The 57,671-nt window shown below is 42.0% G+C and carries 51 protein-coding genes (1 of these 51 running past the window's edge); 12 read left to right on the top strand and 39 right to left on the bottom strand.

Annotated features, from left to right (window positions below; translation table 11 throughout):
* The 5 genes from cysZ to crr all read left to right on the top strand — a co-directional run.
* Positions 1-179, top strand: partial view of a sulfate transporter CysZ gene (gene cysZ, locus AAC147_RS16810; protein ID WP_047683115.1) — the 3' portion only. It extends 601 nt beyond the left edge of the window; only the last 179 of its 780 coding nucleotides appear in the window; its start codon lies beyond the left edge, outside the window; it ends in the stop codon at positions 177-179.
* A gap of 182 nt (positions 180-361) precedes the next feature.
* Positions 362-1,315 carry a cysteine synthase A gene (gene cysK, locus AAC147_RS16805; RefSeq protein ID WP_047683113.1) on the top strand — a complete coding sequence of 318 codons (954 nt, stop codon included), beginning with the start codon at positions 362-364 and terminating at the stop codon, positions 1,313-1,315.
* 464 nt (positions 1,316-1,779) lie between these two features.
* Positions 1,780-2,037, top strand: a complete 258-nt coding sequence (ptsH, locus tag AAC147_RS16800; protein ID WP_038262654.1) for a phosphocarrier protein Hpr — start codon at positions 1,780-1,782, stop codon at positions 2,035-2,037.
* A 137-nt stretch (positions 2,038-2,174) separates the two neighbouring features.
* Positions 2,175-3,902 carry a phosphoenolpyruvate-protein phosphotransferase PtsI gene (ptsI, locus tag AAC147_RS16795; protein ID WP_047683111.1) on the top strand — a complete coding sequence of 576 codons (1,728 nt, stop codon included), beginning with the start codon at positions 2,175-2,177 and terminating at the stop codon, positions 3,900-3,902.
* A 65-nt stretch (positions 3,903-3,967) separates the two neighbouring features.
* Positions 3,968-4,477, top strand: coding sequence for a PTS glucose transporter subunit IIA (gene crr / locus AAC147_RS16790; protein ID WP_047683109.1), 510 nt, complete (start codon positions 3,968-3,970; stop codon positions 4,475-4,477).
* Positions 4,478-4,643: 166 nt separating this feature from the next.
* Here the strand turns inward: crr and AAC147_RS16785 are convergent, their stop codons facing one another.
* The 8 genes from AAC147_RS16785 to AAC147_RS16750 all read right to left on the bottom strand — a co-directional run bounded on the left by AAC147_RS16785 (position 4,644) and on the right by AAC147_RS16750 (position 13,619).
* Entirely contained in the window at positions 4,644-8,009 is a 3,366-nt protein-coding gene (locus AAC147_RS16785; protein ID WP_052189601.1) for an AMP-binding protein, read from the bottom strand.
* A gap of 126 nt (positions 8,010-8,135) precedes the next feature.
* Positions 8,136-8,279, bottom strand: a complete 144-nt coding sequence (locus AAC147_RS16780; protein WP_197056391.1) for a hypothetical protein — start codon at positions 8,277-8,279, stop codon at positions 8,136-8,138.
* A 529-nt stretch (positions 8,280-8,808) separates the two neighbouring features.
* Entirely contained in the window at positions 8,809-9,690 is an 882-nt protein-coding gene (cysM, locus tag AAC147_RS16775) for a cysteine synthase CysM (RefSeq protein ID WP_047683107.1), read from the bottom strand.
* Positions 9,691-9,825: 135 nt separating this feature from the next.
* Positions 9,826-10,914, bottom strand: a complete 1,089-nt coding sequence (cysA, locus tag AAC147_RS16770) for a sulfate/thiosulfate ABC transporter ATP-binding protein CysA (RefSeq protein WP_047683133.1) — start codon at positions 10,912-10,914, stop codon at positions 9,826-9,828.
* Between the two features lie 33 nt (positions 10,915-10,947).
* A complete protein-coding gene (cysW, locus tag AAC147_RS16765) occupies positions 10,948-11,787 on the bottom strand; it encodes a sulfate/thiosulfate ABC transporter permease CysW (RefSeq protein WP_047683105.1) in 840 nt (279 codons plus the stop codon).
* Positions 11,787-12,620, bottom strand: coding sequence for a sulfate/thiosulfate ABC transporter permease CysT (gene cysT, locus AAC147_RS16760; RefSeq protein WP_047683103.1), 834 nt, complete (start codon positions 12,618-12,620; stop codon positions 11,787-11,789). The genes cysW and cysT overlap by 1 nt, the downstream gene beginning before the upstream one ends.
* A 3-nt stretch (positions 12,621-12,623) precedes the next feature.
* The gene (locus AAC147_RS16755; RefSeq protein WP_047683101.1) at positions 12,624-12,812 is read right to left on the bottom strand and encodes a hypothetical protein; all 189 of its coding nucleotides are present in this window, start codon (positions 12,810-12,812) and stop codon (positions 12,624-12,626) included.
* A 228-nt stretch (positions 12,813-13,040) separates the two neighbouring features.
* Positions 13,041-13,619 carry an RpoE-regulated lipoprotein gene (locus AAC147_RS16750; RefSeq protein WP_047683131.1) on the bottom strand — a complete coding sequence of 193 codons (579 nt, stop codon included), beginning with the start codon at positions 13,617-13,619 and terminating at the stop codon, positions 13,041-13,043.
* Positions 13,620-13,805: 186 nt separating this feature from the next.
* On the opposite strand from AAC147_RS16750, the gene AAC147_RS16745 reads away from it, so the two are divergent.
* A complete protein-coding gene (locus AAC147_RS16745; RefSeq protein ID WP_047683099.1) occupies positions 13,806-14,267 on the top strand; it encodes a hypothetical protein in 462 nt (153 codons plus the stop codon).
* Between the two features lie 53 nt (positions 14,268-14,320).
* On the opposite strand, the gene AAC147_RS16740 is transcribed toward AAC147_RS16745, so the two are convergent.
* Positions 14,321-14,743 carry a GNAT family acetyltransferase gene (locus AAC147_RS16740; RefSeq protein ID WP_047683097.1) on the bottom strand — a complete coding sequence of 141 codons (423 nt, stop codon included), beginning with the start codon at positions 14,741-14,743 and terminating at the stop codon, positions 14,321-14,323.
* 140 nt (positions 14,744-14,883) lie between these two features.
* Here AAC147_RS16740 and hemF point away from each other — a divergent pair, with 140 nt between their 5' ends.
* The 4 genes from hemF (at position 14,884) to AAC147_RS16720 (ending at position 18,920) form a co-directional block, all read left to right on the top strand.
* Complete coding sequence (gene hemF / locus AAC147_RS16735; RefSeq protein WP_047683095.1) at positions 14,884-15,792, top strand: oxygen-dependent coproporphyrinogen oxidase; 909 nt, start codon at positions 14,884-14,886, stop codon at positions 15,790-15,792.
* A 255-nt stretch (positions 15,793-16,047) separates the two neighbouring features.
* Positions 16,048-17,121, top strand: coding sequence for a M4 family metallopeptidase (locus AAC147_RS16730; RefSeq protein ID WP_047683093.1), 1,074 nt, complete (start codon positions 16,048-16,050; stop codon positions 17,119-17,121).
* A gap of 224 nt (positions 17,122-17,345) precedes the next feature.
* Positions 17,346-18,392, top strand: coding sequence for a M4 family metallopeptidase (locus tag AAC147_RS16725; RefSeq protein WP_047683091.1), 1,047 nt, complete (start codon positions 17,346-17,348; stop codon positions 18,390-18,392).
* 330 nt (positions 18,393-18,722) lie between these two features.
* Complete coding sequence (locus AAC147_RS16720; protein ID WP_047683089.1) at positions 18,723-18,920, top strand: protealysin propeptide domain-containing protein; 198 nt, start codon at positions 18,723-18,725, stop codon at positions 18,918-18,920.
* A 121-nt stretch (positions 18,921-19,041) separates the two neighbouring features.
* Here the strand turns inward: AAC147_RS16720 and der are convergent, their stop codons facing one another.
* The 23 genes from der to trmJ all read right to left on the bottom strand — a co-directional run bounded on the left by der (position 19,042) and on the right by trmJ (position 46,275).
* A complete protein-coding gene (gene der, locus AAC147_RS16715; RefSeq protein ID WP_047683087.1) occupies positions 19,042-20,535 on the bottom strand; it encodes a ribosome biogenesis GTPase Der in 1,494 nt (497 codons plus the stop codon).
* Between the two features lie 261 nt (positions 20,536-20,796).
* A complete protein-coding gene (gene bamB / locus AAC147_RS16710; protein WP_047683085.1) occupies positions 20,797-21,969 on the bottom strand; it encodes an outer membrane protein assembly factor BamB in 1,173 nt (390 codons plus the stop codon).
* Between the two features lie 14 nt (positions 21,970-21,983).
* The gene (locus AAC147_RS16705; RefSeq protein ID WP_047683083.1) at positions 21,984-22,604 is read right to left on the bottom strand and encodes a YfgM family protein; all 621 of its coding nucleotides are present in this window, start codon (positions 22,602-22,604) and stop codon (positions 21,984-21,986) included.
* A gap of 11 nt (positions 22,605-22,615) precedes the next feature.
* Complete coding sequence (hisS, locus tag AAC147_RS16700; RefSeq protein ID WP_047683081.1) at positions 22,616-23,893, bottom strand: histidine--tRNA ligase; 1,278 nt, start codon at positions 23,891-23,893, stop codon at positions 22,616-22,618.
* 83 nt (positions 23,894-23,976) lie between these two features.
* On the bottom strand, positions 23,977-25,098 hold the full coding sequence (ispG, locus tag AAC147_RS16695; RefSeq protein WP_047683079.1) for a flavodoxin-dependent (E)-4-hydroxy-3-methylbut-2-enyl-diphosphate synthase: 1,122 nt from the start codon (positions 25,096-25,098) through the stop codon (positions 23,977-23,979).
* 134 nt (positions 25,099-25,232) lie between these two features.
* Positions 25,233-26,327, bottom strand: a complete 1,095-nt coding sequence (gene rodZ, locus AAC147_RS16690) for a cytoskeleton protein RodZ (RefSeq protein ID WP_047683076.1) — start codon at positions 26,325-26,327, stop codon at positions 25,233-25,235.
* Between the two features lie 158 nt (positions 26,328-26,485).
* Positions 26,486-26,842, bottom strand: coding sequence for a fimbrial assembly protein (locus AAC147_RS16685; protein WP_231571466.1), 357 nt, complete (start codon positions 26,840-26,842; stop codon positions 26,486-26,488).
* A gap of 131 nt (positions 26,843-26,973) precedes the next feature.
* Positions 26,974-28,152: a bifunctional tRNA (adenosine(37)-C2)-methyltransferase TrmG/ribosomal RNA large subunit methyltransferase RlmN gene (locus tag AAC147_RS16680; protein ID WP_047683072.1), complete on the bottom strand. Its 1,179-nt coding sequence runs from the start codon at positions 28,150-28,152 to the stop codon at positions 26,974-26,976.
* Positions 28,153-28,424: 272 nt separating this feature from the next.
* Entirely contained in the window at positions 28,425-28,853 is a 429-nt protein-coding gene (ndk, locus tag AAC147_RS16675) for a nucleoside-diphosphate kinase (RefSeq protein WP_047683070.1), read from the bottom strand.
* A 422-nt stretch (positions 28,854-29,275) separates the two neighbouring features.
* Positions 29,276-29,602 (bottom strand): hypothetical protein, encoded by a 327-nt coding sequence (locus AAC147_RS16670; protein ID WP_231571464.1) that lies wholly within the window; start codon positions 29,600-29,602, stop codon positions 29,276-29,278.
* A 199-nt stretch (positions 29,603-29,801) separates the two neighbouring features.
* Positions 29,802-32,123, bottom strand: coding sequence for a peptidoglycan glycosyltransferase PbpC (pbpC, locus tag AAC147_RS16665; RefSeq protein WP_047683127.1), 2,322 nt, complete (start codon positions 32,121-32,123; stop codon positions 29,802-29,804).
* 144 nt (positions 32,124-32,267) lie between these two features.
* Positions 32,268-37,319, bottom strand: a complete 5,052-nt coding sequence (locus tag AAC147_RS16660) for an alpha-2-macroglobulin (RefSeq protein WP_047683068.1) — start codon at positions 37,317-37,319, stop codon at positions 32,268-32,270.
* A 197-nt stretch (positions 37,320-37,516) separates the two neighbouring features.
* On the bottom strand, positions 37,517-37,945 hold the full coding sequence (locus AAC147_RS16655) for an enhanced serine sensitivity protein SseB C-terminal domain-containing protein (RefSeq protein WP_047683066.1): 429 nt from the start codon (positions 37,943-37,945) through the stop codon (positions 37,517-37,519).
* A 206-nt stretch (positions 37,946-38,151) separates the two neighbouring features.
* Positions 38,152-39,477 carry an aminopeptidase PepB gene (gene pepB / locus AAC147_RS16650; RefSeq protein ID WP_047683063.1) on the bottom strand — a complete coding sequence of 442 codons (1,326 nt, stop codon included), beginning with the start codon at positions 39,475-39,477 and terminating at the stop codon, positions 38,152-38,154.
* Between the two features lie 205 nt (positions 39,478-39,682).
* A complete protein-coding gene (gene iscX / locus AAC147_RS16645; RefSeq protein WP_047683061.1) occupies positions 39,683-39,877 on the bottom strand; it encodes a Fe-S cluster assembly protein IscX in 195 nt (64 codons plus the stop codon).
* Positions 39,878-39,904: 27 nt separating this feature from the next.
* Entirely contained in the window at positions 39,905-40,240 is a 336-nt protein-coding gene (fdx, locus tag AAC147_RS16640; protein ID WP_038267871.1) for an ISC system 2Fe-2S type ferredoxin, read from the bottom strand.
* A 2-nt stretch (positions 40,241-40,242) separates the two neighbouring features.
* Positions 40,243-42,090 carry a Fe-S protein assembly chaperone HscA gene (gene hscA / locus AAC147_RS16635; protein WP_047683059.1) on the bottom strand — a complete coding sequence of 616 codons (1,848 nt, stop codon included), beginning with the start codon at positions 42,088-42,090 and terminating at the stop codon, positions 40,243-40,245.
* A gap of 119 nt (positions 42,091-42,209) precedes the next feature.
* A complete protein-coding gene (gene hscB, locus AAC147_RS16630) occupies positions 42,210-42,731 on the bottom strand; it encodes a co-chaperone HscB (protein ID WP_047683057.1) in 522 nt (173 codons plus the stop codon).
* Between the two features lie 32 nt (positions 42,732-42,763).
* Complete coding sequence (gene iscA / locus AAC147_RS16625) at positions 42,764-43,087, bottom strand: iron-sulfur cluster assembly protein IscA (RefSeq protein WP_047683054.1); 324 nt, start codon at positions 43,085-43,087, stop codon at positions 42,764-42,766.
* Positions 43,088-43,211: 124 nt separating this feature from the next.
* A complete protein-coding gene (gene iscU, locus AAC147_RS16620) occupies positions 43,212-43,598 on the bottom strand; it encodes a Fe-S cluster assembly scaffold IscU (RefSeq protein ID WP_047683052.1) in 387 nt (128 codons plus the stop codon).
* A 24-nt stretch (positions 43,599-43,622) separates the two neighbouring features.
* The gene (locus tag AAC147_RS16615; RefSeq protein ID WP_047683050.1) at positions 43,623-44,837 is read right to left on the bottom strand and encodes an IscS subfamily cysteine desulfurase; all 1,215 of its coding nucleotides are present in this window, start codon (positions 44,835-44,837) and stop codon (positions 43,623-43,625) included.
* 48 nt (positions 44,838-44,885) lie between these two features.
* Complete coding sequence (iscR, locus tag AAC147_RS16610) at positions 44,886-45,380, bottom strand: Fe-S cluster assembly transcriptional regulator IscR (protein WP_047683048.1); 495 nt, start codon at positions 45,378-45,380, stop codon at positions 44,886-44,888.
* A 139-nt stretch (positions 45,381-45,519) separates the two neighbouring features.
* Positions 45,520-46,275 carry a tRNA (cytosine(32)/uridine(32)-2'-O)-methyltransferase TrmJ gene (gene trmJ / locus AAC147_RS16605; protein WP_047683125.1) on the bottom strand — a complete coding sequence of 252 codons (756 nt, stop codon included), beginning with the start codon at positions 46,273-46,275 and terminating at the stop codon, positions 45,520-45,522.
* A 125-nt stretch (positions 46,276-46,400) separates the two neighbouring features.
* Between trmJ and suhB the strand changes: the two genes are divergently transcribed.
* The gene (suhB, locus tag AAC147_RS16600) at positions 46,401-47,204 is read left to right on the top strand and encodes an inositol-1-monophosphatase (RefSeq protein WP_038267838.1); all 804 of its coding nucleotides are present in this window, start codon (positions 46,401-46,403) and stop codon (positions 47,202-47,204) included.
* 125 nt (positions 47,205-47,329) lie between these two features.
* On the opposite strand, the gene AAC147_RS16595 is transcribed toward suhB, so the two are convergent.
* Positions 47,330-48,556: a 3-phenylpropionate MFS transporter gene (locus AAC147_RS16595; protein WP_047683046.1), complete on the bottom strand. Its 1,227-nt coding sequence runs from the start codon at positions 48,554-48,556 to the stop codon at positions 47,330-47,332.
* A gap of 163 nt (positions 48,557-48,719) precedes the next feature.
* Positions 48,720-49,973 (bottom strand): serine hydroxymethyltransferase, encoded by a 1,254-nt coding sequence (gene glyA / locus AAC147_RS16590; RefSeq protein WP_047683044.1) that lies wholly within the window; start codon positions 49,971-49,973, stop codon positions 48,720-48,722.
* 337 nt (positions 49,974-50,310) lie between these two features.
* Here glyA and hmpA point away from each other — a divergent pair, with 337 nt between their 5' ends.
* On the top strand, positions 50,311-51,516 hold the full coding sequence (gene hmpA, locus AAC147_RS16585; protein ID WP_255347676.1) for an NO-inducible flavohemoprotein: 1,206 nt from the start codon (positions 50,311-50,313) through the stop codon (positions 51,514-51,516).
* A 208-nt stretch (positions 51,517-51,724) separates the two neighbouring features.
* Here the strand turns inward: hmpA and glnB are convergent, their stop codons facing one another.
* From glnB to AAC147_RS16560, 5 genes are all read right to left on the bottom strand, one after another.
* Positions 51,725-52,063: a nitrogen regulatory protein P-II gene (gene glnB, locus AAC147_RS16580; protein WP_047683040.1), complete on the bottom strand. Its 339-nt coding sequence runs from the start codon at positions 52,061-52,063 to the stop codon at positions 51,725-51,727.
* 15 nt (positions 52,064-52,078) lie between these two features.
* A complete protein-coding gene (locus AAC147_RS16575) occupies positions 52,079-53,701 on the bottom strand; it encodes an NAD+ synthase (protein WP_047683038.1) in 1,623 nt (540 codons plus the stop codon).
* A 109-nt stretch (positions 53,702-53,810) separates the two neighbouring features.
* Complete coding sequence (gene glrR / locus AAC147_RS16570; protein WP_047683036.1) at positions 53,811-55,148, bottom strand: two-component system response regulator GlrR; 1,338 nt, start codon at positions 55,146-55,148, stop codon at positions 53,811-53,813.
* Complete coding sequence (qseG, locus tag AAC147_RS16565) at positions 55,145-56,038, bottom strand: two-component system QseEF-associated lipoprotein QseG (protein ID WP_156115379.1); 894 nt, start codon at positions 56,036-56,038, stop codon at positions 55,145-55,147. Before qseG ends, glrR begins: the two co-directional genes overlap by 4 nt.
* 47 nt (positions 56,039-56,085) lie before the next feature.
* The gene (locus tag AAC147_RS16560) at positions 56,086-57,525 is read right to left on the bottom strand and encodes a sensor histidine kinase (protein ID WP_047683032.1); all 1,440 of its coding nucleotides are present in this window, start codon (positions 57,523-57,525) and stop codon (positions 56,086-56,088) included.
* Positions 57,526-57,671 lie beyond the last annotated feature (146 nt).

Here is a 57,671-nt window from a genome sequence, read left to right as displayed (position 1 = left end):
ATACCCTACGTCAAGACAAAATTGACAATCTCCAGTTTGGGGCCGCAGTCAGTGTATTAACCATGATCCCGATCATTAATCTGTTTATTATGCCTGTTGCCGTTTGTGGTGCTACCGCTATGTGGGTTGACCGTTATCACGCACAACATGTTATGAATAACCATTCTTCTCATCAATAATTTATTAATATAAAAATAAACTGGAATAACGAAATAGAATGAAAATACAGGGGAGTAATACAATAAATTGCTAAATATTCTTTTATATAATAAGAATAGATTTAAACCTTATTTCCATTAATAAGATGTTCGCGTATGGTTAATTAATTAGAAGTTAAGAGTATCTTAGGGGCAATCGGACAATGAGCAAAATTTATGAAGATAATTCGTTAACCATCGGTCACACTCCACTTGTACGCTTAAAAAATTTCGGGAATGGCCGCATTCTGGCAAAAGTAGAGTCTCGTAACCCAAGTTTCAGTGTGAAATGCCGTATCGGCGCCAACATGATTTGGGATGCAGAGAAGCGTGGCATTCTAACAAAAGGCAAAGAGCTTATCGAACCAACCAGTGGTAATACAGGTATTGCACTTGCCTATGTCGCAGCAGCCCGCGGCTATAAGCTGACATTAACGATGCCGGAAACCATGAGCTTAGAACGTCGTAAGCTGCTAAGAGCATTGGGGGCTAACTTAGTGTTGACCGAAGGGGCTAAAGGCATGAAAGGGGCTATCGATAAAGCGAATGAGATCCATGACAATGCGCCGGAGCGTTATGTTCTGCTGCAACAGTTCAGTAACCCGGCAAACCCTGAAATTCACGAAAAAACCACCGGGCCAGAAATTTGGGAAGATACCGATGGTGATGTCGATGTTTTCGTCGCTGGCGTAGGTACAGGAGGCACGATTACAGGAGTTGCCCGTTATCTGAAAAATACGCAGGGCAAACAGGTAACTATTGTTGCCGTAGAGCCGGAAGATTCGCCTGTGATCAGCCAAAAACTTGCTGGCGAAGAACTTAAACCAGGCCCACACAAAATTCAGGGGATAGGTGCAGGTTTTATCCCTGATAACCTGGATTTAACATTAGTTGACCGTGTGTTTAAAATCAGCAATGAGGAAGCAATTAAAGTTGCACGCGAACTCACTGAAAAAGAAGGAATTCTTTCTGGTATATCTTCAGGTGCTGCCGTTGCCGCTGCCATCAAATTATCTCAAGAAGATGAATACAAGGATAAAAATATTGTTGTCATCCTACCTTCTTCTGCTGAGCGTTACCTGAGCACAGCACTATTTGCTGATTTGGTCACTGACTAATTTATCACCTCATTATTTTTTCAATTTTATTGATAAAAAAGCACCACGAGGGTGCTTTTTTGTGCATCAGATCAAAGTTTAAAACTTTCCTAGATGATTTATTCAAGTAGCTTTAGTATTTAACCAGTAATTATTTTGATGCACGAAATTAATCGCAGACAACCACAAAGAATTCTGTTCGGTTCAACTCATATTCGGTTGGCGTGTGTTAACATTCAATCAACAATTGAATGGCATCAAGTTTGTTAATTTTTTGATAATGATTTAATACACTTTAACCCAATAAATTTCGAGTTGTATCAAGGTCGTAAATGAATGCGACCAACAACAAAGAAACAACTTGAAAGAAAAAGGTATATATCATTATCGGTTTAACGGTTGTACAAGTCAGAAATAATCCGGCTAAACTCGCTTTAGCATTCTCTTGGCTTATCAACAAAAATTTAAGTTATTGAGGAAATACTATGTTCCAGCAAGAAGTTACTATTACTGCACCAAATGGCCTTCACACCCGCCCTGCTGCACAGTTCGTCAAAGAAGCAAAAGGTTTTTCTTCCGATATCACTCTTACTTCCGGCGGCAAATCAGCCAGTGCGAAAAGTCTGTTTAAGTTGCAAACTCTGGGACTGACTCAAGGAACTGTTGTAACAATCTCTGCTGAAGGTGAAGATGAACAACAAGCTGTTGAACATTTAGTTAAGCTGATGGGTGAATTGGAATAATCATCTGCTTGTAAAGCCAGTCTATTTCATATCATTCCAGTTCTATCCCCAGAAAAATAAAATCTGGGGATATTTAGAGCCTGCCCTCTAAAGGCGCAATGAAGAAATATAATCACCCGCAGTTAAGGTCATATAATATGATTTCAGGCATCTTAGTATCACCAGGTATTGCTTTCGGTAAAGCATTATTACTGAAAGAAGATCCCATTATTATCAATCACAAAAAAATCATTCCTGAACAAGTCGAACAAGAGATCTCACGCTTTAAACAAGGGCGCGACAAAGCCTCTGCTCAATTAGAAGTCATTAGAAATACAGCAGAAAAAAATTTGGGGGCAGAAAAAGCTGAAATCTTCGAAGGCCACATTATGTTGCTGGAAGATGAAGAACTGGAACAGGAAATCATTACCCTGATCAAGAAAAATCTGACTACAGCAGATGCCGCTGTTTATTCAGTGATCGAAGATCAGGCCAAAGCACTGGAAGAGCTGGATGATGAATATTTGAAAGAGCGTGCTGCCGATGTTCGTGATATCGGTAAACGCCTGCTGAAAAATATTCTGGATATGCCGATTATTGACTTAGGCTCGATCACAGAAGAAGTTATTCTGGTTGCCAATGATTTAACACCTTCAGAAACCGCACAACTTAATCTGGATAAAGTGCTAGGTTTTATTACTGACTTAGGTGGGCGCACATCTCATACCTCAATCATGGCACGCTCGTTGGAATTACCCGCAATTGTAGGAACAACTAACGCTACGACCCAAATAAAAAATGGTAATTACCTTATCTTAGATGCTGTCAATAATCACATCTACGTAGATCCATCTGACACCGAAATTGAACAACTAAAAAAAACCAAAAGTGAATATCTGTCAGAAAAAGCAGAGCTGGCAAAACTGAAAGATCTGCCTGCTATCACGCTGGATGGTCATCAAGTCGAAGTTTGCGCCAATATTGGTACAGTTCGCGATACTAAAGGAGCAGAGCGCAACGGTGCAGAAGGTGTAGGTTTATACCGCACTGAATTCTTGTTTATGGATCGAGATTCTCTGCCGACGGAAGAAGAGCAGTTTGAAGCCTATAAAGCAGTCGCAGAAACCGTTGGTAATCAGGCGGTTATTATCCGCACTATGGATATCGGTGGTGATAAAGATCTGCCTTACATGAATTTGCCCAAAGAAGAGAACCCATTCCTTGGCTGGCGTGCAATCCGAATTTGCCTTGATCGTAAAGAAATCTTACATTCTCAATTGCGTGCTATCCTGCGAGCTTCTGCGTTTGGTAAACTCCGCATCATGTTCCCTATGATTATTTCCGTTGAAGAAATCCGGGAGCTGAAAGCAGAACTGATATTGCTCAAAGATCGGTTACGCAATGAAAATAAGGCGTTTGATGAATCGATTGAAGTCGGCATCATGGTAGAAACGCCTGCTGCTGCAACCATTGCTAAACATCTTGCAAAAGAAGTTGACTTTTTTAGTATTGGGACAAACGATCTAACTCAGTATACTCTTGCGGTAGACCGTGGTAATGAACTGATCTCTCATCTTTATAACCCAATGTCACCAGCAGTGTTGAGTCTTATCAAACAGGTTATTGACGCCTCACACGCAGAAGGTAAATGGACGGGCATGTGTGGTGAGCTGGCTGGAGATGAACGCGCTACACTATTGCTCTTAGGCATGGGATTGGATGAATTCAGTATGAGTGCAATATCAATTCCACGTATTAAGAAAATCATCCGTAATGCAAATTACGATGATGCAAAAGCACTGGCAGAGCAAGCGTTGGCTCAGCCAACTGCACAGGAATTGATGGAGTTGGTTGACACGTTCATCAGAGAAAAAACGCTCTGCTAAGTATGTTAACCAAAATAGCACGTTAGCCAGAACACGGTCCCATTAAAACAATTAGGAGAAGATTTATGGGTCTGCTTGATAAACTGAAATCTTTGGTTTCAGATGATAAAAAAAATAGCGGCAGTATTGAAATTATCGCCCCGTTATCAGGTGAGATAGTTAATATCGAAGATGTTCCAGATGTTGTTTTTGCTGAAAAAATTGTAGGTGATGGTATCGCCATTAAACCTACAGGCAATAAGATTGTCTCTCCTGTTGATGGCACCATTGGTAAAATCTTCGAAACTAATCACGCTTTTTCTATCGAATCCGATAGTGGGATAGAACTGTTCGTTCATTTCGGTATTGATACCGTTGAACTGAAAGGCGAGGGTTTTAAACGTATTGCCGAAGAAGGTCAACGTGTGCAAAAAGGTGATCTGGTTTTAGAATTTGATTTGGCATTTCTGGAGGAAAGAGCTAAATCAACCTTAACTCCTGTTGTTATTTCTAATATGGATGAAATCAAAGAGTTATCTAAAGTGAATGGCTCTGTGATTGTCGGTGAATCTGTCATCATGCGCATCAAAAAGTAACAATGCCATTGATGAGTTATATGTGAATCGCCTCTGTTTTATCGGGTTAAGCAATAACGATATCTGATAAAACAGGGCGATTTCCGTTTGCTTCAAAATCTCCAACCACTAATCCACAATGCTGACGCAATATATTGAATAGCGACAGTGGTTGCCATGAATAACATCATTTCTGGTTTAATGGTTTTTCCAATACTGCGGTATTTGTTGCACAATCTGCTAGTTGTTCAGTACAGGCCGCCTCCAATACTGCACCTAGTGCTGTCAAAGTCAGCAATTTCTTGATTTCTAGTTTAACGCCTCTTTTCGCTAATAATGCGACAAGGCGAATTGCTTTGATCGAATCTCCGCCTTGTGCAAGAAATGAAGCCGTCAGATCCACAGACTGAGGCCAAATTGGCCTGAGAAATTCCTCATTCAGCCATAAAGGCAGATTATAATTTTTGGCCTGTTGCTGCGTTTTTTTATCGGCTGCCTGCTTATCAGTTAAGGCACAATGTGTAACATCAATAAATGACCTGCGGTAAGTTTCAGCAGCGGAGGTAAGCAACGCTATATCAACCTTACCGTTACTGTTTATTGGCCAGGGTTGCACAGTACAATACAGATTCGGCAACCAGGATTCAGTTATTTTTTCTTTTAATTTATTTTGGAATTGCTGACTTTCATGCGGAATTGGTTGGTTACTGCATAAGGCAATCGTTTCATAACCCGTTATGCCTCCGGTTTCATCAATGACTAATTTCAATGCCTTCAACTGCCGATTATGATCCTTTGATTGACCAAGCTGTACCAGCACATCTTCCACGGCTTTTTCAATTTCCACCGGATGGATACGATGACCACGTACTTTAAATTCATCATCAATACGTCCGAGACAATGGAATATACCCTGTTCATCCTGCAACCCTAAATCCCCTGTACGATACCAACGGCATTGTTTATCCGCACTGAACACAAATTTTGCTTCTGTCTGGACACTATCGTTCAGATAGCCATCTGCCAGTACAGGCCCACTAATCCAGATTTCCCCATGAAAACCACGGGGCATAATTTGGCCCCAGCTATCCCTGATCGATATTTCTGCTTTACCCAATGCTGTACCAATCGGCGTAATAAGAGCAGACGTGTTTTTTTCTCCCTCAATACTTTTAGTGATATTGTTTTTCGAATAAATACCGTTTACTGAATAAATACAGCAACCAACTGTAGCCTCCGTTGGCCCGTATTCATTAATAATCTCACTGCCTGACGGTAAACAATCCAAAGCTTTGTTCACCAGTGAAGCTGGCAGGTTTTCACCGCCTACAATAAAAGTCAGCGAGTGTTGTCTGGTAGATCCGATGCCATGTTCGATCAACAAAGACAGATGGGATGGTGTGCATTTAACACCTGTCAGGGATTCATCAGCGAGCAGAGTACGTAACAATGCAGGATTATCACGAATATCTTGTTCATGAGGTTGGATAAATCCCCCTGACAAAATGGGCACTAAGATAGCGGTTTGCGTCAGGTCAAACCCAAAGGAAGTAAACAGAGGCGTGTTAAATGGAATTTCAGCAGCATATGCTGCTTTCGCTGCCAGCACATAGTTAGCCAATGCAACAGAAGAAATGGCAACGCCTTTCGGTTCTCCTGTTGAACCGGAGGTATATAGAATATAAGCTGGGTTACAAGATGTATGCTGAACTTCAGAATACGATGTCGAAGAATACAACGTCGAAGCAATCTGTTCCTGAACAATCCCTTTCTGAGTACTGTCTTCCTTATATAAAGAAACCCGCAACAAAGGTAAACTCAGTGTTTCAGCTAAGTTTTGCTCAGCTTCGGTGTAAATACACAAAGAAGCCCCGGAATTACGAATGATGGTTAATAATCTTTCTGTTGGAGTTGTCGTAGGGCAAACAGGCACAACCGTCACGTTTTTAATCAGACATGCCAGATAAGCCAGTACTGTTTCAGGGGTACGCCTGCCCAGAATGAGTACAGGTTTATTCTCAGTATACATATCATGCAATCGCATACTGAAACGGTGCATCCATTGTAATCCCTCATGGTAAGTAAACGCACTATTTTCCCCACTTAGCCTAAATAAAACGTTGTTTGTATGACATTCAAATGCTTTAAGTAAATGAACACCTATTGGTTCCGCCGAACATTTGTCAGAGGTATGATGCTCTTTCGGATGATGATCGGTATGTTCTTGTGCTATAACCTCAACCGCAATATCTACTGCATAATGAAGCACAGTTTGCAGAAAAGCATGGCATTGTTCGGATGACCATATTCTGCGGAAATCAGCTTCAATCGCTAAATAACCATCTGCAAAGCGGTCATGAAGATGGATGGAAGCAAACAGAGATTCGACGGCCTGGCGGTGTTCAATTATTGTTTCTGTATAACTGCTGGTTTTCTGAAATTTACCTGTTTGGTAGGAAACACCAAAAGCGGGAATAATCCGTTTCCAATCCGGTGAGGCTAATTCTCCCCAACGGGTCGCGGGCGCATAACGTGAATGGATAAGTGCTTTTTGCAAATGTTTTTGTAGGATCTGGTAGCAATCTGCTGCTGTCTGCCCATCCTGACGAAACACAGGCACCAGGATAGGAGCCACTCCCATTGAGATAGTCTGTTTCTCTTCCCTGCTCCAACGATTACCAATAGGTGCCTGTAATAACACACAATTGCTGTCTTCAATCACCATTTGCGTATAAGCAACCGCAGTGAAAAACAACCTGAAAATAGAACCACCACTGTTTTTAAATCGGAGTAATATTTCATTTTGCGATTGGGCCACAGTTGCTTTTATACGCATGGAGCGTGGCTCCAGCCCACGATAATCACCTATCGGATAACGGCGAGATATTTTTCGAACATCTATTGACGAAGTTTTTCCAAAAAGCCCCTGCCAATACGCGGCATCTCTTTCAATACGCCGGGAATGCTCATAATTTTGCTCTTCCTCAGCATTGGTGGAGAATAAAAAGGATTCAGTTTGTCCGATTATTGAATCCGGGTTTTCTTGTTCCAATTCATTGATCAGACAACTCTGCAACATAGCCACACCTATCCCATCCAGCGCAGCGTGATGGGCTTTCAAAAACCAACCTGATTGATCAGGCTGAAAACGTACAGCAAAGATCTTTACTGGTGTGAGTGATAAATCCTCTTCCATCAATAATTGGCGCTCTACCCAAGATTCAAACGCTTCCTTAGGATTGGGATATTTACTGAAATCGGCTTTCTCTACTTCTGCCTGGGGACTATCGTGCCGAATACCGAACCATTCCATTTCTGTTGCGTCGGTTGCTGTTTGTTGTCCATGCAATGCTTTATTAATAAATCCGATGCGAAAAACATCTTGCGTATTGCGGATGTGTTCAGCAGCACACGCAATCCGATGCAGTGAAATTTCTCCCCGTAAACGAGTAAGCCCGCCAAAATAAAATTGATACCCGGAGAGGTTATACATCTCCATTTTGAAAATAGCCTGTTGTGACCGGGCCAATCTAAAAATTGATCGATGATTCATGATGTGACCCCTCGTTTTGATTAAAAAAAAGAGTTCGCATATTTTGGGCGATCGCTTTCCGTTCAAGTGATACAAAACGATCAAACATTTGTTATCACCTTTCTGTCTAAGAAATTACAGACAGCTTCAATACTGGAAAAAATTGGCATTATCAAGATAATCAATTTCGACTTTAATTTTGAAAATATTAACGTTATCCCCCAGATCTTGCTTACCCGAAAATTTACAGCGATATTCAGATAATAACTTCTTACGTTCAGATACATTCATCACGACTTCCCTTTGTAAGCTTCACTTCATTAGTCTTTGGTTCGTAATATTTATCTGGATGATTTACGTAATGGGTTAATTTTCAGGTTAAATATAAAATTTATAGCTACCGCACGGGAATGTAATCACCCCCAATAATAAAAAACCAGAATATACATCTAATAAAGCAGACAGTTAAAAGCAGGTTAATAATAATGAACCTCTTTTTCCATAATATAAAATATTAATTAAATCATTATTAATAAGAAGGTAATAGTTGAACACTAAAAAATCTATTTAAACGTGTTTTTTGGCAACACAAAAATTAATAAGAGCAATTAATATCGTTATGCATCCAATCATTTTAAAGTACAATTAATCAGCATTATCGCATTAATAAAAACTCACTTACATTCTCACTCTTCTTGATAAGAGGTTATTGATGGGGCGTGGAAAATGTTCAACTGATTTAAAGCTGTAGCATGACCCACAAAACTACAGCTTGAGTATAAAAAAAGATAGATGAAGAAGATAAAGGATGAAAAGAGAGCTAACTAAATACCCCGGTAGACAAATACCTGTCTCCACGATCACAAATGATCGCAACAATAACTGCACCTGGATTTTCAGCCGCAATACGCAGTGCTCCAGAAACAGCACCTCCAGAGCTAACACCACAAAAAATCCCTTCTTTCTGGGCCAGTAATCGCATCATTGCTTCTGCTTCTTGTTGCGTAATATCTAAGATTTTATCCACCAGATATTTCTGATAAATACCCGGCATATAAGCAGGGGACCAACGGCGGATACCGGGAATATGACTGTTTTCTGTTGGCTGTAGCCCCGTCGTCTGTACCTTATTTGATTGAGATTTCAGATAGCGGCTCACACCTGTAATTGTGCCGGTTGTTCCCATACTGGAAACAAAATGGGTAATACGCCCCTGTGTTTGCTGCCAAATTTCCGGTCCTGTTGTCTTAAAATGCGCCAGTGTATTATCAGGATTATTAAACTGATCAAGAACTTTTCCTTCACCATTCAGTTCCATTTGTTGCGCCAAATCCCGTGCACCTTCCATTCCCAACGCTTGGCTGACCAGAATCAGTTCAGCGCCGTAAGCTTGCATAGACGCCTGACGTTCAAGGCTCATATTTTCAGGCATCAGCAACTTAAGCCGATAACCCTTTACCGCAGCAATCATCGCCAACGCAATGCCTGTGTTGCCGCTCGTTGCTTCAATAAGCACATCTCCCGGTGAGATTTCTCCCCGTAATTCCGCCTGCTGGATCATTGAGAGTGCTGCTCTGTCTTTTACAGAGCCAGCAGGATTGTTGCCTTCCAGTTTTACCCAAATCTCCGCATCTACTCCTTCAGTAATTCGTTGTAATTTAACCAACGGGGTATTACCGATAAATTTTTCTAAGCTTGCCACAGCACTACCTGAATCATATGAGAATAAACAACAGAATAATCGTATTCAGAAAACTGTCGCAAGCTCTTAAGCAAAAAAACCCCTGTATCCTTCAAGACAACAGGGGAAACCCAGGGTGTGCGAGTAATGAAAAAATCAGGCGGACTCAGCAAGTTTCAGTACCTTTAATGATGAATTACCTTCATACAAACGGGCATTCTTTCCACCAATAAAATATTGACTTCCTCTCGCCGGAATCAAAGAATTATCCGGCCAGACAACCGACAAACTCTCTTCCCCCCACCCTATAGGCTGAACAGATAACAGGGAAAAATGTCCTCGTGGACTCACTTCCACAATCTTAACCGGCAAAGGGCAAGATGACGTTTGTTGTGTACTTAGATGCATTTCCCACGGACGAAAGAAAACATCAACATTCCCTTGATGTAATGGCATCACCTCCAATGGGAAAATTTTTCCTCCAACCCATAACTGTGAGCCTTTGATCTCACCATGTAACTGATTCACTTCGCCCATAAATTCCAGTACAAAACGGCTTTCCGGTTCTTTCCATATTTGCGGTGGAGTGCCAACCTGCTCTATCGCACCTTGATTCATCACCACAACCCGATCCGCCACTTCCATTGCTTCTTCCTGATCATGAGTGACAAATACGCCGGTAAATTTTAATTCTTCATGCAGCTCACGTAACCAACGACGCAATTCCATCCGAACCTGAGCATCCAAAGCACCGAAAGGCTCATCTAATAAGAGAATTTGTGGCTCAACAGCCAATGCCCTAGCTAAAGCCACTCGCTGTTTTTGACCACCAGAAAGTTGTGATGGATAACGTTTTGCAAGATGAGATAACTGAACCATATCGAGTAAAGACATTACCTTACTGCGAAGTGTCTCGCCACTGGGACGCTGACGGCGGGGAAGAACCGTCAGACCAAAAGCAACATTATCAAATACGCTCATATGACGAAACAGGGCATAATGCTGAAAAACAAAACCCACCCGCCGATCTTTTGCATGTACCAGGCTGACATCCTGACCATGAAACTTCAACTGCCCTGCACTTTGCTGCTCAAGCCCTGCAATGATCCTCAACAATGTCGTCTTACCGGAGCCTGACGGGCCAAGCAGAGCAATCATTTCACCGGATTCAATATCCAGAGAAATATTATGCAGTATTTGAACCCGACCAAAAGATTTACTGATTTTGCTGATTTCAATACTCATATTCTGCCATTGACCTCCACTTATGACTCCCATTTACTGACGGCTTAAACGCCACTGCAAAGCACTTTTGACAATCAGCGTAATAATCGCCATTACTGCCAATAAAGCCGCCGCCACAAATGCACCAACCGTGTTGTAATCCTGATACAGCAGTTCAACCTGCAAAGGCAATGTGTAGGTTTCTCCTCTGATCGCACCCGATACCACAGACACAGCCCCGAATTCACCAATTGCTCGCGCATTAGTCAAAACAATGCCATACAGCAACGCCCAGCGAATATTCGGCAATGTCACACGCCAGAACATCTTCCAGCCAGAAGCCCCCAATAATATTGCGGCTTCATCTTCCTGATTACCCTGACTCAACATCACCGGCACCAATTCACGGACAACAAACGGGCACGTCACAAATACCGTAACCAATACCATACCCGTCCATGAAAACATTAACTGGATGTCATAAGTCCCAAGCCATTCACCCATCCAGCCATTAGAACCGTAAAACAGCAGATAAAGTAATCCCGCTACAACAGGGGAAACTGCAAACGGAATATCGATTAATGTCAGTAATAATTGCCTGCCGGGAAACTGGAACCGGGTTACCAGCCACGCTGTTACCACACCAAAAACCAGATTGATGGGTACTGTGATCAATGCAATCAATACGGTTAACCAGATGGCATGGAGCATATCGGGATCAATAAGATTCAGTGAGAGGATATCGAGCCCTTGTGAAAAAGCGGTCAGAAAAATCCACGCTATCGGAATTACCAATAACAAGGCAGAAACAATTATCCCCGTACTAATCAATACCCATTTACCCCAATTTATTGAGGAGCGCGGCATCAGTGTATATCCGAAAAATTCAGCCATTAATGCCCTCCGATCCGTTTACCAAAGCGGCTTTGCAATAAATTGACGCTAAATAGCAACAGCAGTGATACTGCCAGGATCATTGAAGCAATCGCACTGGCTGCCGGATAATCAAATTCTTGCAATCGTACAAAGATCATCAGAGAAACCACCTCAGTTTGCCACGCGATGTTGCCTGCAATAAAAATGACCGCACCAAATTCCCCCAGACTTCGCGTGAAAGAAAGTACCGTGCCTGCTATCAATGCAGGTGAGAGTTCCGGCAAAATCACTTGCCTGAACGTCTGCCAGCGACTTGCTCCTAATGTCTGGGCTGCTTCCTCATATTCCGGGCCTAATTCCTCGAGTACGGGTTGAACGGTACGGACAACGAAAGGCAGACTAGTGAATGCCATTGCAACCGCAATACCCAACCAGGTATTCGCGACCTTAATATCAAAATTACCAAGCCAGGAGCCATACCATCCGGTTGCAGAAAATAGTGTTGCCAGCGTTAACCCCGCAACTGCGGTTGGTAAAGCAAAGGGTAAATCTATCAACCCATCAAGCAGATTGCGTCCGGGAAAACGATAGCGGGTCAGTATCCAGGCCATTAACATGCCAAAAACCATATTGAACAGACTGGCAATTGCAGCAGCCAACAAAGTGACCTGATAGGCTGCAACAACCTGAGGATTTGCAATCACCTGCCAATATTCTGCCCAACTCATGCTGGAAAGTTGTATGACCAGAGCGCTCAATGGCAATAACAGGATCAGACAGGTATAAAAGAGGCTACAGCCCAAACTCAACCCAAATCCGGGTAATACACGTTTACTGGATGAAACAAACATGGCTCATGCCCTTCCATCAATGATTGAGCCAGCATACTGTCCAAGTTGACATAGGTTTTCACCCGAATGCTCCTGCAATACGACTATATCTGCATTGGCAATATAGGCGTTGAAATTCCCTATAAGGGATACAGTAAATAGTGATTCGGAAAACAATCTGCTCCATAGCTTTTTATTTACCACTGTCTTCATTCAACACCTTATCTGTCACACCATTTAACAACGATTGCTCCATACTGTATCCAGAATATTTATAACAGGATAGGTTACTGCCCTCTGTTTTATATACCGAATTTTTATGAGAAATGATGAAACGAGATAAGCTATAGAAAGCGCTCCTCTTTACAGCTCTCTTAGTTGCATAATGTTAAACAATCACTATCAGCAAAATTCTTCCCCACACTTTCTATTTTATATTTATCATTCAGCTTTCCAGATAATACGAGAGATTTTCCACGTTCTCAGTACATCATCTGAAGGCATTAACTCTTCTGGGCCATTCCATGATCCTGTAAATATATAACTGATATGCTGGCTTTGTGGTGCAACGCAAACAACTGCCGGTTGCATAGCTAAACTGCCGGAACGCTGACAAGCACCATAAGCTTTGTCATACAGTTCAGAAAAAGGTATTCCGATTTTTGTTCCCCAGACTGTTTTAATGTTTTCATCGAAGATATCAATATGATCTACCTTGCCATTATTCAAACCAGATAATTCAATTTTGACTTGATTACCTTCCATTCCCTGTACGATATTGACTAGTTTTCCATTCTGCATCTCCATGCCATTACGCAGGTGATACTTGCCTTCCAACCTCTGTTGAATCGCAGATAAATTCATATCTGTTTGCTGGTTGATCCCCCCTACACCTTGGTCAGATACCTCGAAGTGACTCGAAAACCAGTTTAAAGGTGATATGGAAGACCATGAAAATTCAGATGTTCCTGCACAAGCAGTCAATAATAATGAACCACTCATTAAGCCACTGATTGTCATAACTCTCTTTTTAAACAATAAACTAAATATAAAACTTCTTTTCATGACTTTTTTTTACCTTATTTTCTGGTCTGATTATTTAGCACAACTATATAAACATCATTGTGTAATTGTTTACAAACAGGTCGATATCATATCAAAACACAACTGAATTATAAAAAACATTGAAATCAATGGCAAAGATTCATGGTAGCCACAATGATTACGGTATTTGTAATTTTTTTAAATTCTACAACTATAACGGATGTTATGGTAATAGATACTATTGCAAAAACACCATGCTATCAGTTAGCTTCCCAGACTAATATCAACAAGGTACAGAAATATGTGAAAAACCCTTCCCATACAGTAATAAAAAATAAACAAATAGACTCACCCCACGTTTATTCCGCACAGAATTATTCCGTACAAAATTGTAGGGTACTCGAAAGTAAAAATGAATCACAGATTCACGATCACTATTATTTTTCAAAAGACAAAAATGGCGTTATTAATGTTAAAATTATTACTGTAACTGGACATCGTTCTTTCTTAATGTCAAAAGATCTCTTTATTACAAAAAATAAATACCAGAGGAAATTTCATCACTTAATAAAAAAAGCGGCCAGAAAACTAATACATTTTTTAAAAAGAGATTCATTTAAATAAATTTGGTTCATGGCCGAATGAAATAACTTTTCTCAGCCACTTACCTTTAACATTTAATCAATAATTAAACGTTTATTAAAAACAGTGTGCTCTTGTCCCCAATAATCATATTCCATTTTTTCACACATACAAATTGTTGCATCATTTTCCTCTGGAACCATGATTAAAATACTGGGGCAACCTCTCGCCAATAATTTCTTTTCAAGGCGGGAAACTAAAGCATTGGCAATTCCTCTGCCTCTAAATTCAGGATGAACACCCAAATAATAAGCATGACCACGGTGCCCGTCATACCCTCCCATCACTGTTCCAACGACCTCTCCTGCCACTTCAGCAACCAGAAATAAATCAGCACCATGAGTTAATTTACGCTCAATATCGAGTTCTGGATCATCGCCAGAATTAATCAAATCACAACGCTCCCAAAGTGTGATAACGGCTTCAAAATCTTCTTGACGAAATAGCCTAATTTCCATAGTTAGCCAGCCTGTTTAATAAGCAATTGGTTCAATGACAATAATCACTACTTTCATTTTGGAATCAATATGAAAATGCGTTCATTGATACTAACAGATATACTGCCTATCGTCATAAACTAACCAGAATGAAAGCAGAAATGAATATACCTAATATATCTCAAGTTAAGAATTTTTTTCTCTCATTACAGGATGAAATCTGTAAGCAACTTGAACACCTTGATGGTCATTCCCATTTTATGGAAGAGTGCTGGCAAAGGGAAGAAGGCGGTGGCGGTCGTAGTCGCGTCTTGAAATCAGGCAAAATTTTTGAACAAGCAGGTGTGAATTTTTCCCATGTAACAGGAGATTCTCTGCCTCCTTCAGCGACTGCTCACCGCCCTGAATTGGCTGGCCGTAACTATCAGGCCCTGGGAGTTTCTCTTGTCATTCATCCCCTGAACCCTTATGTTCCGACCAGCCACGCTAACGTACGCTTTTTCATGGCAGAAAAGGAAGGTGAAAAACCTATCTGGTGGTTCGGTGGCGGGTTTGATCTCACTCCTTATTATGGTTTTAAAGAAGATGTTATTCACTGGCATACTGTCGCCAAAACATTATGTCAGCCTTTTGGTGATGATATCTATCTTACATATAAAAAGTGGTGTGATGACTACTTCTTTATTAAACATCGTAATGAACCACGTGGTGTAGGTGGATTATTTTATGATGATCTGAATACTCCCGATTTTGATACTTGCTTTAATTTCACACAAGCTGTGGGTCATGGTTTCCTGGCTGCATATTCACCTATTGTCGAAAAAAGAAAGGATATCAGTTGGGGAGAACGTGAAAGACAGTTTCAGTTATATCGCCGTGGTCGTTACGTCGAATTCAATTTAGTTTGGGATAGAGGAACATTATTCGGTTTGCAAAGTGGTGGACGAACTGAATCTATACTTATGTCCATGCCTCCTCAGGTTCGCTGGGAATACAATTATTCTCCTGAACCACATTCTCCAGAAGCAGAGCTCTATTCATCATTTCTGATAAAAAAAGATTGGATATAATAAAACAGAATTATCCCCAGAAACATAAACAACTATGTCTCTGGGGTATTCATCACCATTCAAAAAATTTTTAATTAAATATCTAAATCTGATTTTCATATCAGTAGCCTAATAAATTTATTTATCATTTTTCATTAGCAATATCCTGCTATAAAACGTCAATATTTTCCCTAATGACTATCACTTCAATTATAGATAGTATGCAAATGGGCGCCCAAAAGAACAAATACAGCACTGACAAAATAGGGGAATATTATGAATACTTATGAAATTAATAGATACAGTTTAATCCCTCCATTTGTCTTAGAGCAAATCTCTGATAATTGTGATGAGTGTACAAATCAATATGTATTAAAAACATTAGATCATATTTACGATTTAATGAATATCACAGCTGTAGAAGATATTTTAAAGCAGGACTCTGATATTGATGAATCTGATGAAAAAATAAAACTGCATAGAATTATCTACGATGCAGAACAGGAAGAAGAATTCCCTGGAGGAAAATTAGCCCGCAGTGAAGGTATGCCTGAAAGTGAGGATATTGCTGTCAATGAGGCTTATGATTATCTTGGAAAAACTTATGAATTTTATAGCAAAATTTTTGGACGAAACTCACTTGATAACAAAGGGCTTAAGTTAGTCGCCACAGTGCATTATGGTAAACGTTACTTAAATGCCTTCTGGTCCAGAAAACAAATCGTTTTTGGTGACGGTGATGGGCAATATTTCAATCGCTTTACCTCAGCGATTGATGTTGTAGCACATGAATTAACTCATGGTATTATCCAGAATGAAGCCAATCTCCATTATGTTTATCAATCTGGTGCCTTGAATGAGTCCATTTCAGATGTGTTTGGCATCATGGTAAAACAGTATGCCAATAACCAAAAAGCCGATGAATCCGACTGGCTATTAGGAAAAGGACTACTGGGTCCCAAGTTCAATCCAGATAATAAACCTGATATCGCTTTACGTTCATTTATAAAACCAGGCTCAGCATTTTCTAAAGATAAGCAGGTTGGTCATATGGATGAATATGAAGAACTGCCGATTTCAATTGATAATGGAGGCATTCACATATATTCGGGTATCCCTAACAGGGCATTTTACTTGCTTGCAACTGCTCTGGGAGGTTATTCATGGGAACGGGCAGGTAAAATCTGGTATGAAACTTTATTGGATGACCGTTTATCTTCAGATGTTACGTTTGATGATTTTGCCACATTAACGATTGACAATGCAGAAAAGTTATTTGGTAAAAAAGTCTCCCTCATCACCAACAAGTGCTGGAATAAAGTAGGTGTACTTCTGCCAGAGAATGATTAATAAAGATATTAATATAATATTAAACAAGCATCTCTGAATTAATATCAATTTAATCATAAAATTAAAAAAAGGGCCTGTTTCGGCCCTTTTTTATATTTATAATTTAATAATTTTAGAAGAGAAAAAAATCACTTAGTTAGTAGAAAACCCCGTAAATTAGGCTAATAATTTAAATGGGGCCCCAAAAAATATACAACATTCAAAAAATAAATCGGGGTATTATTATGTGCAAAAATAAAACACACAGCATTATTCCTCCAACCCTATTTGAATATATTATTAAAATTTGTGATGAACAGGATAAGCCATCTCTCTTAAAAACTTTAGATCATACTTACAATCTGATAAATAATTATGCTGCAATAGATCATTTATCTTTAACATATAACCCTGGTTCTGATAAAAAATTGAACAGAACAATATACAATGCCGAAAACACAGATGTATACCCAGGCACCAAAATAGTTCGGGTTGAGGGCACTTCTGAAAGCAAAGATATATCCGTCAATGAAGCTTACGAACATCTCGGTAACACTTATAATTTTTATAAAGAAATTTTTGGTCGTGATTCAATTGATAATAAGGGACTCAAATTAGCTGCTACAGTACATTATCTAGAAGGCTATGCAAATGCATTTTGGGCAAATAACCAAATGGTTTTTGGTGATGGAATGAAATTGTATTTTAATCGTTTTACATCTTGTATTGATATCACAGCTCATGAATTAACACATGGTGTCACTCAATATGAAGCAGATCTCGATTATGCTTATCAATCTGGTGCACTTAATGAATCTATTTCAGATGTATTTGGTGTGATGGTAAAACAATTTACCAATAACCAGAAAGCCAATGAATCTGATTGGCTGGTAGGTCAGGGGATATTCGGGCCTAAAATGAATCCTCATAATGATCCCAATATTGCTTTACGTTCATTTAAACATCCGGGAAGTGCATATTCACACGATGATCAGATTGGGCACATGAATCAATACCAGGAACTTCCTTTGTCAAATGATAATGGTGGTGTTCATAAATATTCGGGTATTCCAAACAAAGCATTCTACTTACTGGCAGTTGAGCTCGGAGGGTATTCATGGGAGCGGGCAGGTAAAATCTGGTATGAGACACTAACAGACAGGCGATTATCTAATAAAGCAAATTTTAATGATTTCGCCAAATTAACCGTTGATAATGCATACAAACTCTTTGGCAAAAGCATTTCAAATCTTGTTACTGACGCATGGAATCAAGTAGGTGTTATTCGTTGACAATAAGAAAATAATATTTTTAACCTGAGGGTTAGGGAAAACCCTGCTTTTATCCCCATATATTTTATGCCTCTTATATCATCATGTTTTTCCATCACCTCTTTGCTGACTGAATTTATCTTCCTAGTCATTTTCTGATTTAGTTATATAAATTTTCTCAATAATATATCACAAGATATTTCATCCATTTGTCACACACACAACTTATAAAATGAGAGGATAAAAATTTACATTTTTGTTAGTGACTGATGTGGTTATTTTGGCTAATATTTAAGCTAGTAAAGATAGACCACAGACACCAGGCTAACAAACTAACAAGTTGGGTATATTATGTGTAATGTAACAAATCAACCCAGTATAATTCCTCCCCATTTACTGGAACATATTGCGAAAAGTTGTGATGAGAATGACAAAGAACATGTGCTAAAAACATTAGATCATGTTAAGAGTTTAATGAAACAATCAGCTACAAATCCTCCGTTACGAAAAAAAGATAGACTTCAAATTGATAAAGGGAAAAGTAATTAATCAGCTAACATTAAAAGAGCATAAACTAAGAAATAATAAGCTCAGATATTTATTATTGGTAACTTTCTAAAATAAAGAGCTATTTTCTAGCTCTTTATTTTATTAATGTTTATCTAATTATTTACCGCTTTTTCAAATGCTCCATCAAACGCTTACGCTTACGAAGCTGTGACGCAGTTAAAGTATTTTTCTTATCAGCATAAGGGTTAGCCCCTTCTTTAAATTGAATACGAATAGGCGTACCCATAACTTTTAAAGAACGACGGAAATAATTCATTAAATAACGCTTATAAGAATCAGGTAAATCTGCCACCTGATTACCATGAATCACAACAATAGGCGGGTTGTATCCACCGGCATGGGCGTATTTCATTTTTACCCTGCGCCCACGTATCATCGGTGGCTGATGATCCTCTTCTGCCATACGCATAATCCGTGTAAGCATGGAGGTATTAACGCGACGAGTCGCACTTTCATAAGCTTCCAGAATCGAATCAAATAGGTTACCCACGCCACTGCCATGTAATGCAGAAATAAAGTGAACACGGGCAAAATCAACAAACCCTAAACGCAAATCCAGCATATCTTTTACGTGATCTTTATCGGCCTGACTCATACCATCCCATTTATTAACCGCAATAACTAAGGAACGGCCACTATTGAGAATAAAACCAAGCAGGGAAAGATCCTGATCAGAAATGCCTTCACGCGCATCAACCACCAGCAGCACAACGTTTGCATCTTCAATGGCCTGGAGTGTTTTAATGACAGAGAACTTTTCCACCACTTCTGTCACCTTACCACGTTTACGAACTCCCGCTGTGTCAATCAGGATATATTCACGACCATCACGCTCCATTGGGATATAGATGCTATCACGGGTTGTTCCAGGCATATCAAAGACAACGACTCGTTCTTCCCCCAGAATCCGGTTGGTCAGCGTGGATTTGCCCACATTCGGACGCCCAACAATAGCCAGTTTCAGTGGCAATGTTGTCGGATCAAAATCCTCTTCCTGTTCAGCTTCAACCACTGCCTCTAATTCAGCTTGTTCCATTTCAGCCCAGTAAGCGGCATTAGCTTCTTCTTCCGTTAACTCAACGTCTTCTGCGCCTTCTTCTTTCTCAGAAAATGGCAACAATACACGCTCAATCAGTTGAGTCACGCCACGCCCATGAGCTGCCGCGATAGAATATATATCTCCTAATCCCAAAGAGTAGAATTCGGCAATAGATATATCAATATCAATACCATCAGTTTTATTTGCAACTAAGAAAGTCGATTTTTCACGGCTGCGCAAATGTTTTGCAATTGCGTGATCAGCAGGCATCAGCCCGGATCTGGCATCAACCATAAACAGAACGATATCTGCTTCTTCGATTGCCATCAGAGATTGCGTAGCCATTTGCGTTTCTACACCCTCTTCCGTTCCATCAATACCACCAGTATCAACGATGATAAATTCTTGCCCTTCAACTTCCGCCCGTCCATATTTACGGTCACGGGTTAAACCGGGAAAATCCGCTACCAACGCATCTCTGGTTCGGGTTAGACGATTAAATAAGGTAGATTTTCCGACATTAGGGCGCCCAACCAGCGCAACGACAGGTATCATTTTTTTGATGCCTCATGACTAGATTTAAATCGATATCCTGCAAAAAAGAACCACTTGAAGTTCGTCACTACCAAATCTTCTTCTCACAACCGCAAGATACTAAAAAGACGACACGGCTCCTGTCAGCACAGGAGCCGTGTGAGTATCGCTATCCCCTTCATTTTTCAAATCATCTTTTGCTTTCCATCGCGATGCAACTTGAAATCTATTGGTATATAGCATTAAAACAAATTCTATTTCTGTTTTCTGTATATCAGCCTATCAGCGAGTGTACAGGTAAACCGCTCCATCCTTCGCCTGTACCATCAGCTTATCACTGGCAATCACAGGGCGACTCAAAAGGCCAGAACTATCGACTTTATGCTGAGCAACAAATTGCCCATCAGCCATGTTTAACCAGTGCAGGTAACCTTCTCCATCACCTACAACCAAATAGCCATTATACATTTCTGGTGCAGTCAGATTACGGTGTAACAGATTATTTTGAGACCAGATTGTTACCCCATCACTCTTGCGCAAAGATAAAATCCGATCATCCTGATCAACAATGAAAATATTGTTGTCAGTCACAACCATATCATTCACAGAGCCCAGATCACGCTTCCAAATAATCTGGCCGGAACGCATATCCATCGCCACTAAGTTGCCATTATACGCAATAGCATAGATGACATTATCAGAAATGACCGGGGTCATATCAACATCATTCAGACGATCGATTTCAGTTGCCCCTGTCACCTGAGAGATACGCTGCTGCCAAATCAACTGCCCCTGAGAAAGCAAGACAGCACTAATACGACCATTATCACCGCCGACAATTGCTGCGCCGTATGCTATAGCAGGTGCCGATTCACCACGGACAGATAGCGAAGGTGTGTCCATATTGATTGACCAGGCAACAGAGCCATCATTTTCATTCAGGGCCTGCAACATACCATTGCCAGTATGGATTAACACAAGGCCATCACTCACGACCGGATGAGATAATGCTTCACCGGCAACCTGAGATTCCCACTCAACCTTACCGTTTGTGGAATCCAACGCGATAACTTTTGCTTTTTCTGTACCAATATACAGACGATCACCCGATACAGTCAGACCACCGGACAGTAGCGCCGGCAGACGAGACGATAACAACCCTGTTTTCTCAGACAGATCCGTTGACCATAATTCTTTACCACTGTCTATCTCAAATGCTTTAACGATACCATGACGATCGGCAACATAAACTGTTGAGCCTTGCCAGGTCGGCGATAAATGAGAGTAATAGTGCCCAACGCCATTGCCGACCGACTTGTCCCAAACAACACGCGGATTGAATTGGTTTTCAACCTTTGGCAGTGGGGACATTATTACTGTATCCTGTTCATTTGAGCAACCTGCCAGCAAAACAGCAGCAACCAGCCCAACCAAGAGTGTTTTTCGCAGTTGCATTAGAGTTGGCTCCCTTAGTTGGATAAGTTATCTAATTTAATTTGAATCATTGATTTCAAAGCCTGAGAACCTTGGGCGCTTAGCCCATTGGAGTATGCCTCACGCGCACCTTTAATGTTCCCTTTCTTCACCAGAATATCACCACGGATATCCTCAGCGATTAACTGCCATCCCTTACTTTTAACTTGCTCCAGGGTTTTCAATGCAGCGTCAGTTTTATCTTCTGCTAACTGAACCCGTGCCAGACGAATATTGGACAAGTCCACCATATTCTGATCTTTCGCTTTACCTGCAGCCACCAGCAAATATTTTTCTGCCTGTGCCAAATCATTTTTATCAGCAGCGTGTTTTGCTAATTCCATATCCGTCATCACTCCGTAGATGTTATTCGTTTCATTCGCGAATTTCTCTACGGCAGTCATGCTTTCTTTCGAACCCGATGCCAGTGATTTGTTCAGTTGTTCGAATTGTACCGCTGTATCCTGTAGCTGGTTTGTTTGATGAGATTGCCAGTAACGCCAACCAACAATTGCCCCAATCCCCAATACTAAGCCAACAGCAATGTACTTACCGTTGTTGACAAAAAAACGCTTTATTGCATCAACTTGTTCAGTTTCAGTGGTATAGGCTTCCACAGAGTCTCTCCTTAGCCTAACAGTTCGCTCAAACGTACTGCGATCGCTTGTTGTGGCAATGTTTGTTGCTCACCATTACGTAAATCTTTCACGGTGACATTACCTGTACTAATTTCATCTTCTCCGAGGAGTAAAGCAATTTTGGCACCATACTTACCTGCACGTCCCAATTGCTTCTTGAAGTTACCACCACCATGATTGCTCATCAGGCGTAATTCAGGCAACTCATTACGGATTTTCTCCGCCAGAATCAATGCTGCCTGTTGGCTACCTTCACCAAAGGAAGAGAGATAAACATCTGCAACAGCGAGATCTGCAACAAATTCAGGATTCACTTCCTGAACCAACAGGATCATACGCTCCATCCCCATTGCAAAACCTACTGCAGGTGTTGGTTTTCCGCCCAGTTGTTCAACCAATCCATCGTAGCGCCCTCCCGCACAAACCGTGCCTTGCGCGCCCAATGCAGAAGTTACCCATTCAAAGACCGTACGGTTGTAATAGTCAAGACCACGGACCAAACGCTGGTTGATACGATATTGAATACCCACAGCGTCCAGAATCTGGCACAGGCCAGCAAAGTGCTCTTTTGATTCGGCATCAAGGTAATCAAACAGGGCAGGTGCGTCATTAAGAAGAGCCTGAATGTCAGGATTTTTAGAATCCAGCACACGCAATGGATTTGTGTACATGCGGCGCAGACAATCTTCGTCCAGTTTCTCTTTATACTGCTCAAGGAATGCGACCAGTGCTTCACGATAGTTTGCCCGCGCTTCCAGAGAACCAATCGAGTTCAATTCGAGTGACACATGCTCAGCAATCCCCAACTCACGCCACCAACGTGCAGTCATCAGGATCATTTCAGCGTCAATATCCGGCCCTTGCAGACCAAACACTTCTGCACCCAATTGATGAAATTGACGATAACGACCCTTTTGTGGACGTTCATAGCGAAACATTGGGCCAATGTACCATAAACGTTGTTCCTGATTGTACAGCAGACCATGTTGAATACCGGCACGCACACAGCCTGCGGTATTTTCCGGGCGCAAAGTCAAACTTTCTCCATTACGATCATCGAATGTGTACATCTCTTTTTCGACAACATCAGTAACTTCCCCAATTGCGCGTTTGAATAACGGGGTCTGCTCTACAATCGGTGTTCTAATTTCACTGAAACCATAACCAGCCAACACACGTTTCACAGTAGACTCAACACGTTGCCAGATGGCTGTTTCAGCAGGGAGGCAATCGTTCATACCACGAATTGCCGGAATATTTTTTGCCATGTTTTATCTCTTATTAATATTTCTAAGTTCAATCAGCAAACAAAACAATACCGACTCATGTTATCAGAGTCGGCATTGGTATCTTATTTATCAAGCTGATTAATGCTAATCCGGTTATTGACATCAAGAATAGTTGCTTTGGCTCGGATTTTCGCTTCAAGCTGGTCAATCAAATTGTTATTGTCGAGACGCTCTTTTTGGCGAATACCATCTTCATAAAAACCGCTTTTTGTTTTTGCGCCTGTCACACCCAATGTTGAGACTTCAGCTTCTCCGGGGCCATTTACAACACAACCAATGATGGAAACATCCATTGGTGTGATCAAATCCTCAAGACGTTGTTCAAGCGCATTCACAGTACCGATAACATCGAACTCCTGACGGGAACACGTCGGACAAGCAATAAAGTTGATGCCTCTTGAACGAATACGTAATGCTTTCAGCATATCGAAGCCGACTTTAACTTCTTCCACCGGATCAGCAGCCAAAGAGATGCGTAAGGTATCACCAATCCCTTCGGATAACAGAATGCCCAAACCAATTGAAGATTTCACTGCACCAGCACGAGCACCTCCGGCTTCTGTAATACCCAAATGCAGAGGTTGATCAATTTTTTGCGCCAGCAAGCGGTAAGCTCCGACTGCCAGAAACACGTCAGATGCCTTAACACTAACTTTGAACTGATCAAAGTTCAGACGGTCAAGAATATCGACATGGCGCATAGCGGATTCAACCAGAGCTTCCGGTGTTGGCTCTCCATATTTTTCCTGTAAATCTTTTTCTAAAGAGCCACCATTCACCCCAATACGGATAGGTATATTATTATGACGGGCACAATCTACAACCTGACGAATACGTTCCTCATTACCAATATTACCGGGATTAATACGCAGACAATCAACACCATATTCTGCAACTTTCAATGCAATACGGTAATCAAAATGGATGTCAGCAATCAGCGGAACATTGGACTTCTGTTTAATGGATTTGAAGGCTTCCGCTGCATCCATGGTTGGAACCGAAACACGGACAATATCAACGCCTACACGCTCCAGCGATTTGATCTGATTGACTGTCGCTTCAATATCCGTTGTTCGTGTGTTAGTCATTGACTGCACCGCAATTGGTGCATTATCCCCAATGGGTACACTACCAACATAGATACGTGTGGATTTACGTCTTTTTATCGGTGATTCATTATGCATTTTTACATTACTCCCCTACATCCCTGTATTTTGCTTATAAAAATTACAACATGCTGTGATGAATAATACACGCAGGCGAACCTGAACCCCAGTTCAACATTCACCAAAAACATTCACCCAAACTACGAATCCGTTTATGGCAATGTCAGTCTGGCAGAAGAACCTTTCTTAATAAACTCATCCAGATTCACATGGTTCCCTTGAAACTCTATATTAACCTGAGCTGGTGCACCAATATGTAGCGAGTAAGGTAAAGTGCCTGACAATTTTAGGCTATCGCCCCTATTTTTAGTGCCGCTAAACAGTTTCTTACCTTTGGCATCTTTAATATCTAACCAACATTCACCGGTAAAGTTAATGACCAGTTCATTGCTGTTCATTGCACTGATCCGGCTCATATCTGTTGATGGAGAACTAACAACAGAATGTGATGCTGTACCCGTTGCTGATGCTGCCTTCTCTATACCTTGGTTTGTAGAAATCCCCCGATTTGTAGAAGCAACGTTCGTGACAACGGTGTTAGCGGAAGTAGTGTCAGCGGAAATAATGTTATCAGATACAGTATTGCTGGAGACATTATTCACAGCGGGTTGATTACCCGATAATGGAACAATTTTAGACTCAGTTGCTACAGGCGCAGAAGCACTGGAAGATGATTGAACATTGCTGTTGGTAGCTGCATCATTTGACGGTACAAGCGTATTTTTTCCTGTTGAAGACGGTGCGTTGGCGGGCGCAGAGTTCGCACCAGATAATACATTACCAGCTTGTAACTGTGCTTCCGTTTGCTCTGTCATGGAAGCCAGTTCTTTTTGTTGTACCTTATAATTCTGCCACCACCACAGGCCGGTCATTCCCAGTAATATGATTATTACAAACCATGTTACCTTCATCAGCCAGCCATCACGCTTTTTACGTATTTTTTGGGCAGAGAAGCTCTGCATCGGAGAAGTTTTTACTGCCTTATTCGGCATTTGTGCATCCAGCTTGGTTAAAAGCTCAGATTCAGGTACTTGGACAAGTTTCGCATAGGCACGAACATAACCGCGGAAGAATGTCGGTACGATATTAGCGGGGACATTATCTTCTTCGATATCACGAACAGTGGACACTTTAAGACACAAGCGATCTGCCACAGTTTGCTGAGAAAGCTCAAGTTTTTCACGAGCCTGACGCAAGATCTGACCTGCAGTCAGATTGGCTTCTTCTGGATAAGTTTCAGTCTTCATTATCTAAGGACACTGGTACTGTTCAGGTTTAAAGTATTTACACAAATTAAGTTTGATATAACATCCAACTTAATTTGTGTAGCGAAATCATTTCATACTGCGTCGAACACAGAAAATCATTTGTCACAACCTACTGATTAAAATCAGTATTATTGTAATCAACATTGACTGCAATAACATAAGGTTGTGTTATTTTCCGTGGCCAACTTTTTAGCTTCTTCGTACCGCTTTTGTTCACAGAGAAAAACGGAATAATGGCGTACTACAGTATCATTTCCCGTCGCGTACTGCATTGCCATTCTATAATACCGGTCAGCAGATTCAGGCCTGCCTGCATATTGTTCATGCAGTGCTATCCCCAGATGCGCTTCTGGATGACGAGGCTCCACCAGCAGAATTTTTTCAAAATGAAATTTGGCAGCCGGTAAATTCCGTTCTGCCAAATACGCCTTCCCTAGCTGTAACCGAGTATCTACCGCAACAACTTGATGTGCACGACGTTGAGAATGCGCCACACAGCCAGCCATCAAGCTACAACAAACTATAGACCAAATTATTGATTTCCGTATCATACTATTTTTTTCATTTATCAGAATATGTCAAACTTCGCCAAATTTTTAGCCATTTACCGATATTAAACAGAAAATTAGACTGTTTTTACCTGAATTGGTTCACCTGTGAGACGTTTTTTCAACGTCCGTTTTGTTCTATCAATGACTTCACCAGCAAGCTGTCCACAGGCAGCATCAATATCATCTCCCCTTGTTTTACGCACAATGGTGGTAAAACCATACCCCATCAAGACCTTCGCAAAACGATCAATTCGGCTGTTGGAACTACGTCCATAAGGTGCGCCAGGAAATGGGTTCCATGGAATTAAATTGATCTTGCTTGGAGTATCTTTCAGGCATTCTGCCAATTGGTGTGCTTGTTCCACACTGTCATTGACATGGTCAAGCATTACATATTCCACCGTCACCCGGCCCTGGTTAGCATTGGATTTCGTCAAATAACGACGGACACCAGCCAGAAACTCTTCAATATTGTACTTGCGGTTAATTGGGACAATTTCGTCACGAATATCGTCAGTCGGTGCATGAAGAGAAATTGCCAATGCAACGTCAATCATATCACCCAATTTGTCCAATGCAGGTACTACACCTGATGTTGATAGAGTGACACGACGTTTTGACAGACCAAAACCAAAATCATCCATCATGATTTCCATAGCTGGCACAACGTTGTTTAAGTTGAGCAGCGGTTCTCCCATCCCCATCATAACCACATTGGTGATTGGACGGCGGCCACTGGATTTCAGCGAACCAATAATTTTAGCAGCACGCCAAACTTGACCAATGATTTCAGAAACCCGCAGATTGCGGTTAAATCCCTGCTGCGCAGTGGAGCAAAATTTACATTCTAAAGCACACCCGACCTGAGATGAGACACACAGTGTTGCGCGATCATCTTCTGGGATATAAACCGTTTCAACCTGTTGGTCACCAACAGTAATCGCCCATTTGATAGTCCCATCCGAAGAGCGCTGTTCTTCCGCAACTTCAGGTGCTCTGATTTCAGCAACTTGTTGTAGTTTTGCTCTGAGCACTTTGTTGATGTCTGTCATTTGCTCAAAATCGTCATAACAATAGTGGTAAATCCATTTCATGACCTGATCGGCACGAAAAGGTTTTTCCCCCATTTCAATAAAAAACTGACGCATCTGTTTACGATTGAGATCGAGCAGATTAATTTTACCGGTTTGCTTATCTGGTGTGAAAGATGCAGCGGAAGTTGAAGATTGTACGGTTGCGTTAAGTTGGGACATTGTTACATCGCCTCGTTATTACACTTTCGGCTCTGTGCTGATTCTATTTCAGCACTAAGTTTTCATGCGGTGACTGCCAATTCAATAGACACTGTTTTAAAGAATATACTCCAGTAATATATTCAAAAAGATGTATTTAGCGTAAATTGATATATGAGATATACCTTTCATATAGGTATAAAATAATAAACGCCCCGCTAAATCACATCAACGGGGCGCCGTATTGTACAAACTTTATTGTACAGATGCTACGAGTAACTGAAAGTATCCCTTTAATAGCGAGGGAAAACTTCATCATCACTGAAGAAATAAGCAATTTCACGATTTGCAGATTCCATAGAGTCTGAACCGTGAACTGCATTTTCAGTAAAGCTATCTGCATAATCTGCACGCAGAGTACCCGCCAGAGCATTGTCCGGGTTAGTTGCTCCCATCAGGTCACGGTGACGCTGAACTGCATTTTCACCTTCCAGAACCTGCACCATGATTGGACCAGATGTCATGAATTCTACCAAGCCGTCAAAGAAAGGGCGGCCTTTGTGCTCAGCATAAAAACCTTCTGCTTGTTCACGTGTTAAATGCAACATTTTAGCCGCGATGATTTTAAAACCAGCACTTTCAAAACGAGCATAGATGGAACCGATAACATCTTTCTTCACAGCATTAGGCTTAATAATGGAAAAAGTACGTTCAATCGTCATTGGATAACCTCTTTGGCACTTTCAGCGATGACTCATTTTAATTTTTAATTCCCTCTGACAAGACAGAAGGAGAGAATTTTTCCTGTTTTCCCAACAGGAATAAAAATAGGCGTTGATTATAGGAGGAGACTTTCTGCTTGCCTATAAGAAACACAACATTTTATTAAAATCTTCTTAGCGAAAATTATAATTCTTTAGCACAAATCACATTTTCACTGTATAACTCAGTTTAAGACAATGTGAGATGAACCTGTTTTCAGTACTAACCCGGAATTTTGTATATCCGATTCTTCCATCAATTCACACCCCCTTACCCGTACATCTTATAAAATAATGCCTATATAGGCGATAAGTTCCCACACAGGCATTCTGATCAAGATCATTAAATTAACGTTTTATATCACGTTCTTATACTGCATCAATTACAAAATGGTATCTTTCACGCATTGAATAAAAGGTTTGAGTTGCTCTTGTCTTTTCTCATCCAATGGTTTCTTAGTTTCATCAGAAACTTCAAATTTCCCTTTAAATTGTTCATTACTGTCTTTCGTTGTCTTATCAGATGTAACAATAATGCTAAAGGTATATTTATGCCCTTCGGGCAATAAATATGTACATTTTTTCAATGCACCAGGATTCACGGATTCTTTATTTGCTATTTTATTGCTAATCTCTTTGGTTGGCGTATCAGCCAAAGAGAGTGGAGCATAAAATAACCCCAACATTGCAGCATATGAAAATATTTTCATCTTTATTTCCTCACTGGGGAACTTGACATAACATCTATAAGTAGATTGAAACTTATTGACTAACCAACTTTAAATTCCAATATTTTCAATACAGAACAATAGAAGCAAAGCAACAATAAAATTATTTAAAAAACCAAAATCACTGATAACTTCATGTTTATAGTAGAATATTTATTCAATATCACAAGCCATTACCCAATTACTTCAACACAAAATTGATTATACTGATTTGTCCGCTCAAATCTAAAACACTAAGTTGATATTTCCCCGGATGAGATAAGGCTTTAACCCACTGCTGGTCATTTTCAGTTATGGCAACTTGCTCACCATTCAAAAACCACCATTGTTGCCCACTACCACCTTGTGTTGCTATTCGCAAATCCAGCGTCTTTTTCCCCGGAATGCGTTTTAGAACATCGCCCTCACGGATACCCACAATCAGTAATGGTGCTTCATCTATCATTTTCATCGGAGGACATTGAGGATTAATTACTGGCAATCGATTTAAACGCCGCTCTTTTTCTGGTAACCATGCTTCCAATGCAATCGGCCACAAAGCTATTGTTTCAGGTCTGGCATCAGGGCAATCAGAAGCAACACGCATACCAGTTTTATCTATCCATATTCGTTCATTGATACCTGAAATAGATTCCTGCTCCGACGCCAGCAATGTTGGTGGGATCGTATTATCCAACACCCAACTCAAATGGCGCTGACGGCAATTATTATCCTCTCTCTTAAGTACACCACCTGGCCAACAGATAACTGCCTGACTGACACTTTCCGGCCTCGGATCAGCAGGAATATACTGAGAGCCATAATGCAAATTTCTCATGAGTAATCCATTAATCTGGTTCATGATAGGTATCGCTGTAGCATAGCCAAATTGCCCTACCACTGGCGTTCCATCCGGCCTTCCTGCCCAAACTCCTATGGTGTAACGAGCATTCAGGCCAATAGCCCACGCATCGCGATAACCATAACTGGTGCCTGTTTTCCATGCTAAAGGTACTTCAGCAGGCAGCACACTATCCGGCAATGGGCGACGCTCTCCCGCCATAATTCTTCTGACAATCCAGGCAGCACCTGCCGTAAGCAGTTGTCTGTCCTGGATATTTTGCTGTGGGGTAAAGCGCAACGAAGAAACTTTCCCCTGACGGGCAAAAGCACTATAAACAGAAACCAGTTGATCCATACGAACTGATGTCCCACCGAGTATCAATGCCAGATTCGGTTCACTGCCCAATGGAAAACGCAATACCATACCTACATTGCGCAAATTAGCAGTAAACCTTTTAGCACCATACGCTTCAAGAAGCTGTACCGCAGGTAAATTCAATGAACGTACCAGTGCTTCGCTGGCACTAACCGGCCCATTAAACCCACTATCGAAGTTTCCCGGCCGATAATCATCAAAACGACGGGGAACATCTTGCAAAAGAGATTCAGCGTGGATTAATCCATCATCCAGCGCCATTGCATACAAAAAAGGCTTTAGTGTAGACCCCGGAGAACGCCACGCACTGACCATATCGACATGGCCGAAGCGACTGTTATCTTGAAAGTCTACCGAACCAATGTAAGCCTTAACTGTCATATCCGTATGATCAACCACCAGTACGCCAACAGACGTTTTTTCCGCCAGTTGATACTTCCAGTTGAGCACCAAATCTTCTAATTGACGCTGCAATCCTGTATCGATGGTAGTTTGTATCACTTCCTGTTGATTTTCCTGTACCATTCTCCTTGCCAGTAATGGAGCAAGCTGAGGAACCTGACGGGGAGCAAGCCATAGATTTTCCCCGGCTATATCTGCTACTTTTTCTGCTGACCAAACGCCATATCGTTTCAATCGCTGCAAAACCTTATTACGAGCAGCCTGAGCCCGTTCCGGATAGCGATCCGGCCTTAAACGACTCGGTGCTTGTGGCAATACAGCCAGTAATGCCGCCTCACCAGATGAAAGATTTGATGGCGGCTTTCCCAGATATGCCCAACTTGCTGCTCCAACGCCTTGCAATGTGCCACCAAATGGTGCCCGGTTTAAATACATCTGCAAAATTTCATCTTTGGAATAATGCCACTCTAATTGCAGAGTGCGCCAAATCTGTTTCAATTTTCCTGCAACAGTACGTGGATGGGGATCTATCAAACGGGCAACCTGCATGGAGATAGTACTGCCTCCTGATACAATCTTTTCGGCACGTATATCCTGCCAAGCTGCTCGCAATAATGAAATGGGATTAATTCCAGGATGCTTGTAAAACCAACGATCTTCATAGGCTAGCAAAGCCTGAATATATTCAGGAGAAACTTGCGACAAAGTAACGGGATATCGCCAGACTCCTTCATTATCAGCAAAACGCCATAGTGGTGAACCATCTGCTCCGATGACAACGCGCGCCATTTTGACGTTTTTTAATGGCAGAGGCCAAATTTTATCAGCCAGCCATAAGGAGGGAGGCAAAATCAGTAAAATTATCAGAGGGATCAGATAAATACGGCGCAAGAATCTTATCATTAAAGCTGTATCCATAAAATTCAGCCCTTATGTCCTTCATCTTTCGAGTTGCCTCTTTGTTGGCGACAAAGTTGGCGACAAAGCAACTGAAATTTATTGGGTATGTACCCAGGGATTTCATCGGAGATAAGGGCTGATTTGTGATTAACGCACAACCTCCAGCCTTTTCTCTGTTTCACCCACAGCTCGCCAAATCGGCACATACATAGATTCAACTTGTGGTGCTGGCACCTGATAAACCCCCGGTGCAACTGCGCGGGCTAAATAGAGCAAGGTGACTGGTCGATAAGGCTCAACGGAAACAGCAGCAACAAAGCGATCATCGCGGTATTCGATATGACGAATATTCGCCATCTGCATATCGTTAATACCCTTTTGCAAAGCAGTAGCGCTTTCACTCAGGCTCGCACTGCTATGCGCCAGATTTTGGTTCTCAATTTCCAACCCGGCAGGCAATAAATCGACGACCAGGGCATCCGATACAGGTTCTGTCGCACTGATTTCTAATTTCACGACCATCATTTCACCACTTTTCAGGCGATCCGGGTAATAATTTTCACCATTCAAATCAAGATAGGTACGCTTGATATTCAGAATGTTTGAATAAGGTTTTGGTGCCTGAAATGGATAACCCACCACACTCAGACGTGAATACAATGTACTCTCACCACGGTTACTGATTTCAATACCTTTCAGGATCTGTTTCGCAGTCAATGCTTCATTTAATGCGCTATCACGGTTAATCGGTGGTATTTGCTGACTAATGACCGCCTTCCAGGACGGCTCGCTAGCATCAATAAAATAGCGCCCAGACAGATAGATGGCATTGCTTTCCTGTGTAGAGAAGTAACGATGTGCCGATAACTCATTAGATAAAACGAATAGTTTTTTATCACGCTCATTTAACATTATCTTGTTTTCAGTCAATAGAGCAACAATCAAGGCGTTGTCACGGATTGTACTACCATAATCATGCAATCCGTAACCGGATTGACGGGATTTATTCACACCAGAACGAATCGCTTCATTACCACGGGTGTCATCCCCCATCATTTTCAGCGCGATCCCCAATTGTACCAGGGATAAACCGTTACCAGCCCGTCCTCGTTGTTCATAGAGTTGCCTTAAACCACTTAATGGTGCTTTTTGCTGGCTTGCCAAAACCAACCCCGCATATGCCTGTACAGAAAATTGTGTTTCACTGCGTGAACGGCTGTAACGATCATTAATAATATTTTTATCCTGCAAGTAACGCAAAAGCCGGTTATTGGCAGTCTTCAGGGCATCAGCCGGAATGCTGTAACCTTGCTGATTGGCACGGAATAAGAAATCTGCCGCATACGCCGTCAGCCAGAACTCTTCCTCGCCATTACGATCCCATAACGAGAAGCTGCCATCATGACGCTGCATGCTCAGCAAGTGAGTAATCCCTGCATCAATGGCTGCTCGCCGTTTTTCGTCATTTTGTGTATTGATACCCAATTTTTTCAGTTCAGCTTCATTGGAGTAAAGTGATGGATAAAGCCCACTAATCGTCTGCTCCAAACATCCATATGGGTAAGCATATAATTCGCGAATATAACGTGCGATTTGCAGTGGTGGCCTGCTGGTCAGTAGGAGCTGCCCCTCCAGTGTTTCTGGTATCAAATCCTTGATAGCGTCTTGTAGTAACTGCCACTCTTCGCCTTGTCGGATAACATTATCAAACTGTATGGTTGCAGCAGGATATGCCGGGCGAACCGCAATTTTCCAGCTACTTGTATACTGTTGCAGTTTTTCGTCGGGTACATTCAATCCATCAATTGTCAGGAAAATTTCCCCCTGTCCAAACCCATGATCCGCTTTGACCGGAATTTGAATAGTCGTTCGTTTTCCTGTTTCCAAAATAATTTTTCTACTTACTGGATTTTCTAACTTTATCAATCCAGTTGTAGTGAAATTGAGCGTCAGTACTTGCGGTTGTTCAGTTAAGTTGGTGAGATCCAATGCCAACTGAGATTGATCGCCGCCTGCCATGAAACGAGGTAATGACATCTGGCTAACAACCGGAGCAGCGACTGTAACTTTACGCTCACTGTATCCGAACTCGTTATCACTCCATACTTGTGCCATCAATCGAAGTTCACCATTAAAATCAGGAATAGGTAAGGTAATTTCACCTTCTCCATTAGCATTCAAGCTAATTGGTTTAGCTTGCGCGGCAATAATATTGACTTCTGTCAGTGGTTTTTTGCCTCCCCTTTCGAGAGTATTTTCATCACCATCGCCACCAAAGCGTAAGTTTGCTTTACGTCCTTCAGTTTCAATTAAATGGCCATAAACATCATATTGATCAACGCTATAACGTTTACGCCCGAAGAATGCTTCATAAGGATCTGGAGTCTTAAGGTTAGTAATACTGAGTACACCTGAATCAGCAGCAGAAAGCAGAACATAAACTTGCTTTGGTAATTCCTTACTTGCTGATTGATCTTTGCCCTTCTGAAGTGTTGCCTTGATTTTGATTTTAACATCCTGATTCGGGCGTATTTTATCTGGTGCACTCAGTGTCAGATTCAGCTTACGCCCTTCGTCCATCAACGGCAGATGCAATACACCAATTGCCCGTTTCGATGTTGCCTGACGATTTTTATCTTCCGGCCGTATAACAACCGCAGTCAGATACAAGTCATGGCGAGCCCACAATGAATTAATGGGTACATCAATATCCAGACCTTGTGCCGGAACATCAATTTCCTGCCACCACAACGGGCCATCACTGGATTCCAGCAGTAAATAGCCTTTACCTGCCTGTGGTGCAAGCATATGCAATTTTACTTTATCGCCTGGTTTATACGCGGGTTTATCCAATGAGAGTTTGACTTGATCCGGGCGGATTGCACCTGTTCCATCTGTATTATCCTGCCATGAATAACCTGCCCAGAAGTTCAGGCTGGTTACAAGCTGATTTTTCTGATCCACTATTTCAATGCGGTAAGAACCCCATTCAACCGGGAAACTGATTTTTGCTGTACTATTTTCCGCAAGTTGGACAAGCTCATCTACCATCACCAAATCTTTCTGGTCATATCCTGAATCCCAACCATTACTGTCTGACCAACGCCAGTAATAATCCCTGCGTTCATATATCAGGCGAGCTCTCAAATCATTTGTGGCATATTTCTTACCATCAGCATCCGCATAAACGATGTCAAACTCTGCCAACGAGTTTTCATCAACGTTATAGCGATTTTCATCACGACCTGTACGGTAATTATAAATAGATTTTTTATTAAAGAGCGGACGTATGCCAACCAGCTTGTCAGCAGGCCAAACAGCTTGCTCAGCACGACGTGTCACCGGACGCCCACCAGATTCTAGCAAGCTGGCCTGTACGATAACGTTTACCGGCGATGTTACATATTTCCAATTATCATCACTGACAGAAATGACTGTTTTTCCTTCACTATTTAACGTCAAGTCGAACTCATCCAGAGTTCTGCTCAACCCCTCTTCTTTCGAGGAGCCAAACTCATACCCTGATAATTTCGCCACCGCATCACGAGCTGGGCGCATAAACAATTGGCCTTGCAGCCGGTTCTCAACTGCTGGCGCTCCATAGAGGTAACGACCAGTTACGGCAAAATTAACACTTTTATTTTTCAATACTGGTCTATTTCCATCATTTCCCTCAATTTCCAATGCCATACGTTCAGGCATAAAGTCTTCCACATTAAATTTGTAATAACGAGGAATGTTGTCACCTAAATCAAAACGCAATGACCACATGCCTGTTTCTGCAGTTTGTGGGATTGGGTAACGATATTGATAGAGTCCATTTTCAGGTTGCCAGACAAAACGGCGCACAACCTGATTATCCGCTTTCAATACATCAACTTTTACAGGTTGGGGCTTCAACGAACGGCCATCAGCATCGCGCAACAAACCATTCACAATCAGCGTTTCTCCAGGACGATAAAGATCCCTTGGGCCAAACACAAAAAACTGCTTGCTATACCCTTGCATGCCGCCAATATCAAACTCAGACAGGTCCAACGCAGGATATGACAAATCGATCATACTGGTTTGATCACCCTGGATAGCCAACAATAATTTTGCCTTGGCATTTTTTTCCAGCGTAGCGTGACCATTATTGTCTGTCGTGTTTTTTGATAGAAGCTGTCCCTTGTCATCCAGCAAACGAATTTCAACACCTTTCAGGCTGGAACCTTGTTCCAATGATTGTGCAAAAACATCTATCCGATTTAGATAGCTGTGCATTGAGACGCCAATATCACTCAGCGTAAATAACATACTAGGATTACTATAAGTATATTTTCCGGCCTGCTGCATAACAGCCAGATAAACACCACTTTTTTGCAATACTTTAATATCATTCAGTGGCAATAATAGTTTTTCACGAGTATTAGGTGCCGGATTCAGGTCAAAACGCCCGGTATAAACTAAGTCAGCACGCTTTAGGAAATTTTCAGAATCCCAATACTCCATACTGCTGCGGTATTGCCAATCGGCGATGAATTCAGGTAATGATGTCTCTTTGATGCGAAAAAAATTGACATCAACCTGATCAACATTGAGTGCCAAAACAGGTAAACCTTCTGCGGTCTTACTCGGTAGAAGTACCCCTTTGCTGGCAAAACCAACGGTAGGTTTAATGGGAGCAGTCTGGAATTTTTTCTCATAGGAACTTACCAGTTGACGCTCATTAATACCTTTTAAACCTTCATCAACCGATAACTGCAACTCACGATCAGGCGGTAAATGACGGAGCCTTAACTCCATCTGGTTATCAGACAGTTCCCAGGCACCATCCAATTTTCCGGATTTCACATCAACCAAATGGACTTTCTGAGAAAAATTCTGGTCAATCTGCAAAGGAACAGAAAATGTCACAACCATTGCATTGGCACCATCCAACTGCAACTCTGAAGCATCTAAGATAGTGACATCTTTACCCGCATAACGCTCTTGTGGTAATTGAGGTACAGGTGATTGAAGTTCTCGTTTTGCAGTATCAGTTGTTCTTTGTGCCGTTGAAATTGTTGGTTTTTCTGATTTTCCCGTATTTTCATTGTCCTGGGATTGATCACATCCAGATAAGGCACATAGCGCAAAAAATGCAAACAATGTAGCAATCATTAATGTGATGAAGCGCTTTCTCCTTGCTGCCCATTGCCTCAGTTGATATTGACGCATAACCTGTAATCCTTATCGTTTGCCGGCTGGTTTGGGATAGTATTTTTATAGATATTTATCCGATTTAGAAATCTGTGATTTCAGATTTTCGAGGCCTTCCGCAATATTTTTGGCTTATTGCAGGAAAATGACAAAAAGAAGCCGGACAAAACTCATCATCACACGATCCCTGAGTGGGTACAGAGCTTAACTTTTATTTACTGATTCAATACAGGAATGGTATCCTTCAGCCAACTGCCTAACTTCCGTTGATAAAAAGGCTGAGTATGCTGGATCAGATAATGGCTAATTCCACTATTTTTTTCATCAAGCAAACAAAAATCCACCGATTCCTCTTCACTCAAATATTCACAAGCTATTCCACCAGCAGCCTGAATAAGCATATTAATGTCATTATCTGTAGACGCTCCACTCAGTTCTAACCCAATAAGCAGGTTAGGTTTTTCATCCTGTTTTTTATCGTGCACCATAACCAGAAATGCTCGTCGTACTGGCTTATGTTGCTTAAATAAATTACTCAAGGCCTCAATAAGCTGAATGGGCTGTTTTTCTGGTTGGCTAAGAGTAATGTGACTTCCACTCGGAACCTCAATTTCAGTGGCAACAGCCCCGTTTGACAAGCTCATGAAAATCTCCGAACACATATTTGTACTGAAGTTAACAAATTGAAGTTAACGACCATTGAAAGGCTCTCAATCATAGCCTCCCCATAAAAGGGAGGCCAGATAAGAAAGGCAATTTTAAAATGAGTTTGGTATCACAACATTTTGTACATAAAAACCCTGGCATTACCTAGCGGCTTGCAAGTTACCTCGCCAAAGACACTGTATCCTTATTTTGCTTTTTTCAGCAATAAGTTGGCGATGGTGCGCACACCACACCCTGTCGCACCGGCTGACCACTGTTCAACCGCAGATTTACGGTAGGCCGCTGAACAATCGATATGTATCCAGCCTTTTTTGTAATTTTCTACAAAGTGAGACAGGAAAGCAGCCGCAGTACTTGCTCCTGCTGAATGAGAAGATGCAGCAATGTTATTCAAATCAGCAAAATTGGATGGCAATTGACTACGATGGAATTCGGCTAATGGCAAACGCCAGAATAGTTCATGTTCTGCATCCGCTGCTGCCAATAAATCCGCCGCGAGTTGGTCATCAAAACTGAGGACAGAATGGTAGTCATTACCTACTGCCATTTTTGCCGCGCCAGTCAATGTCGCCGCATCAATGATAAGAGGCGCATTTGCCGCACTGGCATCAATCAGGCCATCAGCCAGTACCAGACGCCCTTCTGCATCAGTGTTCATAACTTCAACACTTTTGCCATTACGATAGCGAATAATGTCACCCAATTTGAACGCATTGCCGCTGACCAGGTTATCAGCAATGCACAGGAATAGTTTTACACGCTGTTTCAGGCCACGACCAATCGCCAGCGCCAATGCTCCTGACAGGAGCGCTGAACCACCCATATCAGATTTCATGGAATCCATAGAGTTGGAAGGTTTCAGGCTATATCCCCCTGAATCGAAGGTGATACCTTTACCGACTAAGCAAGCGAATATAGGTTCGTTTTTATCTGTCGATGGATTGAAGTCCAATTCCAGAAAAACAGGAACACGAGAGGAACCACGACCGACAGTATGTACACCAACATAGCCCTGCTCACGTAAGGCATCGCCTTTTATAATACGGTAACTGATTGCAGTTCCTGCTACACCGTTAAATAAATCAATGACACGCTGAGCAAGCTGCTCCGGACCCAATTCTTCTGCTGGAATATTGGTAGTATCACGCACCCAGTCGATAAATTTGATCCGGTATTCCAGCTCTTGTTTTTCTACTGCACTCAGTTGTGGCCATTCAAGAGTACGCAACCCTTTTGGTGCCCGGAATCCCAACCAGAATGTCCAGCTTTTTTCCAGATCCCAACCATCACCCGCCAAAGCAACGTTGGAGATACCTTGTCCATTAATTTTTCGTCCGGCGCGTTGGATAGCCGCCAATTGACGACTCAAATCCGACTGGCTGCCTGATAAATGAATTGTAATTCCCTGATCATTCGAACTGATTAGCGCTTTTTCACCCCAGCATGCTTTAGCTGGCTCATAAGACAGAGTTATCGGCATGATTTGCGCCGGTATAGCGTGCTTTGTCATTTTCTTCTCTCTTCTTATTTTATTTTCACTGTTTTTACAGCAAGGGCCATGAATGCAAAAAAACTGGCAGTTGCCAGTTTTTCATTAAATGCAGACTATGCCAAGTGATTGAACAAGAATTGATGAATTTACACTTTTTTTCGCACTAATTGTTTGTGTAGATTTGTTGTTTAGGTAACGTTGTTATTTGGGTAACCGATTTGCGTTACTCAAATTCATCCAACCAAACCAACAAAATGGCTTCTAATATTTTTTCGTTAGATTTTTCCGGATCATCATCAAAACCATCCAGCTCGCAAACCCATTGATGCATATCGGTAAAACGCACTGCCTTAGGATCTAAATCCGGGAACTTATCGTATAGTGCTTCGCCAATATCACGGCTGTCAGACCATTTCATTTTCTGTGCTCCTATTGAGTTCTCAGATTAGTGCTCACGTGCATGATTAATCGTGTACTTAGGAATTTCAACAACCAAATCCTCATCAGCAACTTTGGCCTGGCATCCTAACCGACTTTCAGGCTCCAGCCCCCATGCTTTGTCCAGCATGTCATCTTCCATTTCAGAGCTTTCTTCCAATGAGTCAAACCCTTCCCTGACAATGCAGTGACAAGTAGTACATGCGCAGGATTTTTCACAAGCATGTTCTATTTCAATGCCATTACGCAGTGCAACGTCCAGAATCGATTCGCCTTCCTTAGCTTCCAATACTGCGCCTTCAGGGCAAAGTTCGTTATGAGGTAAAAATACAATTTTAGGCATAATTAAATCTCATCCACAGAATGGCCCGCCAAAGCCCGGCGGATTGATGTGTCCATGCGACGCGCGGCAAATTCCTGCGTTTGTTTGTCCAATTGTTTAATTGCACTTTCAATCGCATCAGGAGACGTTCCCTGAGCACTCTCAATTAATACTTGTACGGCAGCATCAATTGCCGCATGTTCTTCCTGGCTGAGTAAATCAGCATCTTTTTCCAGTGCACTGGTTAAACTTTCCAGCACTCGTGCTGCTTCTACTTTTTGTTCAGCCAGCTTACGCGCCTGAATATCTTCCTGCGCATTGGTCATTGAATCTTTGATCATCCGGGCAATTTCTTCATCGGACAAACCATAAGAAGGTTTCACCTGAATGGAAGCTTCAACACCTGTCGATTTCTCCAGAGCACTGACACTTAACAAGCCATCAGCATCAACCTGAAAAGTAACACGAATATGAGCACCACCTGCCGGCAGCGAAGGAATTCCACGCAGTGTGAAACGTGCCAATGAACGGCAATCTGCCACCAGCTCGCGTTCACCCTGAACAACATGGATGCTCATTGCACTCTGCCCGTCTTTAAAAGTCGTAAACTCTTGTGCTCTGGCGACAGGAATAGTGGTATTGCGCGGGATCACTTTTTCCACCAAGCCGCCCATGGTTTCAAGGCCCAGTGACAGAGGAATAACGTCCAGTAGCAACATTTCGCTGTCAGGTTTATTACCAACCAAAATATCAGCCTGAATTGCCGCACCAACAGCGACAACTTTATCCGGATCGATAGAGGTTAATGGTTCACGATCAAAAAACTCACCAACCATGCTACGTACGCGCGGTACTCTCGTCGAACCACCTACCATCACAACCTGTAATATTTCATCAGCAGTGACACCCGCATCTTTCAATGCCCGACGGCAAGCCATTAAGGTGCGTTTAATCAGTGGTGTGATTAATTCATTTAATTCATCACGGGTAATACTGCCTTGCCAGTCAGCAATGTTGATTGTCACTGAATCTGTATCACTCAAGGCAATTTTGGTTTGTGTCGCAATGTCCAGCAATTGACGTTGTAAGCCGTGGCTATTATCGATGATACCTGCCTGTTCACGGATCCAGTCTGCTAACAGGTGGTCAAAATCATCTCCGCCAAGCGCTGTATCTCCGCCTGTTGCCAACACTTCAAAGACGCCACGACTTAAACGCAGGATAGAAACATCAAATGTTCCACCACCCAAGTCATAAACTGCAATAACCCCTTCTTGACCCGAATCAAGTCCATAGGCAATAGCGGCTGCGGTTGGTTCATTTAAGAGACGAAGAACATGTAAGCCCGCTAAGCGTGCGGCATCTTTCGTTCCCTGACGTTGTGCATCATCAAAATAAGCAGGAACAGTGATAACAACACCATCAAGTTTACCATTCAAGGTTTCTTCTGCCCGTTGAGACAACGATTTCAATATTTCAGAAGAAACCTGAATAGGATCGACCAGACCTGCCGCAGTATCAATTAACGGTAACCCATTTTCACTAGCCTGAAACTGGTAGGGAAGATTTGGATAACGTTGTTGAATATCAGCCAGAGAACGCCCCATCATACGTTTGACGGAACTTATAGTGTTAACAGGATCAGAAGCCGCCTGTTGGCGTGCCTGCCAGCCAACTTGAATTTCATCTCTGCGGTATTGTACAACAGAAGGAAGCAAATGACGGTTTTCACTATCTGCTAAGGTCTCAGACTGACCACTGCGGACTGTCGCAACCAAGGAGTGTGTTGTGCCAAGATCAATCCCCGCAGCCAGACGACGCTGGTGTGGTGCGGCAGATAAACCAGGTTCACCGATTTGTAATAAAGCCATGTGTGCCTCTATAAAAACTCTTTATACCCGCCTTTCAAGTTGCAGCTTTGTTGGTTGCATCCTCAAATCCATAGGGTATAGCTAAATCAGCAAGCGTTATTCACCAAAAAGCAATTCGGCTAAAAATCATCCAACAATCGTTCTTCCAATTGTTCGACCTGCTGCTGCAATTTATCTAAAAAGCGTAACTTACGGACAGTATCGGCTGCGATTGACCATTGTTCGGTATCCAGTTGCTGTTCCATCTGCTCACTACGAGTTTTAATCATTTTGTTCAAGCGAGATGAAAAACCTGCTAATGCAACATCAGGCTCCGCACTACGTTCAATAGTATCAAGCTCTTCACGCAACTCTAATTGCTGCATCAGGAAAGCAGTATCCTGCATCGTGTGTTGTTCGTTGGATAAATCAAACCCTTGCTGAGACAGCATATATTCTGCACGTTTCAGGGGATGTTTCAGAATCTGATAACCATTATTGATGGTTGCAGCTTGTTGAAGTGCCAACATTTTCTCGCGCTCTGGATGATTGGCAAAACGATCAGGATGAAACTGACGCTGCAACTCCTGATAGCGGGTCGCCAATTGTTGGCGGTCTATCGCGTAACGCGCAGGCAACCCGAATAAAGTAAAGTAGTCCATAAGTTACTCTTGGTTTCGCAAAGTACGGGAGGTTAAACGTTAAAACTTTCCCCACAGCCGCATTCGCTGGAAACATTGGGGTTGTTGAATTTAAAGCCTTCGTTCAGGCCCTCTTTGACAAAATCCAACTCGGTACCATCAAGATAAACAATGCTTTTACCATCAACGATAACTTTCACGCCCTTGTCTTCAAAAACCTGATCTTCATCATTAATTGCATCAGCAAATTCAAGTACATATGCCATACCAGAGCAGCCGGAAGTTCTCACTCCCAGACGCAACCCAACACCTTTCCCACGATTATCAAGAAAAGCTAAAACACGCTGGGCTGCACTTTCTGTCAAAGAAATTGACATACAACACCTCACTTTTAACACTATGATCTTTGAAGCTATGATCTAGGAAATTATCACCTTCAAAACCAGTAAAGGTGGATATTGAAGCAATATCCACCAAATTATTTTCTTCTAGCCAAAAGAATTACTTAGCCTGGCGTTTGTTCTTGTAGTCCGCAATTGCAGCTTTGATCGCATCTTCTGCCAGAATAGAACAGTGAATTTTCACTGGGGGTAGCTCCAGCTCGTCAGCAATCTCCGTATTTTTGATTGCTTCTGCCTGCTCCAGTGATTTACCTTTCATCCACTCTGTTACGAGAGAACTGGAGGCAATCGCAGAACCACAGCCATAAGTTTTAAAACGTGCGTCTTCGATGATACCGTCATCGTTGACCTTGATTTGCAGCCGCATGACATCACCACAAGCGGGTGCACCAACCATGCCACTACCTACTGAAGGGTCTTCACTGTCAAATGATCCAACATTACGTGGATTCTCATAGTGATCAATTACTTTGTCGCTGTAAGCCATATCGTTACTCCTGAAACCGTCTGATTAATGATGAGACCATTCGATGGTGTTAAGATCCACCCCCTGTTTGAACATTTCCCACAATGGAGAAAGTTCACGCAGGCGACCAATCGAGTTGTGAATCAACTTGATTGCATAGTCTATTTCTTCTTCTGTAGTAAAACGCCCCAAAGAGAAACGAATAGAACTGTGTGCCAGCTCATCATTCATGCCCAGTGCACGCAGAACATAAGAAGGCTCCAGACTCGCAGAAGTACATGCTGAGCCAGAAGAAACGGCCAGATCTTTCAGCGACATCATCAATGATTCACCTTCAATATAGTTGAAGCTGACATTCAGAATGTGTGGCGCACCCAGTTCCAAATCACCATTCAGGTAGACTTCTTCAATATCTTTAATGCCATTCCATAAACGCAGGCGCAAACCACGCAAACGCTCTGACTCAGCTATCAATTCTTCTTTTGCAATACGGTAAGCTTCACCCATTCCCACGATCTGGTGAACAGGCAATGTACCGGAACGCATACCACGCTCATGACCACCACCATGTTGCTGTGCTTCAATGCGGACACGAGGCTTACGGCGAACATACAGAGCACCAATACCCATCGGGCCATATAATTTATGAGCAGAGAAAGACATCAGATCAACTTTCAGTTTGCTGAGATCGATAGGCAATTTTCCAACACTTTGCGTTGCGTCAACATGGAAAATAATACCGCGACTACGGCACATTTCACCGATGGTTACGATGTCCTGAACAATACCAATTTCGTTGTTGACGTGCATGATAGAAACTAAAATCGTATCGTCACGCATTGTAGCTTCCAGCTCTTTCACATCGATCATGCCATTGCTCATCGGTGAAAGGTAAGTCACCTCAAAACCTTCGCGTTCCAACTGACGGCAAGTATCCAAAACAGCTTTGTGTTCAGTTTTGCTGGTAATAATGTGCTTGCCTTTTTTCTGATAGAATTTTACTGCACCTTTAATACCAAGGTTATCTGATTCTGTTGCACCTGAAGTAAATACAATTTCACGCGGATCAGCACCAACCAAATCAGCAATTTGATTACGCGCAATATCAACCGCTTCTTCAGCTTGCCAACCAAAACGGTGTGAACGAGAAGCAGGGTTACCGAAAACCCCGTCCATAGTCAGATAGTTCATCATCTTTTCAGCAACACGCGGATCAACTGGGGTTGTTGCTGAATAATCCAAATAAATGGGTAATTTCATTGCTCACATGCTCCGTAAGACTCTTTTAATACTTCTGTTTGCCGCTTTTTAAGCCTGCAGGTTAACGTTAATCATCTCTTGAACCCTGCCATTAGCTGTACGGCGTTTATCGCTGTCTTGACGATCAGCAACATCTAATACTTCTTGATTATTCACTAATTCTTCTAAGCTGATGCTGTTCAGGAAACTCGTGATACGATCACTGAGATCACGCCAAAGCGCATGGGTCAAACAGCGATCACCGCCCTGACAGCCTTCCCTGCCCTGACAGCGAGTTGCATCAACGGATTCATCAACAGCAGAAATCACTTCGGCAACGAAAATATTACCGGCATCTCTGCCCAATAAATAACCGCCGCCTGGACCACGGACGCTAGAAACCAGACCATTCTTACGTAGGCGAGAAAACAACTGCTCAAGATAGGAAAGGGAAATTCCCTGACGCTCAGAAATATCAGCTAATGGCACTGGCCCTTCTTGTGAATGCAATGCCACATCTAACATGGCAGTTACCGCATAACGTCCTTTTGATGTCAGTCTCATAACAAAAACTCCATGGTGAAATATGGGTGAAATTGTGACATTCCTGAGTATTTTAGTCAACTATTTAACCTAGTAATTTACTCAACTATTATTTGGTTGTCTTTCATTCTGTTATCATCCATATTCTCTATTATAGAGACTATTTTCTGCCAGATTCCGGTGATTTCTCAGCCCATTTTTCCATAGAAGTTAAAATACCCCGCAGGATATTCAATTCCTGAATTTCCGGACGTGCGCGGGTATAAAGGCGTCTTAATTTGTTCATTATCTGCCCAGGATGCGCTTTACGAATAAAACCGGAATGGCTTAACACCTGTTCGAGATGCTGATAAAAACGTTCCATATCTTCAGCTAGTGGGTATTCAGCTTCATGATCGGCAGCATTCGCTTTCTCCGATTTTTCCTCAGTAGCAAGGTATGCCATACGAATCTCATAGCTGACCAATTGAACAGCCATGGCCAAATTCAACGAACCATATTCTGGATTAGTCGGAATATAAAGATGATAGTTACACTTCTGGAGTTCTTCGTTCGTCAGCCCCACACGCTCACGGCCGAACACAATAGCTACTGGTGAATTTTTGGCTGTTTTGACACAGCATTCACCACACTCACGTGGTTCAACCATTGGCCAGGAAAGTGTTCGGGAACGAGCACTGGTTCCAATAACCAATTCACACCCAGCCAATGCTTCATCCAGAGAATCCACGATAGTGGCATTACCGATAACATCACTGGCACCGGCTGAAAGTGCAATGGCATGAGAATCAGGTTGGACGAGCGGGTTGACCAAATAAAGGTTGGTCAATCCCATTGTTTTCATAGCCCTGGCAGTTGAACCCATATTGCCCGTGTGGGAGGTTTCTACCAGAATAATGCGGATGTTCTCTAACATGACGGCTTTTAATTTCAGTATAAGAGCCGAATATCTTAACACAGCATTAGTCATTTTGACGAACTACTGCTATAATGCGCGCCAATTTGTTTCCCGTTCTTTAAAATCCTGGTGGAAGATACCCCATGCATCCGATGCTAAACATCGCTATACGCGCTGTGCGTAAAGCCGGCAATTACATTGCCAAAAGTTATGAAACTCCTGATGCTATCGAAGCAAGCCAAAAAGGCAGTAATGACTTCGTCACTAATGTTGATCGTGAAGCAGAAAAGCTGATCATTGACATTATCCGTAAATCTTATCCTAAGCACACTATCATCACTGAAGAGACAGGTGAACATTTAGGTGAAGAAGACGATTTCCAATGGGTGATCGATCCACTGGATGGCACCACTAACTTTATTAAACGTCTCCCTCATTTCGCTGTTTCTATCGCTGTACGCATCAAAGGCCGCACCGAAGTGGCTGTTGTTTACGATCCAATGCGTAATGAACTGTTTACCGCAACCCGTGGTCAAGGTGCTCAATTAAATGGTTACCGTTTGCGCGGTACTAATGCGCGTGATCTGGATGGCACAATCATTGCCACTGGTTTCCCCTTCAAAGCTAAACAACACGCTATCCCTTACATGAATGTATTGGGTAAATTATTTGAGCGCTGTGCAGATTTTCGTCGTACTGGCTCTGCGGCTCTGGATATGGCTTATGTTGCCGCCGGACGTGTTGACGGTTTCTTCGAAATCGGCCTGAAACCATGGGATTTCATGGGGGGTGAACTGCTAGTACGTGAATCTGGCTGTATTGTTACTGACTTCGTTGGTGGTCACAACTATATCAGTTCCGGTAACATCGTTGCAGGCAGCCCACGTATTGTTAAAGACATGCTATCTGAGATGCGCGAAGAATTAACTGAAGCACTGAAACGTTAATTATAAAACAACTATTTGAGCAATGTTATTTTCAGGGCACCAAATTTACTGGTGCCCTTTTTTATTTACGATTTTATTGATAATGAATGTGTTTCTCAATAAACGTATTTCACAACGCATGCATTTCACAACGAATGTATTTGGGCTTCTACTTTAGGCCGTAAGAAAATTGCAGGTAATGCAACCAATGCCATTACCCAATAGATACCGCTTCCCATATGCTCATACAAAAAACCGCCTATTGCGCTCATCACTGCAATACCACCGCCCATCGCTAACGCAGAATAAACCGACTGTAAGCGGATAACTTCATTTTCTTTTCTGGCACCAATAAAGCGCATGGCAGCTAAGTGACAGACTGTAAAAGTTCCACAATGTAGGATCTGAATAATAATCAGAACTGGCAACTCAGTGAATGTTCCCATTAACCCCCAACGAATAACCCCACAAATGGCAGAGAGCAATAGAAGACTACGGGCACTCCAGTGTCGAAATAGCTGTTTACTAAAAGTGAAAACGACAACTTCTGCGACAACGCCCAATGACCAGAGATAACCAATAGTTGATGCAGAATAGCCAGCCTTTTCCCAATAAATAGAACCAAAACTGTAGTAACCTGCGTGAGCTGCTTGTAACAACGTCACACATAATAAAAATTGCCATACCGATTTTTCGGATAATAATTTCCTGAATGATACTGTGTTGGTATTTTCTACCTTAATCTTGCCCTCCGGCATAATAGAAGGTTTTAGCATCATTCCTAGCAACATAATGGCAACACTGAAAATCAGGGAAATAAGGATGATATTGTGATGACCAAATAAATTGATACCAATCCAATTATTGATTTTTTCAAAGGAAAAGCTGAAATCTGACCCTAAATCAATGCCATTGGCTGACATCAATATCCCCGCTAAAGAAGAGCTGATAATAAAGGCAATCGATCCCCATACACGTACCTTGCCATAATCAAAAGTAAACTGTTTTTGCCAGGTTCCCGCTAAAGCATCTGATAAAGGAACCAGAGGTGAAAAAAACAGATTAAAACCTATCATGACAAAGGCAACCCATACCCAGTGACTACTAAAGGAAAAGCTAACAGCAAAGACCAAAGCCAATAAGGAAAGTAATCTTAATGCGTTAATTAATTTAGAAGGATCTTTAACAGTAGGAGAAATAAATAAACTACCGAGAAAACGAGAAACTAACCCGATAGCTAACAGTACACCGATCATAGAAGGAGTAATACCTTCTCCCTGTAACCAAACTGACCAGAAAGGTAAAAATATTCCAAAAGCAAAAAAATAAGTGAAATAACCTAACCCTAGCCAAAATGTTGATGGAACAACCATCCAAATGCCCCCATTTTTTAATGCAAAAAACCCGCTCAAAACTAATGTTATGAGTCGGGCTTGATACCTGATATACCTTTCATCTTTCAAGCTACCGCTTTATTGGCTGCAACTTGAAATCGATTTGGATATAAGCTCAATATTGACGGTATATTAATCTCAATTATGCGTAAACCGGATATTTTGCACAGATATCCAACACATTCTGTTTAACACTTTCAATAACTGCTTCGTCATTGATGTTATCCAACACATCACATATCCAGCCAGCTAATTGACGGGTTTCCGCTTCTTTGAAACCACGACGAGTAATTGCTGGAGTACCAATGCGAATACCCGAAGTGACAAACGGACTGCGAGGATCGTTAGGTACACTGTTTTTGTTAACAGTGATATTGGCACGCCCTAATGCTGCATCCGCTTCTTTACCTGTAATATCTTTATCCACCAGATCCAACAGGAACAGATGGTTGTCAGTACCACCGGAAACAACTTTGTAACCACGTTGCAGGAACACATCTACCATTTCTTTGGCATTTTTCGCAACCTGCTGTTGATATATTTTGAACTCCGGCTCCATTGCTTCTTTCAGTGCAACGGCTTTCCCGGCAATGACATGCATCAACGGACCGCCCTGACCACCAGGGAAAACAGCAGAGTTCAATTTCTTATACAACTCTTCATCACCCCCTTTAGCCAGAATCAGACCACCACGTGGACCTGCCAGAGTCTTATGAGTGGTAGTCGTAACAACATGTGCATGGGGAACAGGGTTTGGATAAACACCCGCAGCAACCAATCCAGCAACATGAGCCATATCAACAAAAAGATATGCACCGATTTCATCAGCAATTTCACGCATTTTCGCCCAATCAACCACACCAGAATAGGCAGAGAAACCACCAATGATCATTTTAGGTTGATGTTTCAGCGCTTGGTTACGAATATCCTCGTAATCGATTTTGCCATTTTCATCAATGCCATAAGGAACAACGTTATATAATTTACCTGAGAAGTTAACCGGAGAGCCGTGAGTCAGATGGCCACCATGTGCCAGATTCATCCCTAAGACAGTGTCACCTGGTTGCAACAGTGTCATATACACCGCAGCATTTGCCTGAGAGCCTGAGTGTGGTTGGACGTTAGCATAATCTGCACCAAACAACTCTTTTGCTCGGTCAATTGCCAGTTGTTCAACGATATCAACATATTCACAACCACCATAGTAGCGTTTACCCGGATAACCTTCCGCATACTTGTTAGTGAGCTGAGATCCTTGAGCCTGCATAACTCTTGGACTGGTGTAGTTTTCAGAAGCAATCAATTCAATATGTTCTTCCTGACGACAAACCTCCTGTTCCATCGCTTGCCACAGTTCGGGATCGTAATTCGCAATATTCATTTCACGCTTTAACATTAGGTTCTCCTGACTCAGCTACATCTCTAAAAAATACCCCTGAGGGCCAGAATTTGACACAGTGTAAACTCTTTTTATCAAATGAGATAGTCTTGACAAGAGATTTTACGCAAACGATTGCTTCTACGCCTGTAGCAGGATGCCCTGTTATCCTGATTACACGCTTTAAATTTATTGTTGCTCTTTGTGATTCCAGTCAAATCTTCATTGCTGCAATACAAATTCTGAGTTTTTGACTTAAATCAAGATAATATCTCTTTCTTGCTTTAATGTATTCCTCAATGGCATAAGTTGCATTTAAAATACATCTTATATTCCTAAGCATTATTCGAGAAAAATTCAGGAGACCATAATGTTAGATAACCAAATTATCGCAACTATAAAGTCCACTATTCCTTTGATCGTTTCTACCGGGCCAAAGTTGACTGCTCATTTTTATGAACGCATGTTCAGACACAATCCTGAATTAAAAGATGTTTTTAACATGAGCCATCAAACTAACGGCGAGCAGCGTGAAGCTCTTTTTAATGCCCTTTGTGCTTACGCTTCTAATATTGATAACTTATCTGCTCTTCTACCGGCTGTAGAAAAGATCGCTCATAAACATACGAGCCTAAATATCCAACCGGAACACTATAAAATTGTCGGTACCCATCTGCTGGCAACAATTGATGAACTATTTCATCCGGCTGATGAAGTTCTCGATGCCTGGAAAAAAGCCTACGATATATTGGCCGATGTTTTTATCAATCGGGAAGAAGCCATTTATCAGGGTAGCGAATCTTCGGCAGGAGGTTGGCGGGGTTTACGTCAATTTCGTGTCAGCCGTAAACAACTGCAGAGTGATATCATTACCAGCTTTGAGTTCGTACCCGTTGATGATGACAAAGTCGCGGATTATAAACCGGGGCAATATTTGAGTATCTATCTGGAAGATCCAACCTTTAAAAACCGCGAAATTCGTCAATATTCATTAACTTCGGCTCCAAATGGCCGCAATTATCAAATTGCTATTAAACGGGAGCCTTATGGCAAAATTTCGAATCATATGCACGACAAAGTACAGGAAGGAGATATCATATCGCTATCTGCACCAAAAGGTGATTTCTTCCTTGATGTCCAGCCTGATACCCCTGTTACCCTCATTTCAGCGGGAGTCGGATTAACTCCGATGATGAGTATGCTGCAATATCTGCACGGTCAGCAGCACCAAAGTGTAATCAATTGGTTTCACGCAGCAGAACATGGCGGCTATCATGCCTTTGCCGATAAGGTGAAAGAAATTGCCCAATCCATGCCGATTCTGAATTCTCAGGTTTGGTATCGTGAACCCAGAGATAAAGATCAGCAGGGCGTACATTATCAACATGCCGGATTGATGGATCTGTCTCTTGTAAAAGAGGCGATAAGTGCTGAAGGGATGCAATTCTATTTCTGTGGGCCGTTGGCTTTCATGCAACATATTGCCAAGCAGCTAATAACCATGGGTATTAACGAGCAACATATTCACTATGAATGTTTTGGCCCACATAAAGTGATCTAACATGAATTTATGCACAATTTTTTGTAAATTTAGTGAAAAGCATAAATTTGGGGATAAGTGATAACGGTTAAGACAGCTCAGTATGTCAGCATTCCACCTCTTATTAAGAGGTGGATTAATTACCCATATTACCGCCGTTATCACTTTTTCAGGCAATTCAACTTTTCAAGCTATTCTCTTTTCTCTTTGCAAAGAATGTGGAATGCGGTTAAACCGCCTCTTCGTCCTGTTCACCAGTACGAATTCGCACAACGCGAGCAACATCAAAGACAAAAATCTTGCCATCACCGATTTTGCCAGTTTGTGCAGTCTGCATAATAGTATCGACACAGGTATCAACAATATCATCCGGTACGACAATTTCTATTTTGACTTTAGGCAGAAAGTCCACCATATATTCTGCACCACGATACAGTTCAGTGTGCCCTTTCTGACGACCAAAACCTTTTACTTCTGTCACCGTCATACCAGTGATACCGACTTCAGCCAGAGCTTCACGCACATCATCGAGCTTGAAAGGTTTGATAATTGCATCAATCTTTTTCATGAAGTTTTCCTGTTATTACCAGTTATTACGCCCGAAACCAGACGTAATCGGATAGCGCCTGTCTTTACCAAAATCACGCTGTGTAATACGTGGACCAATCGGTGCCTGACGACGTTTATATTCATTGATGTCCACCAACCGGATCACCTTACGAATAATAGCTTCATCAAAACCTTCAGCCACTAAGTCAGCCACAGATTTATCTTTTTCGACATATCCCTCAAGGATGGCATCCAACATGTCATACGGTGGTAAGCTGTCCTGATCGAGCTGATCAGGAGCCAGTTCCGCAGATGGTGGACGATCAATGACACGCTGAGGAATAGCAGGAGATACTGTATTACGGTATTTCGCTAATGCAAATACCATAGTTTTTGGAACATCTTTCAAAGCATTAAAGCCACCAGCCATATCACCGTACAGGGTCGAGTAACCTACCGCCGATTCGCTTTTATTGCTGGTTGTCAACACCAAACGACGGCGTTTGTTTGACATTGCCATTAAGACAACTGCCCGGCAACGTGCCTGTAAATTCTCTTCAGTGGTATCTTTCTTTGTACCCGCAAATATAGGCTCCAATTGAGCCATAAACGCATCAAACATAGGTTCGATAGATACTATGTCAAATTCAACACCGAGTAATTCTGCTTGTTCTCTGGCATCATGAATACTCATTTCAGAGGTATAGCGGAATGGCATCATCACAGCCTGTACATGCTCTTTACCCAAAGCATCAACAGCAATTGCCAGTGTCAAACCTGAATCAATACCACCGGATAAACCGAGTAATGCTCCCTTAAAACCATTTTTCTGCACATAATCACGTACAGAGAGCACCAATGCCTTATAAATTTGTGCAAGTGGCGGTAATTGGGGAGCCGGATTTGCCATCGGCTCAATTGTCATTTCATTGAAACGACACTGTTCAACTTGTTCTGCAAAAGCTACCATGCGATGAGTAATTTCACCGTTTACATCAAAAACTTTTGAACAGCCATCAAAGATCAGTTGATCTTGTCCACCAACCTGATTCAGGTAAATTATTGGCAAGTGAATACGCTGACAGTGTGATTTAATCAATGTGCTACGGATATTCGGTTTTTCACGATTAAAAGGAGACGCATTAATGGACAGAATGATATCAGCTCCTGCTTCTTTCAAGGCATCAATCGGCGCATCGAACCACAAATCTTCACAAATCAACAAACCGAGATTATAGCCTTTAAATGGTACAACACAGATTTGCTTGCCCGCTTTGAAATAACGTTCTTCATCAAAAACACCATAATTGGGTAATTGTTGTTTGAAATAACGGGCAACGGTTTCACCTTTCCAGAACAGAGAAAGAGCATTATATATTTTTCCGTCCTGTTGCCACGGATGGCCAACTAAAATACCAACCTGAGAGCTTGCTTCCTGCAAACGTACTAATTGTTCACGACAGCGCTGATGAAAATCAGAACGGAACAGTAGATCTTCAGGAAAATATCCCGACAATGCTAACTCAGAAAACACGACGAGATCAGCGCCCTTTTCTTGCTGTTCTTGCACTGTCTGCAACATGCGATCGCTGTTGCCTTCGATATCCCCTACTAACCAGTTTAATTGAGCAAGGGCGATATTAAGAGTACGACTCATAGAATGCGGCTCTCCTGGGCCATTATTCACTTCTCTGCCTGATGAAGACAGTCAATCTCTTACGGCTTTAAATACCGTTTCAACTTTATGGATTTAAATAACAGAAAGGTTATTCTTTAAAATCGTTAGCATCCAACTCATGACGAGCCAACAATTTATAAAACTCTGTTCGGTTACGTCCTGCCATACGAGCAGCATGGGTAACATTCCCTTTTGTCATTTGCAACAATTTGCGCAAATAATTCAGTTCAAACTGACTACGCGCTTCCACAAATGTCGGCAATGCCGTATTTTCGCCTTCTAATGCCTGCATAACTAAAGCATCACTAATCACCGGAGCTGTCGTCAATGCTACACACTGCTCGATAACATTGACCAATTGGCGGACATTACCCGGCCAACTGGCAGCCATCAGACATTTCATCGCATTAGTGGAAAAGCTGCGCACAAAAGGTTTATGGCGTTTGGCCGATTCACGCAGCAAATGATTTGCCAATAAAGGAATGTCTTCTGCACGTTCATTCAGAGCCGGGATTTTCAGGTTAACTACGTTTAATCGATAATAGAGGTCTTCCCTGAATTCATTACGCTGCATCGCTTTTGGCAAATTACGGTGAGTTGCGGAAATGATCCTGACATCAATATCCAAATCTCGGTTACTTCCCAAAGGACGGACTTTACGCTCCTGCAAGACCCTTAATAATTTGACTTGTAGTGCTGATGGCATATCACCAATTTCATCAAGGAACAGAGTTCCTCCTTGTGCGGCCAGAAATAGGCCTTCCCGGCTACTGACTGCCCCAGTAAATGCACCTTTAGCATGACCAAATAACTCAGACTCCAACAATTGTTCAGGTAAGGCGCCGCAATTAATGGCAATAAAAGGTTTTTTCGCACGCGGGCTTGCACGATGGATAGCCTGAGCCAGAACTTCCTTACCCGTTCCGCTTTGCCCATTAATCAGAACACTAACGTCAGATTGAGCCACCATTTTCGCCTGCTCCAGCAGACGCAACATTAGCGGGCTGCGTGTGACAATTTGTTCACTCCACTTTCCATCTATAGCTGGTGTTGATAATTCCAGCGCATCATCAATAGCTTTATAAAGTGCATCACGATCAACGGGTTTAGTCAGAAAACTAAATACCCCTTGTTGTGTCGCAGCAACAGCATCCGGGATAGAGCCATGTGCTGTGAGAATAATCACCGGCATACCGGGATGCTGTTTTTGGATTTCCGCAAACAACGTCATGCCATCCATTTCATCCATGCGTAAGTCACTAATGACCAAATCCACTTTCTCTTTCAGCAACATGCGTAATGCTTCATGCCCACTTTCCACTGTTGTGACACGAAATCCTTCACTAGTCAGACGCATCCCCAATAATTTTAATAGACTTGGATCATCATCAACTAAAAGAAGATGAGCGGGATTGCGTACGGTCATGGTGATTCAGCTCCTTTTTCTTCTGAAGAATTAGCTTCTGTTTTCGTTTGCGGGGTTAACTCTGATCCTGTTTCTGGCTTGTTTTCCGGTTTAGTTTCCGGTTTAGTATTATTCACCTTATTACCCGTATCAACTGCATGTTCTCTTTCACCTTGTCCGGTTTCACCTGAAACCGGAGAGTTAGAATTGTTCTGGACTTGCTTGCGGGAAGAAAGCTGACGTTCAATATCCGTTAGATTTTCTAATTTGCGGGATATTGAACGCAGTTCATACTCCAAACGGGCCCGTGTCTCTTTCAATCGATCAATTTTGGCATCACTGTCAAATTGTAATCGTTGATATTTTGACTTTTGTTCTGCCAGATTGATTTTTAAATATTGCTGTTCACTCCACAACTGCAACAATGACAATATTGAAGACGGAAATTGCAGGCTATATCGATTCAAACTTTCCATAATCTTACGCCGTTCAATTAATGACGGTGCAGCTTGGTCGATAAGGATACTCTGCTTAAAAACTTGTGACCATTCTGTCGGCGTAAACCGTTTTGCCATATTGCGGGCTTCTACTGGAGGCAGTTTATTCGTACAGTCCATCAATTTTAACCAATAAAGACCATTTTCCGTTGCGGCTGGTTTTGCGATATCCCATATTACATCGCACCCCTTGATGCGATAATCTGTGACACGTTGCTCTGGTATAATAGATTCGGCAATCGTGACTAAATCATCAGAACCGGAATTTGAGACACATCCTGTCAGTAAATAGGGAACAAACAGTAAAACTATGGCACGAAAACGCAGGAGTGAAGCTCGTTCAAACAAGCACGCTATAACCGCCGTTTTTTTCATTGTTCGGGTCTCAATATCTTGCTGCTCCGTTTTCATCATCTCCGTCTTCATCATAAAGTGGTGAATAAACCTGTTGTGCATATTATTTAGTCATTCTCTGCGGTTAATGGCAGTTCAATCCGAAAGCATACATCAGCAAAGTCAGTTTCTATCAGATGAAGTTTCCCTCCCATCCGTTTGATACAGTCCTGCGCAATACTCAAACCAAGGCCACTTCCCTTGACCGCTCCTTTGCGCTGAAGTTTTCCTTGGTAAAATGGTTCAAAAATCATGCTTTTTTCTGAATCAGGGATAGGCGTTCCTGTATTGGCAATGTCAATCTGAATATTTTTATCTAATTGCCGACTGGAAATCCAAATGTTACCGGATTCAGCGCCATAGTGCACTGCATTGGAGTAGAGATTATCAATGACTCGCATCAATAGTTTAGGTTCAGCCCAACAATTATCAGCATCTAATTGGATTTTTGTATAAATATTTTTTGACCGTGCAGGCAACTGATGTGACAGAACAACACTATCAACGAGTTCTTTTAAAGACACCATCTGGTGTTCAGCAGGATTATTCACGATGTTACGATTATATTCGAGCAATTGCTCAATAAGCTGCTGCAAATGTTTACTACTGCTATCCAGAATACTGACCACTTCTTTTTGGTCGGTTGTCAGTGGCCCGGCAATTTCATCCGCCAATAATTCCGTACCTTCACGCATACTGGCGAGAGGTGTTTTCAATTCATGGGAGATATGACGTAAAAATTCATGTCGTTGAGATTCAAGCCAAGATAGACGCTCACTCAACCAAATAATCCGCAATGCCAGTGAACGTAATTCTCTGGGGCCTTTAAAAGATTCAATCTTACTTTCCAGTGTTTGTCCTGCACCTAATCGATTGATCATTCGTTCAATGCCTTTTACCGGCCCAATGATCATCCGGGTAAAAAGTGCGATTAAGAAAGCACTCAGCAGGAATAGAATTAAACTTTGCCAGCCAAAAAACCGCCCCTTATCAGCAATGTCTTTCTGCAATTGCTCACCACGGGCGAAAATGATATTGCGTGTTTCCTGTACTAACTGATTATTGGCATTTGAGAACTGCTCAAGCAGTTTAGCCGACTCAGGCTCTGGTACGCCATTATTACAAGTGATATTTGTCAGGCCCGACAAAAGTTGATTAAATTTATCCTTATATTCTCTATTAGCCAGCATCGCCATCTGATTATTCAACATACTGGTATACTGTTGATATTGACGTTGATAGAGTTTTTCCAGCCGGATATCTCCCAATACACAATACTGACGGTAGCTGCGTTCCATCTCAAGAGCGACACTTATCATTGCTTCACTACGCCGGGCATCAGATAGCGTTGCGCGGTTAATTTCTGCCGCTTGTGTACTGAGCTGATCAAGACTTTGATATGCCTGATATGCCAGTACCAACAACGGCAATAGCACCAGCCAGAAAGCCATTACAACCAATTGACGCAATGAGCGGGGAAATAAACGCCATTTTTTCAGAGAAATCATCTTATAACCTGTAATTACATTGATGCTAACCGACATAAATAGCTATAAAGAGTGGTATGTCAAGATGATACTTGTGCACAAGATGCGGAGGAAGACATTGTCTCCAATAATGACGGCGGGGTAGTATTTTTTCTACTACCCCCGCC

Source organism: Xenorhabdus sp. NBAII XenSa04 (assembly GCF_963866145.1).
In the GTDB taxonomy this organism is placed as follows: Bacteria; Pseudomonadota; Gammaproteobacteria; order Enterobacterales; family Enterobacteriaceae; genus Xenorhabdus; species Xenorhabdus indica.
Note: the sequence above shows the minus strand (reverse complement) of the source record. Positions and strands in the feature narration are given on the sequence as shown.

What these genes read in the sequence shown, in the direction of transcription:
- cysK (WP_047683113.1), top strand. Translation starts at nt 362, where the DNA reads ATGAGCAAAATTTATGAAGATAATTCGTTAACCATCGGTCACACTCCA.
- ptsH (WP_038262654.1), top strand. Translation starts at nt 1,780, where the DNA reads ATGTTCCAGCAAGAAGTTACTATTACTGCACCAAATGGCCTTCACACC.
- ptsI (WP_047683111.1), top strand. Translation starts at nt 2,175, where the DNA reads ATGATTTCAGGCATCTTAGTATCACCAGGTATTGCTTTCGGTAAAGCA.
- crr (WP_047683109.1), top strand. Translation starts at nt 3,968, where the DNA reads ATGGGTCTGCTTGATAAACTGAAATCTTTGGTTTCAGATGATAAAAAA.
- AAC147_RS16785 (WP_052189601.1), bottom strand. Translation starts at nt 8,009, where the DNA reads ATGAATCATCGATCAATTTTTAGATTGGCCCGGTCACAACAGGCTATT.
- AAC147_RS16780 (WP_197056391.1), bottom strand. Translation starts at nt 8,279, where the DNA reads ATGAATGTATCTGAACGTAAGAAGTTATTATCTGAATATCGCTGTAAA.
- cysA (WP_047683133.1), bottom strand. Translation starts at nt 10,914, where the DNA reads ATGAGTATTGAAATCAGCAAAATCAGTAAATCTTTTGGTCGGGTTCAA.
- cysW (WP_047683105.1), bottom strand. Translation starts at nt 11,787, where the DNA reads ATGGCTGAATTTTTCGGATATACACTGATGCCGCGCTCCTCAATAAAT.
- cysT (WP_047683103.1), bottom strand. Translation starts at nt 12,620, where the DNA reads ATGTTTGTTTCATCCAGTAAACGTGTATTACCCGGATTTGGGTTGAGT.
- AAC147_RS16755 (WP_047683101.1), bottom strand. Translation starts at nt 12,812, where the DNA reads ATGAAGACAGTGGTAAATAAAAAGCTATGGAGCAGATTGTTTTCCGAA.
- AAC147_RS16750 (WP_047683131.1), bottom strand. Translation starts at nt 13,619, where the DNA reads ATGACAATCAGTGGCTTAATGAGTGGTTCATTATTATTGACTGCTTGT.
- AAC147_RS16745 (WP_047683099.1), top strand. Translation starts at nt 13,806, where the DNA reads ATGGTAGCCACAATGATTACGGTATTTGTAATTTTTTTAAATTCTACA.
- AAC147_RS16740 (WP_047683097.1), bottom strand. Translation starts at nt 14,743, where the DNA reads ATGGAAATTAGGCTATTTCGTCAAGAAGATTTTGAAGCCGTTATCACA.
- hemF (WP_047683095.1), top strand. Translation starts at nt 14,884, where the DNA reads ATGAATATACCTAATATATCTCAAGTTAAGAATTTTTTTCTCTCATTA.
- AAC147_RS16730 (WP_047683093.1), top strand. Translation starts at nt 16,048, where the DNA reads ATGAATACTTATGAAATTAATAGATACAGTTTAATCCCTCCATTTGTC.
- AAC147_RS16725 (WP_047683091.1), top strand. Translation starts at nt 17,346, where the DNA reads ATGTGCAAAAATAAAACACACAGCATTATTCCTCCAACCCTATTTGAA.
- AAC147_RS16720 (WP_047683089.1), top strand. Translation starts at nt 18,723, where the DNA reads ATGTGTAATGTAACAAATCAACCCAGTATAATTCCTCCCCATTTACTG.
- der (WP_047683087.1), bottom strand. Translation starts at nt 20,535, where the DNA reads ATGATACCTGTCGTTGCGCTGGTTGGGCGCCCTAATGTCGGAAAATCT.
- bamB (WP_047683085.1), bottom strand. Translation starts at nt 21,969, where the DNA reads ATGCAACTGCGAAAAACACTCTTGGTTGGGCTGGTTGCTGCTGTTTTG.
- hisS (WP_047683081.1), bottom strand. Translation starts at nt 23,893, where the DNA reads ATGGCAAAAAATATTCCGGCAATTCGTGGTATGAACGATTGCCTCCCT.
- ispG (WP_047683079.1), bottom strand. Translation starts at nt 25,098, where the DNA reads ATGCATAATGAATCACCGATAAAAAGACGTAAATCCACACGTATCTAT.
- rodZ (WP_047683076.1), bottom strand. Translation starts at nt 26,327, where the DNA reads ATGAAGACTGAAACTTATCCAGAAGAAGCCAATCTGACTGCAGGTCAG.
- AAC147_RS16680 (WP_047683072.1), bottom strand. Translation starts at nt 28,152, where the DNA reads ATGTCCCAACTTAACGCAACCGTACAATCTTCAACTTCCGCTGCATCT.
- ndk (WP_047683070.1), bottom strand. Translation starts at nt 28,853, where the DNA reads ATGACGATTGAACGTACTTTTTCCATTATTAAGCCTAATGCTGTGAAG.
- AAC147_RS16670 (WP_231571464.1), bottom strand. Translation starts at nt 29,602, where the DNA reads ATGAAAATATTTTCATATGCTGCAATGTTGGGGTTATTTTATGCTCCA.
- pbpC (WP_047683127.1), bottom strand. Translation starts at nt 32,123, where the DNA reads ATGATAAGATTCTTGCGCCGTATTTATCTGATCCCTCTGATAATTTTA.
- AAC147_RS16660 (WP_047683068.1), bottom strand. Translation starts at nt 37,319, where the DNA reads ATGCGTCAATATCAACTGAGGCAATGGGCAGCAAGGAGAAAGCGCTTC.
- AAC147_RS16655 (WP_047683066.1), bottom strand. Translation starts at nt 37,945, where the DNA reads ATGAGCTTGTCAAACGGGGCTGTTGCCACTGAAATTGAGGTTCCGAGT.
- pepB (WP_047683063.1), bottom strand. Translation starts at nt 39,477, where the DNA reads ATGACAAAGCACGCTATACCGGCGCAAATCATGCCGATAACTCTGTCT.
- iscX (WP_047683061.1), bottom strand. Translation starts at nt 39,877, where the DNA reads ATGAAATGGTCTGACAGCCGTGATATTGGCGAAGCACTATACGATAAG.
- fdx (WP_038267871.1), bottom strand. Translation starts at nt 40,240, where the DNA reads ATGCCTAAAATTGTATTTTTACCTCATAACGAACTTTGCCCTGAAGGC.
- hscA (WP_047683059.1), bottom strand. Translation starts at nt 42,090, where the DNA reads ATGGCTTTATTACAAATCGGTGAACCTGGTTTATCTGCCGCACCACAC.
- hscB (WP_047683057.1), bottom strand. Translation starts at nt 42,731, where the DNA reads ATGGACTACTTTACTTTATTCGGGTTGCCTGCGCGTTACGCGATAGAC.
- iscA (WP_047683054.1), bottom strand. Translation starts at nt 43,087, where the DNA reads ATGTCAATTTCTTTGACAGAAAGTGCAGCCCAGCGTGTTTTAGCTTTT.
- iscU (WP_047683052.1), bottom strand. Translation starts at nt 43,598, where the DNA reads ATGGCTTACAGCGACAAAGTAATTGATCACTATGAGAATCCACGTAAT.
- AAC147_RS16615 (WP_047683050.1), bottom strand. Translation starts at nt 44,837, where the DNA reads ATGAAATTACCCATTTATTTGGATTATTCAGCAACAACCCCAGTTGAT.
- iscR (WP_047683048.1), bottom strand. Translation starts at nt 45,380, where the DNA reads ATGAGACTGACATCAAAAGGACGTTATGCGGTAACTGCCATGTTAGAT.
- trmJ (WP_047683125.1), bottom strand. Translation starts at nt 46,275, where the DNA reads ATGTTAGAGAACATCCGCATTATTCTGGTAGAAACCTCCCACACGGGC.
- suhB (WP_038267838.1), top strand. Translation starts at nt 46,401, where the DNA reads ATGCATCCGATGCTAAACATCGCTATACGCGCTGTGCGTAAAGCCGGC.
- AAC147_RS16595 (WP_047683046.1), bottom strand. Translation starts at nt 48,556, where the DNA reads ATGGTTGTTCCATCAACATTTTGGCTAGGGTTAGGTTATTTCACTTAT.
- glyA (WP_047683044.1), bottom strand. Translation starts at nt 49,973, where the DNA reads ATGTTAAAGCGTGAAATGAATATTGCGAATTACGATCCCGAACTGTGG.
- glnB (WP_047683040.1), bottom strand. Translation starts at nt 52,063, where the DNA reads ATGAAAAAGATTGATGCAATTATCAAACCTTTCAAGCTCGATGATGTG.
- AAC147_RS16575 (WP_047683038.1), bottom strand. Translation starts at nt 53,701, where the DNA reads ATGAGTCGTACTCTTAATATCGCCCTTGCTCAATTAAACTGGTTAGTA.
- glrR (WP_047683036.1), bottom strand. Translation starts at nt 55,148, where the DNA reads ATGACCGTACGCAATCCCGCTCATCTTCTTTTAGTTGATGATGATCCA.
- qseG (WP_156115379.1), bottom strand. Translation starts at nt 56,038, where the DNA reads ATGATGAAAACGGAGCAGCAAGATATTGAGACCCGAACAATGAAAAAA.
- AAC147_RS16560 (WP_047683032.1), bottom strand. Translation starts at nt 57,525, where the DNA reads ATGATTTCTCTGAAAAAATGGCGTTTATTTCCCCGCTCATTGCGTCAA.